The organism is Pseudomonas fluorescens, assembly GCF_000968015.1.
GTDB lineage: Bacteria > Pseudomonadota > Gammaproteobacteria > Pseudomonadales > Pseudomonadaceae > Aquipseudomonas > Aquipseudomonas fluorescens_W.
In genome coordinates, this window is record NZ_LACH01000053.1 from 1 (window position 1) to 57,671 (window position 57,671).

The following is a 57,671-nucleotide window of genomic DNA, read 5'->3' on the forward strand; positions in this document are numbered from 1 at the left end:
ACGGTCACGTCGCTGTCGCTGACCGCGCTGATGCTGCTGTTGTGCACGTCGATGGTGATGGTGGTGGTGCTTTGGTCACCGTCGGCATCGCGCACGGTGTAGGTGAACACGTCAGTTGCCCCGGGGCCGCTCACGGCGTTCGGGTTGCTGTGGTAGACGGCGTTGCCGTTGGCGTCCAGCGTCAGGTAACCGTAGGTACCATTGATCTGAGTGTTAAGGCCGCCGATGACCGGGGTGGAGGTATCTGAACCGGCACGCACGCCGACCACCGCGCCCCCTGCGGCGGGGGCATCGGCGCCGGTGACATCGTTCCCCAACACGCTGCCGCTGACGATGCCGCCCTCTGCGACCGAGGTCGAGTCAGGGTTGGCGGTCGGCAGATCATCGACAATGTTGACGTTGATTTGCCCGGTCGCCGTGCTGCCGTCGGTATCGGTGGCGACGACGTCGAAGTTCTCGTAGATGCTGTTGGCGCCATCCGCATTGGGGTGGTCGCTGTCGTAATTCAGGGTGTAGCTGTAGCTCACCACGCCCGTGGCCGGGTCGTAACCGGTGATGGTGAAAGTGGCGCCCGTCCAAGTAGTGGCCGATAGCGGGAAACCTACTGCCACCCCACCGCTGACCACCGCGACGCCGCTCACGGTCAGGGTTTGCAGGCCATCCGGCGCGTTGACGGTGAAGGTGCCATTCTGGGTCAGGGCCGGGGCATTCGGGTCGGTGCCGAAGGTGAGGTTTTTTTCGTAGACGGTGATTTCGCCGCCTTCGACGTTCAGGCCGCCAATCGTGACCGGGTCATCGTTGTTATGAATGTTCAGCACAAGCTTGGCAGTGCTGGTGTCGCCGTCGGCATCAGTCAGGGTGTAGGTGAAGGATTCGGTCCCGGTGCCACCCGCGTGCAAGGCTTTGAAGTCGGTGTCGCTGGTGTTCAGGGTGTAGGTGTATGTGCCGTTGGCGTTGAGCACCAGGGTGCCGTATTTACCGGTGAAAGTGCCGCCAACCACTGGCCCGCTCTCGGGCCCGGCAGGAATGCGATCAGCGCCCTGAACGTCGTTGGGCAGCACACTGCCGGTCAGGTTCACCAGGGTTTCCGACGCGGTGCTGGCGTTGCTGTCATCGAACGCCTTGGGCACGTCGTCGGTGATGTTGACGTCCAGGGAACCCGTGGTGGTATCGCCATTGCTGTCGCCGGCCACCACCGTGAAGTGTTCGCTGAGGTTGTTGGTGCTGTCACCGGCCGGATGGGTTTCATTGTCGTTGAGGGTGTAGCTGTAACTCACAACCCCCGTGGCGGCGTTGTAGCCGGTGACGCTCAGGGTGTTGCCCAACGGGGTGGTGATCGATTGCGGGAAGCCTGCGGCAATGCCACCGCTGATCACATTGATCCCACCGATACTCAGGCTGGTCAGCCCGTCAGGAGCAGATACGCTGAACGTGCCGGTCTTGGTCAGTGCCCCAGGGTTGGGGGCCGAACCGTCGGCCAGGTTGGCCTCATTGAGGGTGAGTTCGCCCCCTGCCATCGACAGGCCGGTGAGGGTCACCGGATTGTTCGGCACCTCAGGAACAATCGGTGTCACAGGAACAACCGGTGCTACAGGATCAACCGGTGTTACAGGAACAACGCCTGACCCTCCTGAACCACCTGCACCATTGTCGCCGTTGTCGCCGTTGCCACCGTTGTCCGGGTTTCCGGCCAGCCGCCCCAGGGGGAACTCGGGAATGCCGTTGAAGCCTGCGGTAGGAAAACCAATAATCGGATCGACCTGCCCGCCCACCTCTTCAAGCATGACGAACGTGTGGCCGCCACCCAGTGCACCGCCGGGTGCGCCGGTCGAAGCAGGTCCGGCCGCCGTGGGGTCAGCGGTCTGGGTCGGGTCGTCGCCGGCAGCGATCGCTTTTTGCAGTTGCTCGACATCGGTCAGTTGCGCCTGGGTCGGCGTCACCGCTTCAGCGGTCTCTACATGGGGTGCCTGATGCGCGAGTAACTGAGGTGTCATCTCCATACTGCTGCCACGCCCGAGGGTCAGTTCCTGGCCATTCTGCAGATGCACTGCCACCGCGCCTTCGGCCCCGGTGACCAGTTGATCGCCGGCGAATAACCGGTCCCCCTCGACCAGTGCGCGTCGGGTGCCATCGCTCGCAACCGCGAACACCTGACCAATGACCTTACTGACAAAACCGATGAGCGTAGCCATGTGCACTTCCTCCGCTGCCAACCGCTGTCGGCGTCCTGTTTTTGCGAAGAACGTGCTCCTGGCTCCAACGGGTTGCCTGGCGGAATCGCCTGCTGGCAGCAGTTACCTGAAGTAAGCCGCTGCCCTGGCGCCGTTCTCGCCAAGCGTGCCGCTCGCGGGCGACGTGTCTGCTGCGGGATAAAAACCCTCTGCAATCAATGGCATCGGGATCCACTTGCGCAACAAGTCGCCTTTTGAGCGATGCGTAACGGTTTTGATCCACCAAAGTGACAAAAAACCGTCACCTCAAAACCGTCCGCTTCCCTCCCCTCCAGCACTTCCCCGCCCTATGTCGATATGTGGTTTTGAACTTTCCTCAAGCCCCGCAGAGCGCCCTAACGCTCATAAATCAAGGGCTTTCGCAGTGAACAATGTGCCGGATTTTGCGGAGCGCATAAGTTTTTTTTGGCATAACCATTATGAAAAATTCTTCTATGGTTCTCTCCAGAATGTTCTTAGCTCTGTTGTTACAAGCATGAAACGGTTTTCACTATAAATGCCGTCAAATATTTGGCGACTAATAAGCACCATTAGGAATCAGGGAGAGGCACCCATGCGCGTATTAACCCCCCTCTGCAGCGCAATTCTGCTGGCCATGGCCTGCACTTCTCAGGCTCAAGCCATGTCATTGACGGAGGCGATTCAGAGCACCATCGCGACTCACCCGGAGCTGGCATCGCGCGTAGACAGCCGCCTCTCGGCCGATGAGCAAGTGAAAGTCGCCAAGGGGGGCTTTTATCCATCAGTTGATCTCAATGCCGCCTACGGGCGCGGGTACAGCGATAACACCAACACCCGGGCATTAGGTAATCACCACACCGAAATCCTGACCTACACCCAATCGGAATTGCGTCTGCGGCAGATGCTCTTCGATGGTTTCAACACCGCCAACGAAGTCCAGCGCACCAAAGGCGTGGTCAATTCCCGAGCCTATTACGCTCAGGGCACCGCTCAGGATCTGGCCCTGCGCACCATCGAGGTCTACCTCGAAGTGCTCAAGCGCCGCGAACTGGTGACCCTGGCCACGAACAATCTGCAAGCCCACATGCGGGTCAACGATCAGATCGGTCTGCGCACCCAGCGCGGTATCGGCAGCACCGCCGACTCCGACCAGTCCGTCGCTCGCCGGGCACTGGCACAAAACAACCTCGATACCGCTGAAGTCGATCTGGCGGATGCCGAGTCGAACTTCTATGCCGTCGTAGGGCGCCTGCCCGATGAACTCGAAGCCCCGCCCTCGACCCGCGGCGAACTGCCCACCACCCTGCAGGAAGCCCAGCAAAGCATGGTGGATAACAACCCGTACTTGAAGTCCGCCCAGGCCGATGTGCAATCGGCCGAGAGCCAGTATGAAGTTGCCAAGTCGCCGTTCTACCCTCGCTTCGACGCCGAAGCCGCCGTGGGGGCGAACAACAACGTGCAGGGCGATGAAGGCCACGACAACGAATGGCGAGTCGGCGTGGTGATGAACTACAACCTGTTCCGCGGTGGCAGCGACAAGGCTCGCCTGGCCTCCGATGCGCACCAGATCAACCAGGCGATGGACATCCGCAACAATGCCCTGCGCCAACTCAACGAGAACATTCACCTGGCCTGGAACGCCATGGTCAATGCCAAGAAACAAACCCCGACTGCCCGCGAATACGCAGATACCAGCCGACGCGTGCGTGTGGCGTATCAGGACCAGTTTGGCCTCGGCCAACGCACCCTGCTCGACTTGCTGGACAGTGAAAACGAGCTCTACAACGCCAACCGCCGCTATACCGAAGTGCGGTACACCGAGGAGTTCTCGATGTACCGCGTGCTGGCGAACATGGGTCAGTTGCTGAGCAAACAACGGGTGGTGTTGCCCGCCGATGCGATCGCCTCCACGGAAGTAAAAAACGAAGCCCGTTTGCCTGAACTCAAATGAAGTAACCCTGTAGGAGCTGCCGCAGGCTGCGATCTTTTGATTTTGTTTTTTTCAGGATCAAGATCAACAGATCGCAGCCTCCGGCAGCTCCTACAGGGAGATGTGTAGATATCTATGCCAATTGCCGCAGCGCAACGGGAGCGATCAATGTGACCAGCATGGAACCCGGCAACATCGGTGTCGATCCGCGCCTGAGCTTCGATGACCCGCTTCTGGACGGTCTGTTGATCCTCTGCAAACTCCATGGCGCAACGGTCAGTCGCGCCAGCCTGAGTGCCGGGCTCCCCCTGAACAAACAACGTTTGAGCCTGGACCTGCTGCCTCGCGCAGCGGCTCGGGCCAGTTTGCAGGCGCGATTGCTGCGCCGTGAACTGGCGGATATTTCCGCCCTCAACCTGCCTGTGATGCTGATCCTCAATAATGGCCGTACGGCCGTTCTGCGACGCTTCGGCGATGACGGGCAGTTGCTGATTTTGCCGAGCGAATCCGACGGCGGTGAACAATGGGTCAGCCGCGATGAGCTGGCCGAGAATTACAGTGGCCAGGCCTTGTTCGCGCGGCCCCGGCATGAACTCGAAGACTTGCGTTCGCCGCTGGTGCCACGGGTTGAGGCGTGGTTTCGCGACACTTTGAAGCTGTCGAAGTGGCTGTACAGCGATGCGATTCTGGCGAGTTTTCTGATCAACCTCCTGGGGCTGATGGTGCCGCTGTTCGTGATGCAGACCTACGACCGGGTAGTGCCGAACCAGGCCACGTCGACGTTGTGGGTGCTGTCCATCGGCTTGCTGATCGGCACCGGTTTCGAACTGGTGCTGCGGGTGGTGCGCGCGCACTTGCTGGACACCGCCGGGAAGAAAACCGACGTGATCCTGTCGGCCACGTTGTTCGAACGCATCACCGGCATGGCGATGAAAGCGCGGCCGGCGACCATTGGTGGTTTCGCCCAAAGCATCCATGACTTCCAGGGCCTGCGGGAATTCCTCACCGCCGTGACCCTCACCAGCCTGATCGACCTGCCCTTTGCCGTGCTGATGCTGGTGGTGATCGGTCTGCTCGGCGGCTGGCTGGTGGTGATTCCGTTACTGGCGTTTCCGATCACGATCATCTTCGCGATGGTGATCCAGGTGCGCCTGCGCGACACCGTGCAGAAAAGCCTGACCCTGGGCGCCGAACGCCAGGCGCTGCTGATCGAAACCCTCGGCGGCCTGGAAACCCTCAAGGCCTGCAGCGCCGAAAGCGAACGCCAGCACAAATGGGAAAGCACCCACGGCGCCCTCACCCGCCTCGACAGCCATGCGCGCAACCTCTCGGCACTGGCCACCAACGGCACGCTGTTCATCCAGCAATTCTCCGGCATGGCGACCATCGTCGCCGGGGTCTACAGCATCATCGCCGGCAACCTCAGCGTCGGCGCGCTGGTGGCAACCTACATGCTCGGCAGCCGGGTGCTCGCGCCGCTGGGGCAGATTGCCGGTTTGATCACCCGCTACCAGCAAGCGCAACTGACCATGAAAAGCACCGATGCGCTGATGTCCTTGCCGCAGGAACGCGACGCCAAACAACGGCCGCTGGAGCGCACACAATTGCAAGGTGCGCTGGACGTCAGCAACGTGACGTTCCACTACAACGGCCAGAACGCTCCGGCCTTGGCCAACATCAGCTTCAGCGTGAAACCCGGCGAGCGGATCGGCATTATCGGCCGCAGCGGCTCGGGCAAAAGTACGTTGGCGCGGCTGGTGATGGGTTTCTACGCACCGGAAGAAGGCCAGCTGCTGCTCGATGGCCTGGATTTGCGGCAACTGGACGTCGCCGACCTGCGTCAGCAAATCGGTTACGTCGCCCATGACCTGCCGCTGTTGGCCGGCAGCCTGCGCGACAACCTGACCCTCGGCGCCCGCTACATCAGCGATTCACGGATGCTCGAAGTCGCCGAACTGACCGGGGTCACCGAGCTGGCCCGTCAGCATCCGCAAGGCTTCGACCGGCCGGTGGGTGAACGCGGACAACTGCTGTCCGGCGGGCAACGTCAGGCAGTGTTGCTGGCCCGAGCCTTGTTGCTGGATCCGCCGATCATGTTGCTCGACGAACCCACCAGCGCCATGGACAACAGCAGCGAAGACGTTCTGCGGCAAAAACTCCACCGCTGGGTCCAGGGCAAAACCCTGCTGCTGGTGACCCACCGCACCTCGATGCTCAGCCTGGTGGATCGGCTGGTGGTGCTGGACAACGGGCGGATCGTCGCCGACGGTCCGAAAGAAGTGGTCATCGATGCACTGCGCAAGGGCCGTGTCGGCTCTGCGGCTGTCTAGGAGCTAGCCATGGCCCGTTCATCATCCGACGCGTCGCGCTCTAATTCGAAGCCACGCGGCTACTTTGGCAGTTTCAGCAAAAGCGCCGAAAGCGAATTCATGCCGGAAACCGCCGGCGCCTCGTTGCAGGACTCACCACGCTGGTCGCGGATTACCGTGTGGCTGGCAGCTGCGCTGATTATCACGGCGGTGGTCTGGGCCAAGTTTGCGGTGCTGCAGGAAGTGACCATGGGCGAAGGCAAGGCGATTCCGTCGAGCAAGGTTCAAGTGATCCAGAACCTGGAGGGCGGCATCGTCACTGAGATCTTCGTGCGCGAAGGGCAAATGGTGAACAAGGGCGATACGTTGCTGCGCCTTGATGACACACGATTCCTGTCGAACAAGGGCGAAAGCGAGGCGGATCGCTATGCGCTGACCGCGCAGGTCGAACGGCTGTCGGCCGAAGCGGAAGGCCGGCCGTTCAAATTGTCCCCCGAAGTGATCGCCAAGGCGCCACAAGTGGCCGAAGACGAGCGCTCGCTGTACGAGCAACGGCAACGTCGACTGGCCAGCGAACAGCGCACCCTGAGTGAGCAACTTCGGCAAAAAAGCCAGGAATTGGCAGAGTTCCGCTCCAAACAGGGACAATTCAGTTCCAGCCTGGCATTACTGCAACAAGAGATGAACATGTCCGCGCCACTGGTGGGCACCGGGGCGGTTTCGCCGGTGGAAATCCTGCGACTCAAACGCAGCGCGGTGGAGATTCGCGGCTCGCTGAACGCCACGACGCTGGCAATTCCCCGTGCGGAATCGGCGATCAATGAGATCAGAAGCAAGATTGATGAGTCTGAACAATCCTTCCGCTCCGACGCGGCGAAAGAGCTGAATGAAAAACGCACCGACCTGTCGAAAATCACGGCATCGAGCATTGCTATCGATGACCGCGTAACCCGCACCACGGTGGTGTCGCCGGTGCACGGGATTATCAAAGTGCTGAAGGTCAACACCATCGGCGGCGTGGTCCAGCCGGGCAGCGACATGGTGGAAATCGTGCCCATAGAAGACAACTTGCTGATCGAAGCCAAGGTCCGGCCGCAGGACGTTGCGTTTCTGCACCCGGGCCAGAAAGCGATGGTCAAGTTCAGTGCTTACGACTACACGATTTATGGGGGGTTGAGTGCGAAGCTGGAGTTGATTGGGGCCGACACGATTACGGATGACAAGGGCAACAGTTTCTACCTGATTCAGGTGCGCACGGATAAGAATCACTTGGGCGGGGATGTGAAACCGTTGCTGATCATTCCGGGGATGGTGGCGACGGTGGACATCATCACCGGGGAGAAAAGCGTGCTGGATTACTTGCTCAAACCGGTGCTCAAAGCCCGGACCGAGGCGATGCGCGAACGTTAGTCTCTGGCCGGGATTTTCTGTGATTGTTCTGCCGCTATCGCGAGCAAGCTCGCTCCCACAGGGGATCTGTGTTCACTGGAGATCAAATGTGGGAGCGAGCTTGCTCGCGATGAAGCCCGCACAGGCAATGATCATTTCGGCCCATGATTGCGCCGAAAGGTCTCCTCCCCCATCGCCGCAATCTGCCCCTCGATCAACGCCTCGAACGGTTTCAACAACGGCTCAAACGTGGTCGGTGCTTCAAGGGTCTGCAACGCCTGGACAATCGCCTCCACCGTCGACAACGCACCCGGCCCCGGTGCCTTGCGCAATCGATATCTCGATACCCCGCCCTGCGCCAACGTCACCCTCGGCAGCGCCGCCAGTAGCGGGTTGAGGTGTAGCATCTTGCGCGCCTTGCGCCAAGTGCCGTCCGGGACGACCAGCAGGAGTGGTTGATCAGTTGCCGTGTAAACCTGCAACGGCTGCGCATCATCAGCAGGAAACAGCAGCCGCGCCTGATAGCCCGGCTGATTCAACAGCGCTGGCAAATCCTCGAACACCTCGCCCACTATCAACTCGGTATTCTTCAACCCCAACGCCACCAACCGTGCGGTGTTCAGCGCATGATTTACTTCGCTCGGATGTTGCAGCAGCAACACCCGGGTGCGGCTGTCGAGGCTCGGAATCAGTGGGCACAAACAGTGAGTTTGCGGGCGCAGGCAGCGCGGACATTGAATTCGGGACATTTTTTCAAGCCTGATTCAGTTGTGCTTTGAGCAAATCGCGAAAGGTCTGGATCAGTGGCTCGCGGCTGCGGCCACGACGCACAATCATCGAGAACGGCGCCTGATAGCCGAAGGTCGCCGGCAGCAGCACCCGCAAATCGCCCTTGTCAGCCCAGGCCTGAGCGTAGTGCTCCGGCAGGTAACCGATGTAGGCACCGGACAGCACCAGAATCAGCTGCGCCTCCATACTTTCCACCGTCGCCGCGCTGTGTTTGAAACCGTGGCGTGCCAGTTCCGCCTGGCTCCAGTAGCCGCGGCCAACCATGCGTTGCTGAGTGATGACTTGCTCGGGAATGCGTCGTTCGGTGAACAGCGGATGACGACTGCTGCAATACAACCAGTGTTGTTCGCGGTACAGCGGCATGTAGACCAGACCGCTCATGCGCGTGGAGAACGCGCCGATGGCCAGGTCGAGACGATTATCCTGCACGCCGAGTTGCAGCTCGTAAGGGCTCATCACCGAGAGGTGCAAATGCACGGCCGGGTGTTCCTGACTGTAAGCACCAATGGCTTCGGCGAAGGGCAAAGCCTTGTCGCTGACAGTGGAGTCGATGACGCCGAGGTTCAAGGTGCCGCGCAGTTCGCCCTTGAGCGCCGCGGCGTATTGTTCGAAGCCTTCGAGTTCGCCGAGCAGGCGCAAGGTTTCCTGATGGAACAGCTCGCCTTTGCTGGTCAGGCTGAAACCACCCCGGCCGCGATGGCAGAGGACCAGGCCGAGGGCGGCTTCGAGCTGGCTCATGTAAGTGCTGATGGCCGAGGTCGAGAGGTTGAGCTCTTGCTGGGCGTTGGCAAAGCCCTGATGGCGAACCACGCTGACGAAGATGCGCAACAGTTTCAGGTCGGGTAATGCGTTGGCCATGGGGGCTCCGGGCTTTAGAAATGTGTTGTCTGTTAAATCCACCCCTCACCCCAACCCTCTCCCCACGGGGTAGAGGGGGAAAGGGAGCCGATCTCCATGGCGTTCAAATCCTGAGTTTGACTCGATATTTCAGGTCGATGTATTTCCCGAGAACACCTCGGTCAGTCCCCTCTCCCCCTGGGAGAGGGTTAGGGTGAGGGGCCGTTCTTGAGCCGAGCACAAATCTCAATGCCGCAAAGTCTAATCCCCCTCCAGCCATTAGTTTAGAAAAATCTGAACTAAGTATTTGCCCGTAGCGATTCTTCCCGGCCACTACATTTCGCAGAATCGCCCCACAGCGGTTCCTGCGTCTCCCCGACCAGTGCAACCGACATAAATAAAACAACGACGATGAGGCCCTACCCGTGGACAAGATTCTTCACCAACCACTGGGCGGCAATGAAATGCCGCGCTTCGGCGGCATCGCCACCATGATGCGACTCCCCCATGTGCCAACCGCTGCCGGTCTGGATGCTGCCTTCGTTGGCGTCCCGCTGGACATCGGCACTTCCCTGCGCCCCGGCACCCGTTTCGGACCTCGCGAAATCCGCGCTGAATCGGTGATGATCCGCCCGTACAACATGGCCACCGGCGCTGCACCGTTCGACTCGCTGTCGGTTGCCGACATCGGCGACGTGGCGATCAACACGTTCAATCTGCTGGACGCCGTACGGATCATCGAAGAGTCCTACCACAAAATCCTCGAACACAATGTGATCCCCCTGACCCTCGGCGGCGACCACACCATCACCCTGCCAATCCTGCGTGCGATTCATAAGAAGCACGGCAAGGTCGGCCTGGTGCACATCGACGCTCACGCTGATGTGAACGATCACATGTTCGGGGAGAAAATCGCCCACGGCACCACCTTCCGCCGCGCTGTCGAAGAAGGCCTTCTGGATCCGGACCGCGTGGTGCAAATCGGCCTGCGCGCTCAGGGTTACACCGCTGACGACTTCAACTGGAGCCGCAACCAGGGCTTCCGTGTGGTTCAGGCCGAAGAGTGCTGGCACAAATCCCTGGCACCGCTGATGGCCGAAGTTCGCGAGAAAGTCGGCGGCGGTCCGGTGTACCTGAGTTTCGACATCGACGGCATCGACCCTGCCTGGGCGCCAGGTACCGGCACCCCGGAAATCGGTGGTCTGACGACCATTCAGGCGATTGAAATCGTTCGCGGCTGCCAAGGTCTCGACCTGGTCGGTTGCGATCTGGTAGAAGTCTCGCCCGCTTACGACACCACCGGCAACACCTCGCTGTTGGCCGCCAACCTGCTGTACGAAATGCTCTGCGTACTGCCTGGCGTAGTCCACCGCTGAGGATTGGTTGTGAACGAACGTGATCAGGTACTCAAGGCCGCTGCCGATCTGGTAACCGCCTTCGCCCGTAATGATCGCGAAGCCTACTTCGGTGCGTTCAGCACCGATGCCAGCTTCGTGTTCTACACCCTCGAACAGCCCCTGCTGTCGCGCGATGCCTATCAGGCGTTGTGGGACACGTGGCGCTCGGAGGATGGCTTCGAGGTGCTTTCGTGCACCTCGAGCAACGCCTTCGTCAGCCTGCAGGGTGACGTGGCGATTTTCATCCATGACGTGGCCACCGAGCTGCGCATGCAAGGGGAGCAACACTTCAGCCAGGAGCGCGAGACGATTGTGTTTCGCCGACAACAACAAGGCCCATGGCTGGCCTGCCACGAACATTTGTCCGCGATGCCGGAAGGGCTGCCAACCCCTTAGCCACAGGTGACGCTCACACACGATGAGCGCGCCTTTATGATCGGAGCTGATCATGAATAACAACAACAAAGACCAAAGCCTTACGCACATTGAAACCTACGGGGTCGAACAGATCCCGGACAGCGAACGCACCGCAGGCCCGACGGATTTGTTCCGGATGATCTTTGGGGGTTCCAACACGTTTGCCACCGCCGTGCTCGGCAGTTTCCCGGTACTGTTCGGCCTGTCTTTTCAGGCGGGCGTCTGGGCGATTGTGCTGGGTGTGTTGCTGGGCTCGCTGATCCTCGCGCCCATGGGCCTGTTCGGCCCGATCAATGGCACCAACAACGCCGTGTCTTCCGGTGCGCACTTCGGCGTGCACGGGCGGATCGTCGGTTCGTTTCTGTCGTTGTTGACCGCCATCGCCTTCTTCTCGCTCTCAGTGTGGAGTTCGGGTGATGCGCTGATCGGTGGCGCCAAACGCCTGATCGGCCTGCCGGAAACCGACCTGACCCTGGGCCTGGCCTACGGTCTGTTCGCGATCCTGGTACTGACCGTTTGCATCTACGGCTTCCGCTTCCTGCTGTGGGTCAACAAGATCGCGGTATGGAGCGCCAGCCTGCTGTTCCTGCTGGGCATCTTCGCCTTCATCGGTCCGTTCGATGTGAACTACGCCGGCACCGTCAGCATGGGCCAACCGGGTTTCTGGGCCGCCTTCATCGGCGCTGCGCTGGTGGCGATGAGCAACCCGATTTCCTTCGGCGCGTTCCTCGGTGACTGGTCGCGTTACATCCCGCGTGATACCTCCAAGCGCCGCATCATGGCCGCCGTGGTGATCTCGCAGATCGCAACCTTCATCCCGTTCCTGTTCGGCCTCGCCACCGCCACCATCGTAGCGATCAAGGCACCGGACTACATCGCGGCCAACAACTACGTCGGCGGCCTGCTGGCCGTTTCGCCGAGCTGGTTCTTCCTGCCGGTGTGCCTGATTGCGGTGATCGGCGGCATGTCCACCGGCACCACCTCGCTCTACGGCACCGGGCTGGACATGTCCAGCGTGTTCCCACGGGTACTGTCGCGGGTCAAGGCCACGCTGTTGATCGGTGTGATGTCGATTGCCTTCATCTTCATCGGCCGCTTTGCAGCGAACCTGGTGCAGAGCGTGTCGACCTTCGCCGTGCTGATCATCACCTGCACCACTCCGTGGATGGTGATCATGATCATCGGCCTGCTGGTGCGTCGCGGCTTCTACTGCCCGGATGACTTGCAAGTGTTCACCCGCGGCGAGAAAGGTGGCCGCTACTGGTTCACCCATGGCTGGAACTGGCGTGGGCTGGGTGCCTGGATCCCGAGCGCTGCGGTGGGCTTGTGCTTTGTGAACCTGCCTGGGCAGTTCGTGGGTCCGCTCGGTGAACTGGCCGGCGGCATCGACATCAGCTTGCCGGTCACCCTTGGCCTGGCGTCGTTGGTGTACCTGGCGCTGTTGAGCCTGTTCCCGGAATCGGCCGCGGTGTTCGGTCCAAACGATCCACGCAGCAAGGGCACGGATTCGCTCGCTAAACCGGCGATGCGACAAGTCGCCTGATTAAACGCATTACCTGTGGGAGCGGGCTTGCTCGCGAAGACGGCGGCACATCCAACATTGATGTGACTGACAGACCGCTTTCGCGAGCAAGCTCGCTCCCACAAGGGATTGATTTCAGCCTCAACATAAAAAAGACAATCGGAGACACGCCATAATGGCTTTGGATTTATTCGTCGTACTCATCTACGCCGCCGCGATGCTGATGCTCGGCTATTACGGCATGCGCAAGGCCAAGACCAACGAAGACTTTTTGGTCGCCGGTCGCAACCTCGGCCCGAGCATGTACATGGGCACCATGGCAGCCACCGTTCTGGGCGGCGCGTCCACAGTGGGTACCGTACGCCTGGGCTACGTCCATGGCATCTCGGGTTTCTGGCTCTGCGCGGCCCTCGGCTGCGGGATCGTGGCGCTGAACCTGTTCCTCGCCAAACCTCTGCTGAAACTGAAAATCTACACCGTTACCCAAGTGCTGGAAAAACGCTACAACCCGATGGCCCGCTCCGCGAGCGCGGTGATCATGCTGGCGTACGCGCTGATGATCGGCGTGGTTTCGATCCTGGCCATTGGCACCGTGTTGCAAGTGCTGTTCGGCCTGCCGTTCTGGGTCTCGGTATTGCTCGGCGGTGGCGTGGTAGTGATCTACTCCGCGATCGGCGGCATGTGGTCCCTGACCTTGACCGACATCGTCCAGTTCGTGATCAAGACCGTGGGCCTGATGTTCATCCTGTTGCCAATCTGCCTGTACCGCGTTGGCGGCTGGGATGAATTGGTGTTGAAACTGCCGGCCACTGCCTTCAGCTTCACCACGATTGGCTGGGACACCATCATCACCTACTTCATGATCTACTTCTTCGGGATCCTGATCGGCCAGGACATCTGGCAGCGTGTGTTCACTGTCAAGAGCGCCAAAGTAGCTCAGGTCGCCGGTACCTTCGCAGGCTTCTACTGCATCGTTTACGGCCTGGCCTGCGCCCTGATCGGCATGGCCGCTCATGTGCTGATCCCGGACCTGGACAACGTCAACAACGCCTTCGCCGCCATCGTCAAACTGTCCCTGCCGGACGGTATCCGTGGCCTGGTGATCGCCGCAGCCCTGGCGGCCATGATGTCCACCGCCAGCGCCGGCTTGCTCGCCGCTGCCACCACCCTGACCGAAGACCTGCTGCCGAAACTGCGTGGCGGTAAACAGTCGAGCCTGGGCATGAACCGCCTGTTCACCCTGTTGACCGGCGTCGTGGTACTGGGCATCGCTCTGGTCGTACATGACGTGATCAGCGCTCTGACCCTGGCCTACAACCTGCTGGTGGGCGGCATGTTGATCCCGCTGATCGGTGCGATTTTCTGGAAACGTGCAACCACCGCCGGCGCTATCGCCAGCATGGGCATGGGCTTCGCCACGGCGCTGGTGTTCATGTTCAAGGATGGCCTGGAAGCCAACACCCCGATCTACTACAGCCTCGCTGTTGGTCTGGTGAGCTTCGTGGTGGTCAGCTTGCTGTCCCCTCGCCCTGCAGCGGTGCCCAGCGCCGCCTAAGCTGAACATAACGACTTGATGCTTTCTTCGACGGGTGTGGCGTCGGTTGCCACACCCGTTTTTTTTCGTCTGGAGAAAATCGTTTATGAAGATCGTCAGCCGCGATCAATGGTTCGAGGTGAAACAGCTCAGCGACGGCATTCGCCTGATTCACGAGCCTTACATCCGCCCCTTCTATCGCTGCAACCTCTGGCACATTCAGGGTCGCAACAAGGACTTGCTGCTCGATAGCGGTTCCGGGCTGGTCAGCCTGCGCGAGCAACTGCCGTGGATCACCGAACGGCCGCTGGTAGCCGTGGCCAGTCATTGCCATTTCGACCACATCGCCGGTCATCACGAATTCCCCGAACGGCTGGTGCATCCGGCTGAAGCGCAGATCCTCGCGTCACCGGACGGCGAGAACACACTGAGCACGGCGTTTGTCGGCGACGAGATGTTCGAAGCGCACCCGGATTGCCCGTTGTGCTACGCCGAGTATCGGGTCAAAGCCGCACCAGCCACCGGTTTGATCGAAGAAGGTGACGTGCTGGATCTGGGTGATCGCGTGTTGCAAGTGCTGCACACGCCGGGGCATTCACCGGGCGGTATCAGCCTGTACGAAGCAGCGACCGAGACGCTGTTCAGCGGCGACATCATCTACGACGGGCCGTTGATCGAAGACGCCTACCACTCCAACCTCGAGGACTACGCCCGCAGCCTGCAGCGTTTGCGCGAGTTGCCGATCCGCACGGTGCATGGCGGGCATTTCGGGAGTTTTTCCGGAGAGCATTTGCGCACGATGATTGACGAGTGGCAGCGCTCGCACGCCTGAAGCCTGCTGTACTCAGCCCCAGGGACAACAACAATAACGCCCTCGTAGAACCGCCATGAAAAGAGCTGCCGTTCGTGCTGTCGTGCATCGCTTCATCTGCCGCCTGCTGGAGAGTCAGGATGACTTCGACGACAACGCGAGTCTCGCGCAATTGGGATTGGATAAAGAAGATATCGAAGAGCTGATCTTCCATCTGGAAGATGAGCTGGGTTTGACGGCGTTTACGGCGGAGGAAGATCAGATGCTCAAGACCGCCAGGACGGCGAATGACTTGAGCCGGTTTTTGATGGAGATCGGAAGGCACTAAGCCCGCCCACGCTCTTGAGTTCGCCTGGGTCCCTGTAGCAGCTGCCGAGCACCGCGAGGCTGCGTTGGGCTCGGCAACTGCTACAACAACGGCTGCGTTACGCTTACCGGCGGCGCTGCTGGCGTCGGCGTTGTTCGTCGTCAGTGCGAATAGGCACAGGTTGCAGAGGCGGTTCGATCAAACCGAGTGCAACACCCAGGTCGTGCAGCCAGTTTTGGATTTTCTCTTTCATGGTGCCCCCTTCAGGGTAGTGCCGAGTGGCCAAAATTCTGTAGCCACTTCGCACTGATAATAGTCCGAAGTCCTACGCAATGCTCGCCCAAAGTCGCAATGATCTGTTACTGAATTGATCAAAATACCTGACCGATAGTTCAAGCCATCTCCCGTGCCTGACTCGGCGCCGACGGATAGACCAATTGTTGCTGCTCAAGCCAGGCGTTCAAGTTCGCCCCAACCATGCCTTTGCGCCACATCAGCCACGTGGTGGCACTGGCAAATGGCTCGGCCAACGGATGCACCGCCACGCTTTCGCGGCCCGGCAGGCTGGCGAGCATCGACTCCGACATCAGCGCCACGCCTGAGCCGGCGATCACGCAGGCCAGCATCCCCGGATAAGACTCGATTTCAATCGCCCGGCCCATGGCCGCGTGGTAATGGGAGAACCAGGCTTCCAGGCGCATCCGGTAGGAACAACCCTGGCGAAACGTGAACACCGAGCGCCCTTGCACATCCAGCGCACTGAGGATCGGCGGGTGATCGGCCTCGCTGATCAGCACCAGCCGTTCGTCGCACAACGGCACGCCGTCGAGCCCGGCCAGTTCCAGCGGACCGTCCACCAGCGCCGCATCGAGACGACCGGTGAGCAAACCTTCAAGCAATTCGCCGCTTGGCCCGGCCTGCACTTGCAGGTTCACCGCCGGATAAGTGCGGTGATAACGCGCCAACAACCCCGGCAGATGAATCGCCGCCGTGCTGTACATCGTGCCGAGTACGAAGTCCCCGGCCGGTTGCCCGCCCTGCACCGCCGCTTGAGCTTCGTCGCGCAGATTGAATAACTTGGCGGTGTAGTCCAGCAGGACTTTTCCTGCAGGCGACAACTGCAAACGCTGACGTTCACGCACGAACAGTTCTACGCCGAGTTGCTCTTCCAGCTGTTTAAGCCGGGTCGACAGGTTCGATGGCACCCGGTGCAGGCGTTCGGCAGCGCGGGTGATGGAACCCTCCTGCGCTACTGCCTGGAAAATCCGCAATTGGCTGAATTCCACACCTTTCTCCAAATCAGAACAAGTTACTCACTATTATTCATTTTAAAAGAAAGTCAATCAGTCCTAGCCTGACGGTCATTGATCCTCTGCCGGAATTCAGACCATGTCCCCTCTGATTCGCTTACTCGCCAGTTTCATCGCCCTGATGATGGCCATGGGCATCGGGCGTTTCGCCCTCACGCCTCAGTTGCCGCACCTGCTCAACGAAGGTCAGATCGACCTGACCGCCGCCGGTCTGATTGCCGCAGCCAACTACCTTGGCTACTTCGTTGGCGCAGTGGACGCGATGTTCTCTCGCCGCCCCGAGCAAGTCCGCCGGCGTTTGCTGGGCGGTTTATGGCTCTGTGTATTGCTGACGTTGGCCTCGTTCTGGGCCAACGGGTTTTGGTCCCATCTGGTGCTGCGGTTCGGCACCGGCGTGGCCAGCGCCTGGGTGCTGGTGATGATCACTGCGTTGAGCCAGCCACTGGCCGCGGCGGCCGGTCGCCCACGGCTTGGCGCCCTGGTATTTGCCGGACCGGGTTTAGGGATTTTTCTAACGGGCTTGTTGGCCTTGGGATCGAACCTGCTGGGTCAGACTTCGGCAGCCTTGTGGCTGGTATATGCCGGCGTCGGGCTGGCGATGCTGCTGGGGATTCTGCCGTTCCTGCCGCAGCCGGCCACGACCGCGGCCACCGCCCCCAGCGTCGCAGGCTCGGGAAATCATGGCATCGGCCGTTTAGGCGTGGTCTATGGGTTGTACGGTTTGGGCTACATCATTCCGGCCACTTTCCTCTCGCAAATGGCCAACGCGCAGTTCCATGGCCAATGGCAGGCCGATCTGTTCTGGCCTTGCTTCGGTCTTGCTTCGGCCATCGGGGTGGTGCTGGTGAGCCTGCGTCGACAACACCCGCAGGGCACTCGTTATTGGCTGATGGCGACGTTGTGGCTGCAAGCCGCCGGGGTCTTCGCCTGCTTATTGGGCAGCGGCCCTGGCCTGGCCTTGGGCGTGATCCTGTGCGGCACGCCGTTCCTGGCCTGCATGCAATTGGTGATGCAACGCTCCCGGGAACTGGCACCCCACGCCGCCCAGCGCAACGCCGGACTGCTGACGGCGTGCTTCGCCGTGGGCCAGCTCAGCGGGCCGTTGCTGGCCGCATTCAGCAGCCACTTCAGCGGTGGTTTGCATCCCGCGCTGGTGTTCGCCGGCAGCGGTTTGATTGTCGCCGGCGGTCTGTTACTGCGTCCGGTCAGCTCTGCCCAAGGGCTTTGCGCAAGCGACGGCGCACCCACTGCTCAGCGCTGACAAACGTGATGCCCAGCAACACCAGCACCGCACCGATGACGAAGTTGAAGCTCAGCTCTTCGCCCAGCAGCACCACGCCGAACGTGACGCCGAACAGCGGCGTCATGAACGAAAACACCGCCAGGTTCGCCGCCAGATAACGGCGCAACAGCCAGAACCAGGTCAGGTAACTGAAGAACGACACCACCAATCCCTGGAACAACACACTGGCCACCGCGACGGTGGTCAGGCTGACGTGGGTGACCTGGCCGCTAAGGATCGCGATCAGCAACAGGCCAACAAAACCGACAATCAGTTGATAGAACAGCGTCAGCGTCACCGGCGCTTCCGACAGGCGCGAAGCACGCACCACCACCGTGGTTGCACCCCATGACGCGCCAGCCAGCACGCCCAAGGCATCGCCCATCAACATGCGGTGATCGAGGTTGTCCCAGGACACCCCACCGGCAAAGGCGATGGCGATCCCGACGAAGGCGAGGAAAATTCCCAGCCACTGGACCGGTCTTAAACGCTCACTCGGCAACAGCCAATGAACGCCCAATGCGGTGAAGATAGGCGCGGTGTAAAGGAACACCGACATGTGCGCGGCGGTGGTGAGTTGCAGGCCTTCAGAAATGAAGAAGAACTCCAGGCCAAAAAGCGCGCCAGCCAGTAGTCCAGCGCGCCAGGTGTTGCCCACTTGATCCCAGCCGCCCTTCCAGCAGATCAACAATCCTACGAGTAACGCGGAAATACCCGAGCGCCCGGCGGCCTGCATGACCGGCGCGATGTCTGGCGCCGCCCACTTGATCATCACCTGCTGAATACCCCAGATCAGGCACAATCCAATCATCACTTGCAGGGCAAACCCATCGGCGCTGCGCCGGGTGGCGCTCACCGGAACACCTCGAAAACACAAAACATGGCAGTCACTCGACAGTAAAAAGCAAAGCCCCGACACAGAGCCGGGACTTTTTCATCACAGTCCATCCCTACGCAATCGCGTTACATGAGGGCGGGCGCGAGGTCAGCTTAGTTCAATGCGATCAGCGTGAATGACGATCTGGCCGTTCTTGTACAACGCACCAATGGCCTTTTTGAAGTTACCCTTGCTGACGCCAAACATACTGCTGATCACCGTCGGGTCGCTCTTGTCGCTGACCGGCAGGCTGCCATTGTTGTCGCGCAACTTGGCGAGAATCTTCGAGTTCAGGCTGGTGGCGGCTTCTTCGCCGACCGGTTGCAGGCTCAGGCTGATCTTGCCGTCGGCACGGACTTCTTTGATAAAGCCCTTCTCTTCTTTACCGGCGCGCATGAACTTGAAGATTTCGTTCTTGTGAATCAGACCCCAGTGCTTGTTGTTGATGATCGCCTTGAAGCCCATATCGGTGGCTTCGGCAACCAGCAAATCAACTTCCTGGCCAGGGGTGTAGTTGGCCGGGGTCTTGTCGAGGTAGCGGTCCAGACGCGCCGTCGCGGTGATGCGGCGGGTGTGCTTGTCGAGGTAGACGTGCACCACGACATATTCGCCGGCGGTCATCTGGCGCTTTTCTTCGGAGTACGGCAGCAACAGATCCTTCGGCAAGCCCCAATCCAGGAAAACACCGATGCTGTTGACTTCAACGACTTTTAAACTGGCGAATTCACCGACTTGAACTTTCGGCTTTTCGGTAGTTGCGATGAGTTTGTCATCGCTGTCCAGATAAATAAAAACGTTGAGCCAGTCTTCATCTTCGCTGGGAATATCTTTGGGAATATAACGATTCGGCAGGAGGATTTCGCCATCCGCGCCACCGTCCAGATATAAACCGAAGTTAGTGTGTTTAACCACTTGCAAACTGTTGTAGCGCCCGACTAAAGCCATTTCCAATACCCTCATTGCGTGGGCGGCATTCTACCCGGTTTTGCGGGCCGCGTTTGCTGGCCAGCCCGGTGGCGCAAGAAAATCCTCTGAAAGGCTTAATTTTCCTGGGCTTTACCGCACGCGCCTGGCCGCTCGTCAGGCCGTTCTGGAGATTTTCGCACCTGTCCGCCAGGCGCAAAACTGTAATTTTTCACGATCGTTCTTAGTTAAAACAGCAGCTTAGAAGCCTATTCAGAATAATAACTTGTGATTAATTCTTCATCTGCCCTGTGTATTTCGGGGGGATATTTACCAAGCAATTGTCAAGTATTTCCTGTACGATGCCTGGCCAAGTTAATTTTCTATAGGTTAATGGCCGCCATGCGTGTAAAAGCATCCAACAGCAAAGCAAAGCCAGCTCCAGCCGTTGAAACCAGCGAATCGATCAACAACCAGATTGCTGCGTTCCTCAAGTCCGGCGGAGAAATCCAGCAAATTGCCAAAGGCGTCAGCGGCCAGACGTTCGGCCCGTCCAAGCAGATCACCCTGGGCAAGAAGTAACGCCCCCAAGATCCGCCGCGTCACCTGGTCCCTAAGCGCTTTGAGCTTCGAAGCGCTTGGACTGGAACCCTCCTCGCAACACCCCGCCAAACACATCAATATTTCAAAAATCGACGAACGGCCCTCGATGCCGAGCATTCGCCGGTATGCTTGCACACGTCTAGATCAAGCGTTTCAGTAGGTTTTAGTTCCTGCTCCTCGCTGTCATGGAGTGACGCATGCTCAAACCCTCCTATTTATTGCTCGGCACCCTGCTGTCGTGTTCGGTCGCCAATGCGCAAATCTTTCAGCGTGAACTGGGCGACTTCGATCTCAAACTCGGCACCACCCCCAGCCGCAGCATGGCCCAGGGGCTGGTCAAACCTTCCAGCACCGGCTCGTTCCACGGTGGTCTCGACCTGAGCCACGACAGCGGTTTTTACGTGGGCCAATGGGCACCGAGCATGGGTTTAACACCAGGGGCCAACCTTGAAGTCGACTCCTACATGGGTTTTAAACAACCTTTCGATAATACCCTCGGGTACGAAGTCGGCATGATCCGTTACAGCTATCCGAAAGTGGACACCCTCGACAGCCAGGAGCTTTTCGGTGGCCTGACCTTTCTGGGCAGCCGTTTCGGCGCAGCGTTCAGCAATGACCCGGACAAACAGAACAGCACTGTGTTCGCCGACCTGGGCGGCAATCAGCCGTTTGGCATCGGGATCAGCATGAAATACACCACCCACCAGCTCAACACACCAGTGTCCGTCGACGGTGGATATGTAGGCAGTTTCACCGACTGGTCAGTGAAATTTTCCCGCCCATTCATGGGCGTCGATCTGGACCTGATCTACAGTGACTCCAGCTTGAGTGGCAGCAGCTGCTCCGCCTATTCCGGGCGCAACAGCCAATGCGATGGGCTGGTCACCCTAAAGGCCGAACGCGCCTTTTACTGATCGGCTGAACTGCGAGGCTCATCCTGCGTTCACATAGAAAAGCCCATTAAAAAAGCCAGGCCTTCGCAAAGGATTCGCCCATGTCGCGCTGGTTGAAGTGTCTTGCCGTCGTTATCACCCTCAGTCTCGCCCTCGGTGCGTGCAGCCGCGTGGGCCTGGCCTATCGCAACCTCGACGTGATCATTCCGTGGACGCTCAGCGACTACCTGGACATGAACGGCGAGCAGAAAGGCTGGTTCAACGAGCGCCTCAAGGAACACCTGAGCTGGCATTGCTCCACGCAACTGCCGGGCTATCTCGACTGGCTGGATCGCTTGCAGGTCATGGTCGAGACCAACCAGGTCACCGACGCTGCGCTGCAAACCCGCGTCCAGGAAGCCAAACAAGCCATCGCCCAAACTGCCCGGGAAATCACCCCGTCGGCCATTGAGCTGTTGCAAGGGCTGAATGACCAGCAAGTTGCGGAAATGAACGAGGCCTTCGCCAAGGACCAGCGTAAACGCCAGGCGCAATACCTCAAGCCGTCTCTCGATGAACAGATCAAGGCGCGCAGCCAGCGTATGGAAAAACGCCTGAACGACTGGCTCGGCCCGCTCAGTGCAGCCCAGCAGTTACGGATTGTCTCGTGGTCAAACGCCTTGGGTGACCAGAATACGCAATGGATCGCTAACCGCGTCCATTGGCAGAAGCAGTTCAGTGCAGCGGTTGCGCAGCGCCAGAGTCCAGAATTCCCACAGCGAATCGAGACGCTTCTGGTGAATCGAGAGAGTTTGTGGACGCCCGCTTATCGCCAGGCCTACGCCAACACCGAAGCACAGGCACGGGCGCTATTTGTGGATTTGATGGCCGAAAGCACGCCGGAACAGCGCCAGCAGTTGTTGAAGAAAATAGAAGGGGTACGCAAGGACTTCAACGATTTGAAGTGTCTGAAGGCAGCAAAACACAGCTAAGCACTACACAACTCCCTGTGGGAGCGAGCCTGCTCGCGATAGCGGAGTGACAGTCGACATCATTGTTGTCTGCCGCACCGCATTCGCGAGCAGGCTCACTCCCACATTGGTTATGGGTGATCGTCAGGCAATCTGCGCCTTCGACGCCACCCCATCAAACGTCACCTCGTCCAGCGCATCTTCCTGCTCATCCAGCACCTGCCGCGGATGGTCATTGCCCGGAATACTGCTGTCGATCAGGCTCAATAAACTCGAGCCCCGCGGCGTCAAAATGTAGTTCGAACCGTTGCCACCTTGATCCTCAGGCCGAGGCTCAATGTAGCCGCGCAATAACAGTAACTTTTCATACTCACCAGCCACTGCTTTCAGATGATCCAGGTTCTCAATCTCCTCGCCCTTTGCCGCTTTTTCCGCCGCGTACTGCTCGGCGTAGGGCCGTGGCGTAAAGCTGTGGCCAGCGCTGTTCTGCGCCTCGTGCAACAAGCGTTCAATCAAATCCCAGTTATAAGTCGTCATCCTGATTCAACCTCCAAAGCCAGAGAGTGAGGTGGCCTTATAGGTTGTGACCGGCGCGGTTCGTAGCCGTTCAGCTGAGGTTTTGAACAGCACTGACCGGCGGTATGTCGAATTGGGCGTAGGTCAGACGACTAGCTTGTGTAAGTCAACTCCCAGCATCCTGCAGGAGAATCCCAATGAACATTCAGAATCATCCCGTCGTCTCTCGAGAAGAATGGCTCGCCGCCCGCAAGCAACACCTGGCCCACGAAAAAGCCTTCACCAAAGAACGAGATAAACTCAGCGCCGAACGCCGCGCCCTGCCTTGGGTGAAAATCGACAAGGACTACCGCTTTCAGGGCCCGAACGGCGAACTGAAACTGGCTGACCTGTTCGGTGGCCATAGCCAGTTGGTCATCTACCACTTCATGTTTGGCAAAGGTTGGGATGAAGGCTGTTCCGGCTGCTCGTTCCTGTCCGACCACATCGACGGCGCCAACCAACACCTGGCCCATCATGACGTCGCCGTGGTCGCGGTTTCTCACGCACCGTTCGCCGAATTCCAAGCATTCAAACGGCGCATGGGCTGGAAATTCGATTGGGTGTCGTCAGAAGGCTGCGACTTCAACTACGACTTCGGCGTCTCGGCCCGAGCAGAAGACGTCACCGCCGGCAAAGCCACCTACAACTACGAAAAATCCGACGGTGCTGAAGAAGAACTTCCCGGCCTCAGCGTGTTTTATCGCAATGAAGCTGGCGAGATTTTTCACACCTATTCAACTTATGCCCGAGGGCTGGACTTGTTGGTCGGTGCCTATAACTACCTCGACCTCACGCCCAAGGGCCGTAATGAAGAGGAAATCATGGAGTGGGTGAGGTATCACGACCGGTATGAGGACAAGGCACCGGCCAGTTGCTGTCATGGGGGATAGACCTCAAAACCTAGTCGCGTCCAATCGCGAGCAGGCTCGCTCCCACACTTGGATTTGTGTCGGCCACACTATCTCCAAACACCGCCAATCTACTGTGGGAGCGAGCCTGCTCGCGATGACTGACAAACATTCAACACTGATATTGACTGATACACCGCTATCGTCGGATCGCCGCCCGGAGCAAGCTCGCTCCCACAGATGTCGGCAGTGTTTAGTCATCTGCAATTTGCCAGGCGACTGTCCGACCGCACCAGGGCATCTCCCCTACATCAAGTTCAGAACAGGGGCTCTGTACCGCTGGGCGGCTGATCCTTATAGTCAAACCGTCGTCCAAAAGACGACCGGGTTTGGCGACCTGATCATTGAGAGTCCTTTTTAATTACGAGAGACTCCACCCATGGATAGATACATGCCCCTCACCGGAATCGACCTGATCCCTGCCTCCCTGCTCATCGACACCCAAGCCCCTTGCGGATCGCCCGTTTCATGGGGACATGCATCGTTAAACCTGTCTTTACGATTAGTCATACTTGAAAGTAATTGCCAACTTTTCAGCCACAACATTTACAGTAATAGTGCAACCACTCCAGACGGGCAAATCGGCTGTCATCTCACTGTCCTTGTATATTTTTCTTAGTTCAACCAGGCTTTTAAATACCCCCACATCTACATGACTGCTACTTGGACTGAACCAGTCTTTCTTTCCTTCTTCATCAATGTAATCAAATAGAAATTGACAGTGATCATCCTCAGGAGAAAGCTCGGCTTCAACTATAACCTCAACCGCCGAATGTGGAGCTGTGCCTAACAGTATTTCTCCGATCTGCAGATAGATCTCGTCTTCACTCATCCGTCATACCCCTCCGGGTGAATTTACAAAAAAAGGGACAGATTTATTTTCTGGCCTCTTCATCGATAGTCAAATAAATAAATTCGTCCCCTTTTACCCTTTCCCCATAAGCCTGCCCCCGTGACGCGAATAACTTTGGAGAGACTTGAACGCGTCGCGAGTCGAGGTACATCAACAGGCGCAGGCGTTGGATTTAGTCGTAGGACCGGCTAATGAGCTTCCCGCGCTTCAAAAAATCTCGTCATATCCGTAATTGATCTTCAGTTTATTACGCAGCACGTCGAAATTTATTTCACACTTCGTCCAAACAGCCTTTCCACTTAAAAATGATCTATTTCTTAACTTCACCAAAAGCTCTGTCAAATCGCCTACCGCACGAGCGGGCGGACTGAACCATTCAGTCTTGTCGCTACTATCAACATAGTCGAACTCGTACTTACAAGCGTCACCTTCTGGATACAACTCGGCCCTTACGACAATTACATTGGCGCTTTCGGGGCCTGCGTCAACCAACAGTTGCCCGATCTCTTGCAACAATCCCTGTTCCTGCGCCATCAAACACCTCCCAGCGTGTTCTTGAAGTCGATGGTAACCGGACGCCCCCATTGATTACGAATCGATCTGGACGCACCCCTTGGCCACCATATACAGCCTCGATCTTAACATTGACCTTCTTACCTTCATCTACTGCTTTCACCCAAGCGTTTGCCTTTACCTGCACTAGACGTCCTGCAAGCCATGACTGATTACCGAATCCGCACCGTCACCCAAGTTCTGGAAAACATCATCTTCCGCGCCGAAATCGGCTGCGACACCGTGGTGCTGTCCGACTTTTCAAAACTGCTCGCCATCCCGTTGCGTGACGGTTGTGATTTGATGGATGTGATCGGCAGACGCTTGCGAGCGCAGGCGGTGGCGTAAATGAAAACGGGCGCCCTTCACGGTGCCCGTTCATGCCTCTGAACTTTTTACACGCTTAAACCCTCAACTGGATAACTTGCCGTAACCGGAAGTGAGGCCCGCCCCATGAAAACCCTGCTGAAATTCACCCTCGCCGCCACCCTCGCCTGCGCCCTCCCCGTCTGGGCCTGCACCCCCGAGGAAGCCACGGCCAAACGCGAACAATTAGCCAAGGAAGTGACCAAGCTCACCGAACAAAACCCAGCCAAAGCCAAAGAGATCAACGCCGAGTTGCAGAAGATGGATCTAGGGACGGCCAGCAAGGATCTACCGGACAAGTGCCAGTTGATCGATCAGCGATTGAAGGAGTTGGGATCGGCGGAGAAAAAAACTGAGGGCTGAAGGCAAGATCAAAAGATCGCAGCCTCGTTTCACTCGACAGCTCCTACAAGGATCGGTGTACACCTGTAGGAGCTCTGCGATCTTTTGATGTGAAGAAGGTCAATCTTCCAGGGCAATCCGCTCAACCGCCTTGAGCAATTCCCGACTGTCCCCGCCTAGCGCAACGGTGGCCTTGGCTGCGGCATCGAGCAGCAATCCGCACGCCGTAACGACCTTCTCCTGGCTGAATCGCTCGGCAGGGCCAGACAAGGTCAATGCCCCCGTCAGCTCAAAAGCCGCATTGAACACCGGCACCGACACCGAAGCCGTTTCCGGATCACGCTCACCAAAGGACGTCGCCCAGAATTGCTCGCGGATGGCGCCCAGGCTCGGGTCGGACACTGCGCCAAAAGCTCGTAGGATTTTTCCCGAGGCGCCGGCATTCACCGGGAATCGTGCACCTTCATGCAGGGAAACCCGCACCGCACGCCTGGGCTCGACACGAAACAACACCACGCGACTGTCGTTTTCCCGTACATAAAATGAAGACGTTTCGCCGCTCGCTTCGGACAGGGATTCCAGCAACGGGTAGATCACATCCCGCAGGCGGAACGAGGTCTGATAGACCTGCGCCAGCCGTAATGGCTCGGGGCCAACGGCGTATTGGCCATCGCCGAGGCGACGGATGAAGCCGGCGCGTTCCAGCGAACTCATCAAGCGCAGGATGGTGCTTTTATACAGCCCCGTGCGCCGGGCGATTTCCGCCAGCGGCAGGCTGTTACTGCCGACATCGAACGCCGCGAGGATCGCAAAGGCGCGATCCACGGCCGCTACGCCACCTTCGGCAGCAGGCAGGGAAGGTTCGTCTTCCGATGGTGATTGTTTGCTCATGTTCGCTCGTGACAAAACTTCGGGACGGCGCCAGCAACGGCTGCGCAGCGGCTACCTTAACCGTTGATCGAACGGGCGACCACCCTTCACGCCTCGGACTTGATGACCCCGGCGCTGTGCAGTGCGTAGATATCGGCCGGGGTGTAACCCAACTCGCTCAGCAATTCATCTGAATGGCTGCCCAAAGCCGGCACGTTCAAACGAGTACCAAAGCGCTGTCCGTCCATTTCGAACGGCAACATCGGCACATTGACCGACTGGCCGTCAGGCAACGTCACTTGAGCCATGCCACCGGAGTCGTTCAGGTGCTTGTCTTCGAACATATCCTGAGGTCGCTGGATCGGAGAAAACGGCAGACCGGCCTTTTCACACAGTGCCATGACTTCAACCTTGCTCATGGCGGCCAGACAGTCGCGTACTTTCGGCAGGATCAACTGGCGCGCAGCCACTCGCTGGTTGTTGCTGGCGAACTGCGGATCGCTACCGAACGCATCGAAGCTGAACACTTCACAGAAGCTTTTCCACTGACTGTCGCTGACCACGCCGAGGAAGATCTGCTCTTCATCGGCGCAACTGAACACGTCATAGATTGCCCACGCAGAGACACGGCTGGGCATCGGCGCGACGGGCGCACCAGTGACGACGTTTTGCATCATGTGCTGGGCCACCAGAAATGCCGAGTTCTCGAACAGGCCAGTCTGCACGAACTGGCCCTGAGCGCTTTGGGTACGCTGCAGCAGTGCCGCGAGAATTGAAATTGCGCTGAACATTCCGCCCATCACGTCGTTGACCGACGCCCCGGCGCGCAACGGTTGGCCGACAGGGCCAGTCATATAGGCCAGGCCCGTCATCATCTGCACCACTTCGTCGAGCGCCGTACGATGTTCGTAGGGGCCAGGCAGAAAACCCTTCATGGAGCTGTAAATAATGTCCGGCTTGATCGCCTTGACGTCGGCGTAACCCAGACCGAGTTTTTCCATGGTGCCGGGACGGAAGTTCTCGGTGACTACGTCTGCGGTGGCGATCAGTTTCTTCACCGCCGCAATTCCTTCGGGGGTTTTCAGGTCGACGGCGAAGCTTTTCTTGTTGCGGTTGTAGGTGGTCCAGTACCCGGCGCCGGAGCCCATCAAGCGTCGAGTGTTGTCGCCTTGCGGGGTCGGTTCGACCTTGATCACCTCAGCCCCCAGATCAGCCAGCACCAGACCGCAGGTCGGCCCCATGACCATGTGAACGAACTCGATGACCCGAATACCGGCCAGCGGCAAAGGCTTTTGTTGTTGGCTGAGGCTCATGTTCATACCGCCTTCTTCGCATAGTGAAAATTCTTGCCCACACCGGCATCGGGGATGAAGCCGTACAGCGGTTCACCCGGCAGGCCCTGGCGCAACCACTCGCGAGCCGCCACCAGCCGATCGATGTCGATACCAGTGCGCAGGCCCATGGATTCGAGCAGGTAAACCAGGTCTTCGGTGACGATGTTGCCCGACGCGCCGGGGGCGTATGGGCAGCCACCGATCCCGCCCTGAGAGGCGTCGATGGTGGTCACGCCCACGTCCAGCGCCGCCAGCACATTGGCCAGGCCCTGGCCGCGGGTGTTGTGGAAATGCGCACTGCCGGCAACACCCGGCAATTCCTGGCGCAATCGGGTGAACAAGCGCCGGACCTGAGTCGGGTTGGCGTAGCCGACGGTGTCGGCCAGCCCCACTTCATTGACGCCCAGCTCGGCCATGAGGGTGGCCATGCGCAAAGTGTCGTCATCCGGCACTTCGCCCTGGATCGTGCAACCAAACACCGTCGACAACCCGGCCTCGATTTCGATGTTCGGGTACTGCTCGTTGCGCAAGGCAACGACGGCGCGAACTTCCTGATAGACCTCAATGTGGGTCTTGCGGATGTTGGCCAGGGAATGGGGTTCGCTCACCGAAATCGGCATCGTGATTTTTTGCACGCCAGCCTTGAATGCCGCTTCGGCGCCCTTGAGGTTGGGCACCAGTGCGGTCACGAACAGGTTGGGCAAGGTTCGCGCATAAGCCACCACCTCAGCGGCATCGGCCATCTGCGGCAGCAGTTTCGGCGACACAAAAGAGCCCACCTCGATTTCGCGCAGCCCGGCATTAGCCAGGGCCGCGATCCATTTCAGTTTCAGCGCGGTCGGCATGGTCGCCGCGACGCTTTGCAGCCCGTCTCGCGGCCCGACTTCGCTGACCAAAATATCGATTTCGTTCGAATGACCCATCACCAACCCTCCTGAGACGCCACGAGAACCCGTGTTTTCGGGCACCTCGAAACTCGTTCTACCTGACAGAATATTGTTCTGTTTTTAGTATCTGCCGGGTTTCGGTGACTTGTCAACGAACGGACAAACACTTGACAGCACAAAAAATTGATCGGAAAGTTGTTCCATCAAAAGGAATGATGTTCTGCCTAACAGAACGATAGAGACGACCAAGCGGTGCTTCCACCCGCCGTCGCGCCCGGACAAAACCTATAAAAACGAGGGAACTCATGCTGACGCTAATCAGCTATTCGATGATCACGTGCTTCATGTACCTGGTCATGAGCAAACGCCTGTCGCCGCTGGTTGCACTGTTGCTGGTGCCAGTCGCCTTTGCCTGCCTGGCCGGTTACACCACGACACTAGGGCCGATGATGTTAGACGGCTTGAAGATGCTAGCCCCGACCGGGGTGATGCTGACCTTTGCGATTCTGTATTTCTGCATGATGACCGATGCCGGGTTGTTCAATCCGCTGGTCAAACTGATCCTCAAAGCGGTGAAAGGCGATCCGCAAAAGATCGTGCTGGGCACCGCGATTCTCGGGATCTGCGTCGGCCTGGACGGCGACGGTGCCACCACTTACATCATCACCTGCGCGGCACTGCTGCCGCTGTATCGCCGCACTGGCGTGCGTCTGCAAGTCATGGCCACCGTGTTGCTGCTGGCCATCGGGGTGATGAATATTCTGCCGTGGGCCGGACCGTTTTCCCGGGCGGCCAGTGCCATGAAGGTGGACATCACCGAGCTGTTCGTGGCGATGCTGCCGTTGATGGCCATCGGGTTGGCGTGGGTGATTTTCGTCGCGCTCTATCTGGGCCGCCTGGAACGGCGTCGGCTGGGGGTGGTGCAACTCGACGGCAATGAAGGCCTGGAACACTTCACCGAATTTCGCCTGAACGATTGGCGCTTCCTGTTCAACGCGGCGCTGACCATTACCCTGATCGCGCTGATGATGCTCGCGGTGATGCCGCCAGCCGTGTTGTTTATGCTCGCCTTCGGTATCGGCCTGGTGGTGAACTTCCCGAACCTCAAAGACCAGAAAGCGGTGATCGCCCGTCACGCCGACAACGTCATGGCGGTGACCTTGCTGATCTTCGCGGCGGGGATTTTCGTTGGCATCATGGGCGGGACCGGCATGACCAAGGCCATATCCGAGAGTCTGATCCACGTGATCCCGGAATGGGCCGGCAGTTCGATGTCGATCATCACCGCGTTTATCAGCATGCCGTTCACCTACGTGCTGACCAACGACGCGTTCTACTTTGGCGTGCTGCCGATCCTTGCCGAAACCGCCAGCCACTACGGCATCACCGGCAAGGAAATGGCCATCGCCGGGTTGATCGGTCAACCGGTGCATTTGCTCAGTCCGCTGGTGGCGTCCACGTACCTGCTATGCGGATTACTGGATCTGGATTATGGCGACAACCAGCGCATGACCTTGAAATGGACCGTTGGCACGGTAGGGGTGATGCTGTTGGCGGCGCTGGCATTCGGTTCGATTTCGATTGTCAGATAACCCGGCAAAACCCACAAAAAACCCGGACAGTGTCCGGGTTTTTTGTGGGTCGCTAGAACTGCTTACTCAGCAGCCGGCGCTTCCGGCTTGCGGCGCTTCAGCGGCGCCATGCCATCCTTGCTAACCAGCGACAGGGCGTCGGTCTTCGGGCGGTTGGCGATTTTGCGTTTGGTCGGTGCCTTGGCGCCGGTTTTCTTCTTGTCGCCCTTGGCGTCGACTTTTTTCTTCTTCACGCCAACGGCTTTGCCCGAGGCCTTGACCTTTTTCGGTCCGCCGTAGGTGCCTTTGACTTCCTTGATGGTGCGGCGCTCGAAGCTCTGCTTGAGGTAGCGCTCGACGCTCGACATCAGGTTCCAGTCGCCGTGGCAGATCAGCGAGATGGCCAGGCCATCGTTGCCGGCACGGCCGGTGCGACCGATGCGGTGAACGTATTCGTCGCCGCTGCGCGGCATGTCGAAGTTGATCACCAGGTCCAGGCCTTCCACGTCCAGGCCGCGAGCGGCGACGTCGGTGGCGACGAGGATTTTCACGCCGCCCTGCTTCAGGCGGTCGATGGCCAGCTTGCGGTCCTTCTGGTCTTTGTCACCGTGCAGGACGAACGCTTTGTATTCCTGCGCCACCAGGCGGCCGTAGATACGGTCGGCCATGGCCCGGGTGTTGGTGAACACGATGGCCTTCTGGTAGGTCTCGTTGGCCAGCAGCCAGTTCACGATCTGTTCTTTGTGCTGGTTGTGGTCAGCGGTGATGATCTGCTGACGGGTGGTCGCATTCAGATCGCTGACGTTGTTGAGCTGCAGGTGCTCAGGGTTGTTCAGTACCTTGGCGACCATCTCGCGCAGGCCCGAACCACCGGTAGTGGCGGAGAACAGCATGGTCTGCTGGCGGTTGGTGCACTCTTCCACCAGACGCTGGACGTCTTCGGCAAAGCCCATGTCGAGCATGCGGTCGGCTTCGTCGAGGACCAGTACTTCGACTTCTTTCAGGTCGAGGTTGCCGGCGTTCAGTTGCTCGATCATCCGGCCAGGCGTACCGATCAGGATGTCCGGCACCTTGCGCAGCATGGCAGCCTGGACCTTGAAGTCTTCACCGCCGGTGATCAGGCCGGACTTGATGAAGGTGAACTGAGCGAAACGCTCAACTTCCTTGATGGTTTGCTGGGCCAGCTCGCGGGTCGGCAGCAGGATCAGGGTCTTGATGCTGACGCGGACTTTAGCCGGGCCGATCAGACGGTTGAGGATCGGCAAAACAAAAGCAGCGGTTTTGCCGCTACCGGTTTGCGCTGTCACCCGCAGGTCACGCCCTTGGAGCGCCAGCGGAATAGCCGCTGCTTGCACAGGCGTTGGCTCGACAAATTTAAGCTCGGCCACGGCTTTGAGCAGGCGTTCGTGCAGGGCGAATTGGGAAAACACGGGTGCTACCTCGAAGAAATACAAAAAAACAGCTGCATAGGGTAACGGTTTCGAGCGCTAAGGCCGAGTTTCTTTATACAAACGGCGCTAAACAGTGGTTTTTTTTGTTGCGTCTTTTGTCCTCGAACGTCATCCAAAGCGTCTTAAATGCTCTAATCGCCCCGTCGCGTCCTACAGAAGAACCGTTTTCGCCCATGGATATCAAACAGCTCTGGCTCAACGTCCAAGACCTTTGGGGTGCCCTTGATCAGCACCCGCTCCTGCATTCCAGCCTGGCTTTGGTGGTATTACTGGTGGTTGCGCTGGCCCTCGGACGAGTGGCGCGCTACCTCATTCTGCATGCGACCAAAATGCTCGGTCGCCAGCCGGCATTGCACTGGATCAATGACTTTCGGCATAACAAGGTCTTTCATCGCCTGGCGCAGATCACACCCTCGCTGGTGATCCAGTTCGGCTTGCACCTGGTGCCGGAGCTGGGCAAAACCAGCCTGATCTTCCTTGGTAACGTCGCGCTGGCATTTACCATTCTGTTTTTGCTGTTGGCGGTCAGTGCCCTGCTCAGCGCCCTGCTCGATATCTACGCGCGCACCGAACATGCCCGTACCCGCTCGATCAAAGGCTACATACAACTGACGAAAATGGTGCTGTATGTGTTTGGCGCGATCATCATCGTTGCCACCCTCATCGACCGTTCGCCGCTGTTGCTGCTGTCGGGTCTGGGCGCCATGTCGGCGGTGATTCTGTTGGTCTACAAGGACACCCTCCTGTCGTTCGTCGCCAGCGTGCAGCTGACCAGCAATGACATGCTGCGGGTCGGCGACTGGATCGAGATGCCGCAAGTCGGCGCCGACGGTGACGTGGTCGACATCACGCTGCACACGGTCAAGGTGCAAAATTTCGATAAAACGATTGTTTCGATTCCAACCTGGCGCCTGATGTCCGAGTCGTTCAAGAACTGGCGCGGCATGCAGCAATCCGGTGGACGACGGATCAAGCGCAGCCTGTTCATCGACGCCAGTGGCGTGCGGTTCATCCGCGATGACGAAGAGCAGAAGCTGTCCCAGGTGCATCTGCTGACCGACTACATCAGCCGCAAGCAGGCTGAGCTCAAGGCCTGGAACGAAGCGCAGGGCAACGTTGCAGCGATGTCGGCCAACCGTCGGCGGATGACCAATATCGGAACCTTCCGCGCGTATGCATTGGCGTATTTGAAGAGTCACCCGGAAATCCAGCCGAACATGACCTGCATGGTTCGGCAGATGCAGACCACCGCGCAGGGGATTCCGCTGGAAATCTACTGTTTCACCCGCACCACCGTGTGGGCGGATTACGAGCGGATTCAGGGGGATATTTTCGATTACCTGCTGGCAGTGTTGCCGGAGTTTGGCTTGAGCCTTTATCAGCAACCCAGTGGCGGTGATTTGCGGGCCGGGTTGCTTCCGGCCATGTTAGGCGCGAGCCATATCCCCGAACCCGAAAAACACATCATGTAACCCCGCATATCCCCTGTGGGAGCGAGCTTGCTCGCGATAGCAGTGTGTCAGATAACATTGATGTCGACTGACACTCAGCCATCGCGAGCAAGCTCGCTCCCACAGGAATTAGTGTGCGATTGCCGGTCGGCGTACACCCAAACGACTGATCCACACCGCCATCAAAATCACCGACCCGCCAAAGAACAACCGCCCCAGTTCTTCATGTTGATTCCAGATCAGCAGATTGATCAGCAACCCCACCGGCACATGCAGGTTGTTCATCACCGCGAGCGTCCCGCCATTCACCAGGCACGCGCCCTTGTTCCACCAGTACAACCCGAGCGCAGTCGAGACCAGGCCGAGGAACACCAGCACGCCCCATTGCAGCGGTGCTTCGGGCAGGAAGTTCTGTTTGCCAAACAACAGAAACGCCGGCAACGCCACCGCCAATGCCCCCAGGTAGAAGTAACCAAAGCGCCGGTAATGCGGCAAATCGCTCGGATGGCGGGCCACCAGATGCTTATAGAGCACTTGCCCGGCGGCGTAGGTGAAGTTGGCCAGTTGCAGCAGCAGGAAGCCCATGAAGAAATCGGGGTTGATCCGGTCGTAGCGAATGACCGCCGCGCCCATCACCGCCACCAGTGCCGCGACCAATGCCCACGGATTGAAACGCCGGTTCAACGCATCCTCAATCAAAGTCACGTGCAGCGGCGTGAGGATGGTGAACAGCAACACCTCCGGCACTGTCAGCACCCGAAAGCTCAGGTACAGGCAGACGTAGGTCACCCCGAACTGCAACGCGCCGATCAGCAGCATGCCGCGCATGAACGCCGGTTCAACCGAACGCCAGCGGGTCAACGGAATGAATACCAGCCCCGCCAGCACCACTCGCACCAGCACCGCAAAGTAACTGTCGACATGACCGGCCAGGTATTCGCCGATCAAGCTGAAGGAAAACGCCTGAATCAGCGTGACAAAAAGTAGATAGCCCATGCTCGCCTCGTTTCGAATGGCGGCGACGATAGCGGTTTTTGCCTGTTATCGCGAACCGTCAGGCAACACAAATCCCTGTGGGAGCGAGCTCGCTCCCACAGGGTTTTATGCCCGCTCATCAAATCGCAGGCAAAAAAAAGCCCGATCTCGCTAAAGCGTTCAATCGGGCTACAGCACTCAGGAGCAACAAGTGCAAAGGGAGGTTCGATGCGCGTAAAGCCTTGAAGGGGTTGCGCCAGGTCACTTGAACATCAAGGGATTATCTGGCGATTAAAGCCTTAGGCGACCTGGGAAAGCTTGGCGTTGGCCTGGTTCAGGCCTTTCTCCTGGAAGTCACCGCCCAGGTTCATGCCTTCAGCGTGAATGAACGTCACGTCGTGAATCCCGATGAAGCCCATGACCTGACGCAGGTACGGTTCTTGGTGATCCGCGGTGCTGCCGGCGTAGATCCCGCCGCGCGCAGTCAGCACGTAGGCACGCTTGCCGCTGAGCAAGCCTTGCGGGCCGGTGTCGGTGTACTTGAAGGTCACGCCGGCACGCAGCACATGGTCGAGCCAGGCTTTGAGGGTGCTCGGGATGGCGAAGTTGTACATCGGCGCGGCCATGACCAGTACATCGGCGGCCAGCAATTCGTCGGTCAACTGGTTGGAACGTTCCAGCGAAACCTGCTCCATGTCGCTGCGCTGCTCGGCAGGTTTCATCCAGCCGCCCAGCAAGTTGATATCCAGATGCGGCACCGGGTTGACGGCCAGGTCACGGACGGTGATCTGGTCGTTCGGGTGCGTGGCTTGCCACTGGCTGATGAAGGTCTGGGTCAGTTGACGCGAAACCGAGTCTTGCTGACGAGCGCTGCTTTCGATGATCAGAACGCGGGACATGGGATGTAGCCTCCATCTGAGAATGCTGTAGGTCGATGGAGTGAAGGTTAAACGGAGTTAAATCGATGAAAAAGCGCAAATAACTGCTATAAACCATCAATAAATTCGTTTATAAGCGGAGCATGCCTGGCGGGCGTGCTCCGCTTGAGGTCATTTGGGGGTGCAGGTCAGTTTGATACGCATCTTGATGATGCTGCGGTTGAACTTGGCGGTGGCATTTTTGTGTTTACCAGCGGCCACTTCGATATTGCGGGTGCGTGGTGCTTCCGGGCCATTGTTGAAAACCACCTTACAGGCCGCATCGGTGGTGCCGTAGTTGTTCACCTGAATGGTGGCAATGTCGCTATCCGTGTCATACGTGTTGTAGTCGATGCTCAAGCCATTCAGCTGTTTTTCAACGTCGATCGGATAAGCAAACGCAGTCAGCGGCAGCATCGCCAACACCACACAACAAAGCTTTTTCATTCAGCAGTCTCCAATATGGACTGCCAGCTTAGGACAAGAGGAGCTATTCATGAAAGCGCCCCGCGTGACCCTTGATCAATGGCGAACGTTACAGGCCGTGGTCGACCACGGCGGTTTCGCCCAGGCCGCCGAAGCGCTGCACCGCTCGCAATCATCGGTGAGCTACACCGTGGCGCGCATGCAGGACCAGCTCGGCGTGCCGCTGTTGCGCATCGACGGCCGCAAAGCGGTGCTGACCGAAGCCGGCGGCGTGCTGCTGCGCCGCTCGCGGCAACTGGTAAAACAGGCCAGTCAGCTGGAAGACCTGGCCCATCACATGGAGCAAGGCTGGGAAGCGGAAGTGCGGCTGGTGGTCGACGCTGCGTATCCGAGCGCCCGCCTCGTTCGCGCCTTGACCGCGTTCATGCCGCAGAGCCGTGGCTGCCGGGTGCGTCTGCGTGAGGAGGTTCTATCCGGCGTAGAGGAAGTCTTGCTCGAAGGCGTGGCCGATCTGGCCATCACCGGCCTGAGCATTCCCGGTTACCTGGGGGCGGAATTGAGCGACGTAGAGTTTGTGGCTGTCGCTCACCCTGAACACCCACTGCATCGTCTGAACCGCGAACTGAACTTCCAGGATCTGGAATCCCAGATGCAAGTGGTCATCCGCGACTCCGGCCGCCAGCAGCCACGGGACGTTGGCTGGCTCGGCGCGGAACAGCGCTGGACCGTCGGCAGCCTGGCCACCGCGGCAACTTTTGTCAGCAGCGGCCTGGGTTTCGCCTGGTTGCCTCGGCACATGATCGAACGAGAACTCAAGGAAGGACTGCTCAAGCTGCTACCGTTGGACCAGGGTGGCAGCCGCAACCCAAGCTTCTACCTGTACTCGAACAAGGACAAACCCTTGGGTCCGGCCACGCAGATTCTCATCGAACTGCTGCGCACTTTTGACACTGCGCCGCTGGATGCACCTTTCGCTGCCCCTGAACAAGCCTGACACGGAGTGTACGCATGGCCTATTTCGAACACGAAGGTTGCAACCTGCACTATGAGGAATATGGCCACGGCACGCCGTTGCTGCTGGTCCACGGGCTGGGTTCCAGCACCCTGGACTGGGAAAAGCAGATCCCGGCGCTGTCGGCCCGCTACCGGGTGATCGTTCCGGATGTGCGTGGCCACGGTCGCTCCGACAAACCCCGCGAGCGCTACAGCATCGCCGGGTTCAGCGCCGACCTGATCGCCCTCATTGAACACTTGAACCTCGGCCCCACTCATTACGTGGGCCTGTCCATGGGCGGCATGATCGGTTTTCAACTGGCCGTGGATCAGCCGCAATTGCTCAAAAGCTTGTGCATCGTCAACAGCGCGCCCGAGGTCAAACTGCGCAGCCGCGACGATTACTGGCAGTGGTTCAAGCGCTGGAGCCTGATGCGCGTCCTCAGTCTGGGCACCATCGGCACGGCCTTGGGCGGCAAGCTGTTCCCCAAACCCGAACAGGCCGACCTGCGACAAAAAATGGCCGAGCGCTGGGCAAAAAACGACAAACATGCTTATCTCGCCAGCTTCGATGCGATCGTTGGCTGGGGGGTTCAGGAACGACTTTCGAGGGTCTCCTGTCCAACCCTCATCGTCAGCGCCGACCGTGACTACACGCCGGTCTCGCTGAAAGAGACCTATGTAAAACTGCTGCCCGATGCGCGGCTGGTGGTGATCGCCGATTCGCGCCACGCCACCCCGCTGGATCAACCCGAAATGTTCAACCAAACGCTGCTCGAGTTTCTCACCGCAGTCGACACCACCTCACTCAGGATCACTGACCCATGCTGAAAAAAATCGCCCTCGTCGCTGGCTCCGTTCTGTTTGCCGCCAACCTGATGGCCGCGACGCCCGCCAAGGCGCCGCACGTACTGCTGGAAACCACCAACGGCCAGATCGAGATCGAGCTGGACCCGGTCAAAGCGCCGATCAGTACCAAGAACTTCCTTGATTACGTCAACAGCGGCTTCTACAACAACACGATTTTTCACCGTGTGATTCCAGGGTTCATGATCCAGGGCGGCGGTTTCACTCAACAAATGCAGCAGAAAGAAACCAAGGCACCGATCAAGAACGAGTCCAAAAACGGTCTGCATAACGTCCGTGGCACGCTGTCCATGGCCCGCACCTCCAACCCTGATTCGGCCACTAGCCAGTTCTTCGTGAACGTCAAAGACAACGACTTCCTCGATAGCGGTGATGGCTATGCGGTCTTCGGTAAAGTCGTGAAGGGCATGGACGTGGTAGACGTCATCGTCAACTCGCAAACCACCACCCGTGGCGGCATGAAAGATGTGCCAGCCGACCCTGTGTTCATCAAGTCAGCCAAAGTCATCGACTAAGCTACACAGGAAGTCTTGAGCGGCTGCCGGAGTGCGCCGCTCACACTGTTCAAAGGAGAGCCCGTGCGCGGGCGGAGAACTGATGCTTTATCGCCGTTTCGAGAAACTGATCGACATTTTCCGCGAGGCCCCGACGGCCGCTCCGCCGGATCGGGTTCTCCCTTTTTATACCTATTACTTGAAGCAGGTCTGGCCGAGTTTCGCCGTCCTGCTGTTCGTCGGCCTGATTGGTGCGCTGATCGAAGTGGCGCTGTTCAGCTACCTGAGTCGCATCATCGACCTGACCCAAGGCACGCCTAACGTCGATTTCTTCAAGGAACACGGCATCGAGCTGGCCTGGATGGCGGTGGTAGCCCTGGTTTTTCGGCCGATCTTTGTTGGCCTGCACGACCTGCTGGTGCACCAGACCCTGAGCCCCAGCATGACCAGTCTGATCCGCTGGCAGAACCACAGTTATGTGCTCAAACAAAGCCTGAATTTTTTCCAGAACGACTTCGCCGGGCGCATCGCCCAACGCATCATGCAGACCGGCAACTCGCTGCGCGACTCGGCAGTGCAAGCGGTGGACGCGCTGTGGCACGTGCTGATCTACGCGATCAGTTCGCTGGTGTTGTTCGCCGAAGCCGACTGGCGCCTGATGATCCCGCTGCTGACCTGGATCGTCGCCTTCATCAGTGCCCTTTACTACTTCGTGCCACGGGTCAAGGAACGTTCGGTGGTGTCCTCCGATGCGCGCTCCAAACTCATGGGGCGGATCGTCGACGGCTACACCAACATCACCACCCTGAAGCTGTTCGCCCACACCAATTTCGAGCAGCAATATGCTCGCGAAGCGATCAAGGAACAAACCGAAAAAGCCCAACTGGCAGGCCGGGTGGTCACCAGCATGGACGTGGTCATCACCAGCATGAACGGCTTGCTGATCGTCGGCACCACCGGCCTGGCCCTGTGGCTGTGGACGCAGTCGCTGATCACCGTAGGCGCGATTGCCCTGGCCACCGGCCTGGTGATCCGCATCGTCAACATGTCCGGCTGGATCATGTGGGTGGTCACCGGCATTTTCGAAAACATCGGCATGGTTCAGGACGGTTTGCAGACCATTTCCCAACCGGTCAGCGTCACCGATCGCGAGCAGGCCAAACCGCTGGCGGTCACCCGTGGCGAAGTGCGTTTCGAGCACGTGGATTTCCACTACGGCAAGAAGAGCGGAATCATCGGCGACCTCAACCTGACCATCAAGCCCGGTGAAAAAATCGGCCTGATCGGTCCGTCCGGTGCCGGCAAGTCAACCTTGGTCAACCTGCTGCTGCGCCTCTATGACGTGGAGGGCGGACGCATCCTCATCGACGGCCAGAACATCGCCGAAGTCGGCCAGGAAAGCCTGCGAGAGCGCATCGGCATGATCACCCAGGACACGTCCCTGCTGCATCGCTCGATCCGCGACAATTTGCTGTACGGCAAACCCGACGCCACCGACACCGAACTCTGGGAGGCGGTGCACAAGGCCCGCGCCGACGAGTTCATCCCGCTGTTGTCGGACTCCGAAGGTCGCACCGGTTTCGATGCCCACGTCGGTGAACGCGGGGTGAAACTCTCCGGCGGCCAGCGTCAGCGGATAGCGATTGCTCGCGTGCTGCTCAAGGACGCGCCGATCCTGATCATGGACGAGGCCACCTCGGCGCTCGACTCGGAAGTCGAAGCGGCGATCCAGGAAAGCCTCGAAACCTTGATGCAGGGCAAAACCGTGATTGCCATTGCCCACCGCCTCTCGACCATCGCCCGCATGGACCGGCTGGTGGTGCTGGAAAAAGGCAAAATCGCCGAAACCGGCAGCCACGCCGAACTGCTGGCCCATGGCGGGTTGTATGCGCGGTTGTGGCAGCACCAGACCGGTGGATTTGTCGGCATCGATTAATTGGGTTCCCCCCCGACACTGTGGGAGCGAGCTTGCTCGCGATAGCGGAGTTTCAGCGACATAAATGTTGACTGTTACCCCGCTATCGCGAGCAAGCTCGCTCCCACATGGATTATCTACACCCTGGTAACCGCCACAGCCCTCTAACCACAGGCCCTGGCGGTTTTTTATGGCCGCTGGAAATCCACCAAAACCCTGCTGTAATCAGCCAAGGTTCTGGAGATGAGCCTGTCGTAAATGCGCAGGATGCATCACTCGATACAGTCTCGATAGGAAACCTATCAAGGACGCTCTCATGTCTCTGTTCAAACGTTCAGTCACTGAGTTGTTAGGTACGTTCTGGCTGGTGTTGGGGGGTTGCGGCAGTGCGGTTCTGGCCGCGTCTTCTCCGCTGGGGATCGGGGTGCTGGGTGTGGCCCTGGCCTTTGGTCTGACGGTACTGACCATGGCATTCGCCATTGGCCATATTTCCGGCTGTCATCTCAACCCCGCCGTCTCGGTTGGTTTGTTCGTCGGCGGTCGATTCCCCGCCAAAGAGCTGCCCGCCTACATCATCGCTCAGGTGATTGGCGCGATTATCGCGGCGGCCTTGATCTACCACATCGCCAACGGCAAGGAAGGCTTCGAACTTGCCAGCGGTCTGGCTTCCAACGGCTACGGCGAGCATTCTCCCGGCAAATACTCGATGGCCGCAGGCTTTGTCTGTGAGCTGGTGATGACGGCGATGTTCGTGCTGATCATCCTCGGTGCCACCGACAAGCGAGCCCCCGCCGGGCTGGCGCCGATCGCCATCGGCCTGGCCTTGACGCTGATTCACCTGATCTCGATCCCTGTCACCAACACCTCGGTCAACCCGGCCCGCAGCACCGGCCCGGCGCTGATCGTCGGAGGCTGGGCCATCGCGCAATTGTGGATGTTCTGGGTGGCGCCGCTGCTCGGCGCGGTGATCGGCGGCGTGACGTATCGATGGTTAGGCAAGGAAGGCAGCTGAAGCCCGGAGCGAGAATCAGTCTTGCCGGTAAGGCAAGGCCGACCTCGCTTCCTCGGCATACGCCAACACACCCACGCGCTCTTGCTGCAGGAAGTCTTTGACGGCAGCTTTCAGCCCGGGATGACGCAAGTAGTGCCATGAATGAGTGATCACGGGTTCAAACCCGCGAATCAACTTGTGCTCGCCTTGAGCACCGGCATCGAAACGCTGGAAGCCATTGGCAATCGCGTAGTCCATGCCCTGGTAGAAACAGGTCTCGAAGTGCAAACGATCGAACTCCGCCAGACAGCCCCAGTAACGACCGTAAAAGCTGTCGCCACCCACCAGACTGAAGGCCATGGCCACCGGCCGTGAGCCTTGCTTGGCCAACACCACACGAATCGACTCTGGCATGCGCTCGGCCAGCAAACTGAAAAACTCCCGCGTCAGATAGGGCGCTTGCCGCCGCACTGCGTAGGTGTTGGCGTAGCAGGCATAGACAAAGTCCCACTGCGCCTGATCGAGTTGCCTACCTTCAAGCCATTCGAAATCAATGCCCTGCCCGGCCACTTGTTCGCGTTCCTTGCGCATCTGCTTGCGCTTGCGCGAACTGAGGACGTCGAGGAAGTCCTGAAAATCCCGATAGCCGCGATTCTGCCAGTGGTACTGACAGCCAATTCGTTGCAACCAGCCCGGCTGCTCGGCCAGGGCCGCGTCGGTGAACGGATCGGTGAAGTTGATGTGGGCACTGGAGAGTTGTTCGATTTCAAGGTAGCCCGGCAGGCTTTTCAACAGTTCGAAACCGTCCTCGAGCGTGGCCGCCAGTAAACGCGGGCCACTGACCGGACTGAACGGTACGGCCGTCAGCAGCTTGGGGTAGTAATCGATACCGGCACGCTCACAGGCATCGGCCCAGGCGTGGTCGAACACGTACTCGCCGTAGGAATGCCATTTGCGGTAACTGGGCAGCGCGGCAATCAGGCGATCGCCCTCGATGTGCAGCAAATGCTCGGGTTGCCAGCCGGAATGAGGACCGACGCTGCCGCTGTCTTCCAGCGTGCTGAGAAAGGCGTGGCGCAGAAAGGGCTGATTCTCGGGCACCAGGGCATCCCACGTCTGCGACGCGATTTCCGACAGGCTTTGCAGACGTTGCAACGGCATCACCATCCTCACTCTTCATGGCGTGAAAGCATCGCGAGTATCGCTTATCGCTCTGCATTGCACACGAGCAATTCGACGACAGCGCTCTAGCGCAATAGTTCTCGACGACTTTGTATCGTCATCGAGACGCCATCACATTGCCACCGCTCTGTCATAAACCATCGCGATACTGGCGCCTGTTTTTAGAGCGCCGGGTTCTAAACCTGGTCACTGTTTTCCGTCCGTCAACGGTCGGTTGTGTCCTGGATGGCTCAGTCATCCCATTACATCTTCGGAGATTGATATGCGTCTTGCTTCCACGAAAACTGCGGCGGCCTTGTGTGGCGGGTTGCTGCTGGCCATGAGTGTTCCGGCCAGCGCCGCAGTCGACGCCAAACTGCTCGACATGCTCAAGGCAAACGGCTCTATTTCGCCTGCGCAGTACACCGAACTGCAAGCCGAGTTGGCCAGGGATCAGAAAGACCAGAAAATCGCCCGCCAGGCTCAACAAGAGACCAACGAGCAGATCGCAGCGACTGCGAAGAAAACCACTGAACTGAGTACCTTCGACCAGAAACTGGCGTGGGCTGCCAAGACCCAATTCAAGGGTGACGTGCGTTTCCGTGAGGAAACAGTCCACAACGATGGCGTTCCAAACAACAAAGACCAGGATCGTCAGCGCATTCGTGCCCGCCTGGGTGCCTACAGCGAAATCAACCCTCAGGTCGACACCGGTATTCGTATCGCCACCGGCAGCAACGACGACGCCCGGTCCACCAACCAGGACCTGAACAACTACTTCGACAAGAAGTCGATCTGGCTGGACCAGGGCTACGTCGACTACCACCCCGACGCGATCAAGAACCTGCACCTCGTCGGCGGCAAGATGCCGCAACAATGGGTGAGCATGGGTGACATCATCTGGGATAGCGACATCAACCCGGAAGGCCTGGCAGCGACTTACAAATACCCGCTGGGCGGCAGCACCGAGCTGTTCGGTAGCGCCGGCCACTACACCCTCAAGGACAACGTCGACGGCGAAGGTGTGCAGTTCAAACACGACCTGCGTCTGTACGCTGGCCAGTTGGGCGCGCGTTTCGCCATCACTGACAGCATGAAAATGACCCTGGGCGGCAGTATCTACGCCTACGACAACGATGACAGCAGTGCTTGCCCTACCACCGGCACCGTTACCGCACCGTGCGCACTGGCCGTCAATGGCAATAGCCCGAGGGAAGAGTTCAATCTGTACGAGGGTTTTGGTCAACTTGACTTCAGCAACCTGCCAGTACCGCTCTCGTTGTACGGTCAGTACGTCAACAACAAAGACGCGAGCAACAATCAGGACACTGGTTGGTTGGCCGGTGTGAAGTCCAAGATCTACGGCTTCGCAGTGGACTACAACTACCGCGATGTACAGCGTAACGCGGTTGTCGGCGCCTTCACCGACTCCGACTTTGCCAACGGTTTCACCGGTTCGCGCGGCAGCAAGTTGAAAGTGAGCTACGAGTTGGACAAGAACTTCAACCTCGGCGCGACGTACTTCATGGCCACCTCTGACCAAACCAACGCCAGCATCAACAAGAAAGACTCCGACATCAACACCCTGCAACTGGATGCCGAAGCCAAGTTCTGATTTCCCCCGCTACACGACTCGGGCAAGGAAGCCCGAGCCGCTTTTACAAACTCGCGTTGTGGTATCGGTCCCCATCATCCGTCCGATACTGCAGCGCGAGTTTTTTTGTTGGCGCAAAAAAAATCGCAGCCTGCGGCAGCTCCTGCATGGGATTACTTAACCCTGTAGGAGCTGCCGCAGGCTGCGATCTTTTAAGGCAAACTCAGCGCTTGCGTAGAATCACGCTACCAATCGAGTAACCGGCGCCGAACGAGCTGAGCACTGCCAGCGAACCGGCGGCCAGATCGTCCTGGTTCTTGTGAAACGCGATCACGGAACCGGCGGAGCTGGTGTTGGCGTAGGTGTCGAGAATCACCGGGGCTTCTTCTTCGGTGGCTTCGCGGCCCAGCAGTTTCTTGACGATCAGATGGTTCATGCTGAGGTTGGCCTGGTGCAGCCAGAAGCGTTTCACGTCGCTGATGTTGAGCGTGTTCTCTTCCAGGTGCGTAGCGATCAGCTCGGCGACCATCGGGCAGACATCGCGGAACACCTTGCGGCCTTCCTGCACGAACAGTTTGTCCTTGTTCCCGATGCCTTCTTCCGCCGCGCGGTTGAGGAAGCCGAAGTTGTTGCGGATGTTGTTGGAGAACTTGGTCAGCAGCTTGGTGCTGACGATGTCGAACTGGTACTTGGACGTCGCCAGGTCAGCACGTTCAATGATCACCGCGGTAGCGGCGTCGCCGAAGATGAAGTGGCTGTCGCGGTCGCGGAAGTTCAGGTGACCGGTGCAGACTTCCGGGTTGACCATCAGGATCGCCCGGGCCTGGCCCAGTTGCACGCTGTTGGCCGCAGCCTGAATGCCAAAGGTCGCCGAGGAGCAGGCGACGTTCATGTCGTAACCGAAACCCTGGATGCCCAAGGCTTCCTGGACTTCGATGGCGATGGCCGGGTAGGCACGTTGCAGGTTGGAGCAGGCGACGATCACGCCGTCGATGTCCGCGGCGGTCTTGCCGGCACGCTGCAAGGCTTGCTCGGCGGCGCCGATGGCCATTTGGCAAAGCACCGACCACTCGTCATTCGAGCGTTCCGGCAGGCGTGGAGCCATGCGTTGCGGGTCGAGGATGCCGTCCTTGTCCATGACAAAACGGCTTTTGATGCCAGACGCCTTTTCGATAAACGCCGCGCTGGACTCGGTCAACGCTTCGATTTCGCCGCGCGCGATGGCGTCGGCATTGTCGGCGTTGAATAGCGCGACGTAAGCGTTGAAAGACTGCACCAGCTCTTCGTTGGAGATGCTGTTGGCCGGGGTGTACAGGCCGGTGCCGCTGATGACGACGTTATGCATGGTCGTTTCTCTAATCTGTTCAGGCAGAAAGTGTTGGCACCCACGTACCAACACACAAAGAGTCTATTCCCCTCACGGGAAGCAAACCTGGCATCGCTTTACTCCGATCCGCCCAGACCTGTGAAGGCTCAAAACTGCGGGGCCGGCGTTTATAGGCGCGAAGTTTGCCATAAACATTGGGTTTTGGCGCCTTTTGCTGGATCAATCGCCCCCCCTGCCGGACTGTAGGATCGGGGCCTACGGTTCGACCTGGGTCCATTGCTTGTTCAGGCGCTTGTCGGAGATCGGCACCTTGGTCCCCAATTGTTGGGCGAACAGCGAAACCCGATATTCCTCCAGCCACCAGCGATAGAGTTCCAGCTGCGGATCGCGTTTACCTTCCTGGGCATGTTTGTTGGCGCGGGTTTGATATTGCGTCCACAAGCCAGACAACTCGCCGCTCCAGACCCGATCCCTCTGTACCTGAGCGCCGATTTTCTCGAAGCGCTGCTCGACCGCTTTCAGATAACGCGGCAACTCCTTGAGCCACTGCATCGGGGTTTCCCGGACAAACCCCGGATACACCAGATGACTGAGCTGCTGCTTGATGTCGTTCAGGGCCACGGCTTGCGCCAGGTCGATCTTGCCCTTGAAGCGTTTTTGCAGGCCGTGCCAGAGCTTGAGGATTTCCAGCGTCAGCTTGGCCAGGCGCTCCGCGTGCTCGGTCCAGCCACCGCGCTTGCGTTCGGCCAGTGAGGCCAACCCGGCACCATCGCGTGGCAACGGGTCTTCGCCGTCGAGAATGCAGCTGTCGAGGCTGGCCAGCAGGATATCTTCGACCAGACTGTCGATGCGCCCCATGTCGCGGTACATCAGGCCCAATTCGGTCAGCCCCGGCAACTTGCCGCGCAGGAACTTCGCCGGTTCGGCCAGTTGCTGCATCAGCAAACGCTGCAAGGCGCGGCGATGTTGAAACTCTGCCTCGGCCGGCGTCGAGAAACGTCCTTCCTTGACCGTGCCGCTCTCTTCCACCAGCGCCGGATACACCGTCATCGATAGCCCGGCGATCTTCTGCTGAGTTTTCTCGGCGACGGCGGCAAACACTTTCGGCTCCACCGGTTGCTGGTTTTTTGCGGTTTGCGGCACGGCCAACGCGGCCTGACTGGCTTCGGCAAAGCGTGCGGTCAGTTCCGCCAGATCACGCCCTTCACCCAGGAACTTGCCCTGGCCGTCGACGATTTCCAGGTTCATCCGCAAATGACTGTCGACCTGCTGCGACGCTTCGGCCCAGGCTTCATCGCTGACCCGCGCACCGGTCATGCGCAACAGTTCACGACCCAATGCTTGAGGCAACGAGCCCTCGGCAAAAGTCATGCGCTGCAACGCCGCTTTGACGAAGTCCGGCACCGGCACGAAATTCTTGCGCAAGGCTTTTGGCAGGTTGCGCACCAGCGCGATGCACTTGGCTTCGATTACGCCGGGCACCAACCATTCCAGACGTTCCGGGGGCAGCATCGGCAACAACGGCGCCGGCACACGCAGGGTCACGCCGTCACGCGGGTGGTTCGGCTCGAAGTGGTAGCTCAGCGCCAACTCCAGATCACCGATGTGCAAGGTGTCCGGGTAATGCAGCGCGGTGACTTCACTCGCCTCGCGAGCCAGTACGTCTTCTTCGCGCATGATCAGCAGCTGCGGGTCTTTCTGGCTGTTGACCCGATACCAGCTGTCGAAGGTAGCGATCTGGTGGATCTCCGCTGGCAGTCGCGCATCGTAGAAGGCGAACAGGGTTTCTTCGTCCGCCAGAATGTCGCGACGGCGAGCCTTGGCTTCCAGTTCGTCGAGCTGTTCCAGCAGTTGCGCATTGGCCGTCAGGCACTTGGCCTTGGACTGAATCTCGCCGCGCACCAGACCTTCACGAATGAAGAACTCACGGGACACCACCGGGTCGATCGGCCCGTAATGCACCGGCCGGCGACCGACCACGATCAGCCCGAACAAGGTGATTTGCTCGAAGGCCACGACCTGGCCGCGCTTCTTCTCCCAATGGGGTTCGAAGTGGTTTTTCTTGATCAGGTGCCCGGCCAAAGGCTCGATCCAGTCGGCGTCGATCTTGGCGACCATGCGCGCGTAGAGCTTGGTGGTTTCCACCAGTTCGGCGGCCATCAGCCATTGCGGACGCTTCTTGCCGAGACCCGATGACGGGTGAATCCAGAAACGCCGCTGACGGGCGCCGAGGTAGTCGCCTTCTTCGGTTTTCTGCCCGATCTGGCTGAGCAACCCCGAGAGCACGGCTTTGTGCAGTTTCGGGTAATCCGCCGGCTCTTTATTGAGGCTCAACTGCATGTCGCGGCAGATCAGGCTCAACTGCCGGTGAGAGTCACGCCATTCGCGCAGACGCAGGTAATTCAGGAAATTCTTGCGGCACCAATTGCGCAACGGGCTGGCGGTCAGCGCCTGGCGCTGTTCTTCGAAACCACGCCACAGATTGACCAACCCGGCGAAGTCCGAGTCCACGTCTTTCCACTGCGCGTGCGCCTGATCCGCCGCTTGCTGACGCTCCGGCGGACGCTCGCGCGGGTCCTGAATCGACATGGCGCTGGCGACGATCAGCACTTCCTGCAAGCTGCCGAGTTTTGCCGCTTCCAGCAGCATGCGGCCCATGCGTGGGTCCACCGGCAACCGCGCCAATTGGCGACCGAGCGGCGTCAGCTGGCTGTTGCGGTCGACCGCCGAGAGCTCTTGCAGCAGGTTAAAACCGTCGCTGATGGCTTTGCCATCCGGCGGCTCGATAAACGGGAAATCGGTTATTTCGCCGAGGCGCAGATGCAGCATCTGCAAAATCACCGCCGCGAGGTTGGTGCGCAGAATTTCCGGGTCGGTAAATTCCGGGCGGCCGATGAAGTCTTCTTCGGCATACAGGCGAATGCAAATACCCGGCTCGACCCGTCCGCAACGACCTTTACGCTGGTTGGCGCTGGCCTGGGAAATCGCTTCGATGGGCAGGCGCTGGACCTTGGCACGGTAGCTGTAGCGGCTGATGCGCGCGGTGCCGCTGTCGATCACGTAACGAATGCCCGGCACCGTCAGCGAGGTTTCCGCGACGTTGGTCGCCAGAACCACGCGACGGCCTGGGTGTGACTGGAAAATCCGCTGCTGCTCGGCCGGCGACAGTCGAGCGTAGAGCGGCAGAATTTCAGTGTGCTTGAGTTGGGCTTTACGCAGCATGTCCGCCGCGTCGCGAATCTCACGCTCGCCGGGCAGGAACACCAGCACATCGCCGGGGCTCTTGCGTTCGCTGCGTTCGAACGCGGCGATTTCGTCGAGGGTGGCGAGGATCGCCTGATCCACCGTCAAGTCATCCTCGACGCGGTTGCCCTCCTCGTCCTGCTCCAGAGTCAGCGGGCGGTACCAGGTTTCTACCGGGAAGGTGCGGCCCGAGACTTCTACAATCGGCGCGTCATCGAAATGCTTGGAGAAACGCTCCAGGTCGATGGTCGCCGAGGTGATGATGACTTTCAGGTCCGGGCGACGCGGCAGCAGGGTTTTCAGGTAACCGAGCAGGAAATCGATGTTGAGGCTGCGTTCGTGGGCTTCGTCGACGATGATCGTGTCGTAGCGTTCGAGGTAGCGGTCGTTCTGGGTTTCCGCCAGCAGGATGCCGTCGGTCATCAGCTTGATCAGGGTGTTGGAATCGCTCTGGTCCTCGAACCGCACCTGATAGCCGACCAGCGCACCCAACGGCGTCGCCAGTTCTTCGGCGACCCGGCTCGCCACGCTGCGGGCGGCGATTCGACGGGGCTGGGTGTGGCCGATCAGGCCATGCTGACCGCGACCGATTTCCAGGCAGATCTTCGGCAACTGGGTGGTTTTACCCGAACCGGTTTCGCCAGCAATGATCAGCACCTGATGCTTGAGCAGCGCTGCTTTGATTTCGTCGCGCTTGGCGGCGATCGGCAGGCTGTCGTCGTAACGAATCACCGGCAGGCTGGCCCGCCGCGCCAACACCTGATCACAGGACGCCTGCGTGCGCGTCACCCACTGGGCCAGCTTGGCTTCGTCAGGTTTTTTGCGCAGCTCAAGCAACTGCCGCCGCAGCCGGTGGCGGTCGGCGAGCATGGCGTGATCGAGGTTTTTCAGCAGTTTGTCGATGGAAGGCGATTCGTCAGTCATCAGGTACGCAATAAGTCGTCTAGTGGCGCAGGGGGCGGATTGTCGCAGATTTTACGACCGCTGCGCGGTCGATCGCGAGCAAGCTCGCTCCCACAGTTGACCGCGGCATCCCCGATTCTGTGCTCGCCATAGAACCCATGTGGGAGCGAGCCTGCTCGCGATCGGCCGCGCAGCGGACGCAGAGAACTACTCGTTGTCGAGGCCCTTGCGCCGATACGGGAACACATCAATCACCTTCCCGGCGCGAATGGCTTCCTGAAGGCTTTTCCAGTAATCGGCGTTGTAAAGTTCACCATGCAACTGATCAAACAACTTGCGCTGCCCCGCATCGGCAAACAAAAACGGCGGAAACTCTTCAGGAAACACATCCAGCGGCCCAATCGAATACCAAGGCTCCGACGCCATCTCGTCTTCCGGCGTACGCGGTTGCGGGATATGCCGGAAGTTGGCCTCGGTCAGGAAGCAGATCTCGTCATAGTCATAAAACACCACCCGCCCGTGACGAGTGACGCCAAAATTCTTCAGCAGCATGTCGCCGGGGAAGATGTTCGCCGCCGCCAGTTGCTTGATCGCCAGCCCGTAATCTTCCAGCGCCTCGCGGACCTGCGCCTCGTTGGCATTTTCCAGATACAGGTTCAACGGCGTCATCCGACGTTCGGTCCAGCAGTGACGGATCAGCACGGTGTCGCCCTCTACCGACACGGTGGACGCCGCCACATCGAGCAGTTCTTCCAGACAGGCCGGGTCGAACTTGCTCAACGGAAAACGGAAATCGGCGAATTCCTGGGTGTCGGCCAAACGCCCGACCCGGTCGACGCTTTTCACCAGACGGTACTTCTCGATCACCGTGGCGCGGTCGACGTTCTTCGACGGCGAGAAGCGGTCCTTGATGATTTTGAATACGGTGTTGAAGCCCGGCAGCGTAAACACGCTCATCACCATGCCACGCACGCCCGGGGCCATGATGAACTGATCGTCGGTGTTGGCCAGGTGATTGATCAGCGCCCGGTAGAACTCGGATTTTCCGTGTTTGTAAAAGCCGATCGAGGTGTACAACTCGGCGATGTGCTTGCCCGGCAGGATGCGTTTGAGGAAACCGATGAACTCCGCCGGCACCGGCACGTCGACCATGAAATACGAACGGGTGAACGAGAAGATGATCGACACGTCCGCTTCATCGGTGATCAGCGCATCGATCTGAATCCCGCGACCTTCGCGGTGCAGCAGCGGAATCACCAGCGGCCATTGTTCGTCCTGGGTGTAGATGCGCCCGACCAGGTACGCGCCTTTGTTGCGGTAAAGCACCGAGGAAAACAGTTCGACACTCAGCTCCGGATCCTTGCAGACCCAGTCCGGCAGGTTCTCGCGCAATTGCCCTTCGAGACGAGACATGTCGCCCGCCAGGTTGGCGTAATCCTCGCTGAAGCGGTAGTCGGCAAAAATGCTCGCCAGCATCCCGGACAACTGGCCCTGGGGCTTGTACGTGCGGGTTTGTGCGGCGCGGGCCCGGCGCAGGCTCGGCCGGGTGGTGTGGATGAACATGCAGCCGTCGCTGATCAGGTCGTGGCTGAACAGCCCGCAGAAGATCGAGTTGTACCAGGTCTCGGACAGTTCATCGTCGAAGCGCAGGTCGATCAGCGTGATGTAAGCGCTTTTGACCAGCGGCCAGCAGCTGACATCCAGCGTGTCGGCGTCAAAAGCGATGTGCAGCCGTCCGACCGTTTCGCTGACTTTTTCTTCATAGAGGTTGATCCGCGCAGCCGACGCCGTCTGGGTCTCCTGCCACTTGGCCTGCTCGAAGCGAGCGCGGGCGCCGTCGGTGATCTGGCGGAAATGCTCGCGGTAATCGTCAAAGCCATCGAGGATCATTCGGGCGATGTCGGCGGCTGGCCATTGCTGCGGCATAGGTAAAACCTCGGCGGCTGATTCTTATCGTGGGCCTGAGCTTAGTGGCCCTTTGTTACGCAACGCAACCATTGCCTTGCGTCCTGACTGGCGCGACACTTGCCCGCCAATCAAGGAAGGAAAGCGCTGTGAACCCCGTCGATACTCTGCGTTTGTTGTCGCTTGCCGCCATTTGGGGCGCGAGCTTTCTGTTCATGCGCATCATCGCCCCGGTGATTGGCACAATCCCCACTGCTTTTTTCCGCGTGTCGATTGCCGCGGTCGGCCTGTTGGTGATCCTCGGGCTAATGCGCATCAGCTGGGATTTCAAAGGCAAACTCAAAACCGTGATGCTGCTCGGCGTGATCAACTCCGGGATCCCGGCGACCCTGTACTCGGTAGCCGCCCAGGTGCTGCCGGCCGGTTACTCGGCGATTTTCAACGCCACCACGCCACTGATGGGCGTGCTGATCGGCGGTCTGTTCTTCCATGAAAAACTCACCGCCGCCAAACTTGGCGGCGTGTTCCTCGGGCTGTTGGGCGTGGGCATCCTGACCCGAGCCGGTCCGGTGGCATTCGACATGGAACTGTTGATGGGCGCCCTCGCCTGCCTGCTCGCCACGACCTGCTACGGTTTCGCCGGGTTCCTCGCGCGCCGCTGGCTTGATCAGGCCGGTGGTCTCGACAGTCGTCTATCGGCGGTGGGCAGCATGCTCGGCGCAACCTTGTTTTTGCTGCCGCTGTTCGGTTACAGCGTGATCAGCCATCCGCCGGAGAGCTGGGGCGGCTGGAGTGTATGGCTGTCGCTGCTGGGGTTAGGGCTGGTGTGTACCGCGTTGGCGTACATTATTTACTTCCGCCTGCTCAGCTCGGTCGGGCCGGTGAAGTCGATGACCACGACCTTTCTCATCCCGCCGTTCGGGGTGTTGTGGGGGGCGTTGTTGCTGGATGAGCCGTTGTCGATGGCGCATATCTATGGCGGGGTGTTGATTGCAGCGGCGTTGTGGCTGGTGTTGAAGCGTACGGTGGTGAAGGCTGCTGCGGTGGCCGCCAAGTAATTTGTGGTGTGGCTACTGGCGCCATCGCGAGCAGGCTCACTCCCACAGGGGATCCCCGGTGAACACAATATTTGTGAACACTTGGATTAAATGTAGGAGCGAGCCTGCTCGCGATAGCGGTAGTTCAGGCACTACAAGGCCGACTGACTCACCTCGCCATCCACCAACCGCCGGATCCCCAGCGGATTAGCGTTCTGCAACGCCTCAGGCAACAACGCATCCGGGTAATTCTGGAAGCACACCGGCCGCAGGAAACGATCGATCGCCAGCGTACCCACCGACGTACCCCGCGAATCTGAAGTGGCCGGGTAAGGCCCGCCATGCACCATCGCCTCGCAGACCTCGACCCCCGTCGGATAACCATTGAGCAAAATCCGCCCGACCTTTTCCTGCAGCGCCTCCGCGAGCCAACGGTACTCCAGCAATTCCTCGGCCTCGCCAATCAACGTCGCCGTCAGTTGCCCGCGCAAACCGTGCAGCGCAGCCGCGAGCTGAGCCCGATCCTCGACTTCGATGACGATGGTGGTCGGTCCGAAGACTTCTTCCTGAAGCAGTTCATCGCCCGTGAGCAACAGGCTGACATCCGCCTTGAACACTTGCGGATGAGCCTGATTCCCCTGTTGCGGCTTGCCCGCCAGGTGCGTCAGCCCCGGATGTTCGTGCAGCTCAGCCAGGCCTTTGCTATAGCTGACGAGCGCACCGGCATTGAGCATGGTTTGCGCCGGTTGCTGGTTCATGCTCGCGCAAAAGCTTTCCAGAAACAGGCTGAACTGCGGTGAACGCAAACCAATGACCAAACCTGGATTGGTGCAAAACTGCCCACAACCGAGTGTCACCGAACCGGCCAGTTGCACAGCGATCTGCTCGCCGCGCACCTTGAGCGCTTCGGGCAGCAGGAACACCGGGTTGATACTCGACATCTCGGCAAACACCGGGATCGGCTGCGGCCGGGTCGCGGCCATGTGACTCAAGGCATTGCCGCCCTTGAGCGAACCGGTGAAACCCACGGCCTGAATCGCCGGGTGCTTGACCAGCCATTCGCCGACACCCCCGCCATAAATCATGTTGAACACGCCGGCCGGCATCTCGGTGCGCTCGGCGGCGCGGATGATCGCGTCCGCCACCCATTCGGCGGTCGCCATGTGCCCGCTGTGAGCTTTGAAAACCACCGGGCAACCGGCGGCCAGCGCCGAGGCGGTATCACCACCGGCCGTTGAGAACGCCAACGGAAAGTTACTGGCGCCGAACACCGCGACCGGCCCAAGGGCGATGCGGTACTGACGCAGATCCGGACGCGGCAACGGCTGGCGATCCGGCAACGCCCGATCAATCCGCGCACCGTAGAAATCGCCGCGCCGCAGAACCTTGGCGAACAAGCGCATCTGCCCGCTGGTGCGGGCGCGTTCACCCTGGATACGCCCCGCCGGCAACGCGGTTTCGCGGCAGACTGTGGCGACGAAGTCATCGCCCAAGGCATCGATTTCATCGGCAATGGCGTCGAGGAATGCCGCGCGTTTTTCCGCGCTCAGGTTGCGGTAGATCGGGTAGGCAGCGGCTGCGGATTTCGCTGCAGTATCCACTTCGGCTTCAGTGGCCTGGAAGAAGGTGCCGGGCAGCGGCTCACCGGTAGTCGCGTCGAGGCTTTGCAGCTGCAACGTGCCGTTGGCGCTGCGGCGACCGCCGACGTAGTTGTGTCCGAGTAGCGAAGTCATGACTGATTCCTTGACCGGCCAACAGCGCCGGTGGTTGAAGACTTAAAGCGCGCGCACCTGGCCGATGGCCAACGGCTGAGCACTTTCGCCGATGCCGTTTTCCAGCGGTGCGCCGAACTCATCGAGGCTGATCTGAAAGCGATCGCCCGGCCGGGTTTTCACCCCGTCGGCAAACGACAGCGTGGCCGTGCCGAAGTAATGCACATGGACATCACCGGGGCGCAAAAACTGCGCGTATTTGAAGTGGTGGAATTCGAGGTTGGCGAGGCTGTGGCACATGTTGTCTTCGCCGCTGAGAAATTCCTTTTCCCAGAGCGTTTCGCCGTTGCGAATGATGCGGCTGGTGCCAGCCAGATGCCGGGGCAATTCACCGACGCGCAGCTCCGGACCGTAGGCGCAGAAGCGTAGTTTCGAATGGGCGAGGTAGAGGTAATTGCGCCGCTCCATCACATGGTCGGAGAACTCGTTGCCCAAGGCATAACCGACGCGATACGGCTGGCAGTCATCGCCGATCACGTAGAGACCGGTCAGCTCCGGTTCTTCACCGGCGTCTTCGGCAAACGGCGGTACAGGGAAGTCTGCGCCGGGGCGCACGACGATACTGCCATCGCCCTTATAGAACCATTCCGGTTGCGCACCGACCTGCCCGGCCGCCGGTTTCCCGCCCTCCAGGCCCCATTTGAAAATGCGCATGGTGTCGGTCATGCCGGCTTCGACCGCGCCGTCCTGCTGGTGCATTTTGTCCCGTGCCGAAGCGCTGCCCAAGTGGGTCAGGCCGGTGCCGCTGATCAGGCAATGCGCCGGATCTTCGTGGTCCAGTGGTGGCAGCACTTTGCCTTGCTGCAGCAGGTATGCGTAATCCGAGCCTGGCTCAGTGCCGCGTTGTGCGACTTCTTCTTGCAGGCTGCGTTGGGCGCGGATCGCCGCAAGTGCCAGTTCACGGGTGCTGCGGGTGCCTTTGAGTACCTGAACCTGTGTGCCCTCTACGAGGCCCACCTGGCGTTCACCGGCAGTGTTTTCAAATTGAATCAGGCGCATGTCAGCCCTCCAGAAAGTCGGGGATTTGTGGCGAGGGGATTTATCCCCGTTGGACTGCGCAGCAGTCCCTTTTTTGGGGTCGCTGCGCAACCCAACGGGGATAAATCCCCTCGCCACGGGGTCACTCGATGATGTTGAAATCGCTCAGGTACTCATCGGAGATTTCCAGGCCCAGGCCCGGCTTGTTGTCGTCGAGCTGGATGTAGCCGTTGACCGGTTGCGGCTCGCCCTTGAACACGTAGTAGAAGAGTTCGTTGCCGACTTCGACGTCGAACACCGGGAAGAACTCAGCCATTGGCGAGGCGGTGGTGGACATGGTCAGGTGGTAGTTGTGCATCTGCCCGGCGTGCGGGATCACGGGCACCGACCAGGCCTCGGCCATGGCGTTGATCTTGCGCGCGGCGGTGATGCCGCCAACGCGGTTGGTGTCGTACTGGATCACGTCGACCGCGCGGCGTTCCAGCAGGTCTTTGAAGCCGTAGGAGGTGAACTCATGCTCGCCACCGGAGATTGGCATGATCCCCATTTTTTTCAGCTCGATGTAGCCTTCGATGTCGTCGGCAATCACCGGTTCTTCGAGCCAGCGCGGTTCGAACTCGGCGAGTTTGGGCAACATGCGACGGGCGTATTCCAGGGTCCAGCCCATGTAGCACTCGAGCATGATGTCGATGTCGGGGCCAGCCAGGTTACGCAGCGCCCGCACTTGCTCGATGTTCTTGCGCATGCCTGCCGGGCCGTCTTTCGGACCGTAGCCGAAACGCATTTTCAGCGCGGTGAAACCTTGGTTCAGATAGCCCTGGGCTTCTTCGAGGAACAGGTCGAGGTTGTCATTGGCATAAAGCTTGGAGGCGTAGGTCCAGATCTTTTCCTTGGTCCGGCCGCCGAGCAGTTTGAACACCGGTTTGTTCACGGTTTTGCCCATGATGTCCCAGATGGCAATGTCGATCGCCGAGATCGCTGCCATGCCGATGCCTTTGCGGCCCCAGGCGTGGCTCTGGCGGTACATCTTCTGCCAGATGTATTCGTTGTCGAACGGGTCTTCGCCAATGGCAATCGGCGCCAGGTAGGTGTCGATGATTTCCTTGGCCACACGCGGTGCCAGGGCGCAGTTACCGATGCCGACAAGACCGGTGTCGGTCTCGACTTCCACCACCAGCCAACCATGGAAACGGAACGAGCCCATGGCATCGCCGCGCTCGAACAGGATGTCGCTGGCGTTAGTGCAGAAGTGCGCTTGAGGGGGGACGACTTTGCCTTTCCACTCGAAAACGCGGGTACGAATGGCTTTGATTTTCATGAATACGGTTCCTTGCGCTAACGGCTTTTTGTAGTTGTTGAGTCGCTGCGCGGGGCCGCTTGAGTGGCCGGCCCCAGGCATTCGATGGAGCGACTTTAGCCAGCGCTTGGGGGCTGCGGATAATCACTTATGCGTATCCGGCGATAACCTGGGGTGATCGCATAAACCGATTTGTAGGTAGATAGGGTTATCAGGCATCACACAAAACAAATGTGGGAGCGAGCTTGCTCGCGATAGCGGTCCGACAGTCACCGCACGGTGTCTGGACTGGCGCCATCGCGAGCAAGCTCGCTCCCACAGGGTTTTGTATTGATCACAAAAACAAGTAACACCAACAACCACTGTGGGAGCGAGCTTGATTGCTCCCACATGGGGTATTGCGTTGTATCAGTAGTTGTTGACGCCCATCCGGCAGGCAATCTCGAACGCCTGCCGAATCGCCCCGACATTCGCCTTGCCCTGCCCCGCGATATCAAACGCGGTGCCATGCGCTGGCGTGGTAATCGGAATCGGCAAGCCGCCCTGCACCGTCACCCCACGGGAGAAGCCCATCAACTTGATCGCGATCTGCCCCTGGTCGTGATACATCGTGACCACTGCGTCGAAAGCACTGGCATCGCCCTGAACCTTGAGGAAGATCGTGTCGGCCGGATACGGGCCTTCGGCCGCAATGCCCAGCGCCTGAGCCGAGCGCACGGCCGGGCCGATGATGTCGAGTTCTTCGCGACCGAACGAGCCGTTGTCGCCGTTATGCGGGTTCAGTCCACACACACCAATGCGCGGTGTTTCCAGGCCATTGCGTTTGAGCGCGGTGTCGATCAACTGGATTGCTTCCACCACCCGCGTCTGGCTGAGCATGCCCGGCACATCGGCCAGCGCCACATGGGACGTCACGCGTGAAGTCCAAAGGTTGTCGAGCACGTTGAATTCGCAGAACGGCCCGTGGAAATCCAGCAGTTCGGCGAACCAGTGCAGCTCATCGCTGTGGGCCATGCCGGCCATGTGCAGCGAAGTCTTGTTCAGCGGCCCGAACAGCACCGCGTCGGTAATACCGGCCTCGGTCAGGCGCAGGGCTTTTTCCAGGGTATCGAGGCTGTAGCGACCGCCGATGACGCTGGCTTCACTGCGGGGAAATTCACCAATGGTGTCGCCGCGAAAGTCATAGAACAGCGGCGTGTCATCACGAAAATCCAGCTGATCCAGAGAATCGACGCACCGGTAAGGAAACTCCACCCCGGCGATGCGCATGCCGCGGCGCATTTCCGCTTCATCGGCGATCAATATCACATTAGCCTGGCTGCGCACTTCGGGTTCACCGAGCAGGCGTGCGATCAGTTCCGGGCCGATGCCTGCAGGGTCACCCAGGACCATCGCGATGGTTGTCTTGTTCATGCTTCACTCCTCAAGGGTTCAGGCCATGTCCGGTCAATGGCGCAAGGCTCGCAGCGATAAACCCGCTG

50 protein-coding genes and 1 pseudogene (1 of these 51 running past the window's edge) are annotated in these 57,671 nt (G+C 59.3%); 25 read left to right on the top strand and 26 right to left on the bottom strand.

Annotation, left to right across the window (positions count from 1 at the left end; translation table 11 throughout):
• Window positions 1-2,192, bottom strand: a 2,192-nt coding sequence (locus VD17_RS21990; protein WP_046055643.1) for a retention module-containing protein, incomplete at its 3' end; no start/stop codon positions are given.
• A gap of 592 nt (window positions 2,193-2,784) precedes the next feature.
• On the opposite strand from VD17_RS21990, the gene VD17_RS21995 reads away from it, so the two are divergent.
• The 3 genes from VD17_RS21995 to VD17_RS22005 all read left to right on the top strand — a co-directional run bounded on the left by VD17_RS21995 (window position 2,785) and on the right by VD17_RS22005 (window position 7,841).
• Entirely contained in the window at window positions 2,785-4,143 is a 1,359-nt protein-coding gene (locus VD17_RS21995; RefSeq protein WP_046055644.1) for a TolC family outer membrane protein, read from the top strand.
• Between the two features lie 149 nt (window positions 4,144-4,292).
• Window positions 4,293-6,452: a type I secretion system permease/ATPase gene (locus VD17_RS22000; protein ID WP_046055645.1), complete on the top strand. Its 2,160-nt coding sequence runs from the start codon at window positions 4,293-4,295 to the stop codon at window positions 6,450-6,452.
• 9 nt (window positions 6,453-6,461) lie between these two features.
• Window positions 6,462-7,841, top strand: a complete 1,380-nt coding sequence (locus tag VD17_RS22005; protein ID WP_046055646.1) for an HlyD family type I secretion periplasmic adaptor subunit — start codon at window positions 6,462-6,464, stop codon at window positions 7,839-7,841.
• 131 nt (window positions 7,842-7,972) lie between these two features.
• Here the strand turns inward: VD17_RS22005 and VD17_RS22010 are convergent, their stop codons facing one another.
• Together VD17_RS22010 and VD17_RS22015 are read right to left on the bottom strand one after the other, a co-directional pair.
• Entirely contained in the window at window positions 7,973-8,569 is a 597-nt protein-coding gene (locus VD17_RS22010; RefSeq protein WP_046055647.1) for a tRNA-uridine aminocarboxypropyltransferase, read from the bottom strand.
• Window positions 8,570-8,573: 4 nt separating this feature from the next.
• On the bottom strand, window positions 8,574-9,467 hold the full coding sequence (locus VD17_RS22015; RefSeq protein WP_007945995.1) for a LysR family transcriptional regulator: 894 nt from the start codon (window positions 9,465-9,467) through the stop codon (window positions 8,574-8,576).
• Window positions 9,468-9,871: 404 nt separating this feature from the next.
• Here VD17_RS22015 and speB point away from each other — a divergent pair, with 404 nt between their 5' ends.
• The 6 genes from speB to VD17_RS22045 all read left to right on the top strand — a co-directional run bounded on the left by speB (window position 9,872) and on the right by VD17_RS22045 (window position 15,455).
• A complete protein-coding gene (speB, locus tag VD17_RS22020) occupies window positions 9,872-10,822 on the top strand; it encodes an agmatinase (RefSeq protein ID WP_008153224.1) in 951 nt (316 codons plus the stop codon).
• A 9-nt stretch (window positions 10,823-10,831) separates the two neighbouring features.
• Entirely contained in the window at window positions 10,832-11,239 is a 408-nt protein-coding gene (locus VD17_RS22025) for a YybH family protein (RefSeq protein WP_046055648.1), read from the top strand.
• A gap of 52 nt (window positions 11,240-11,291) precedes the next feature.
• Entirely contained in the window at window positions 11,292-12,803 is a 1,512-nt protein-coding gene (locus VD17_RS22030) for a purine-cytosine permease family protein (protein ID WP_033056107.1), read from the top strand.
• Between the two features lie 154 nt (window positions 12,804-12,957).
• Window positions 12,958-14,337, top strand: coding sequence for a sodium:solute symporter (locus tag VD17_RS22035; RefSeq protein ID WP_046055649.1), 1,380 nt, complete (start codon window positions 12,958-12,960; stop codon window positions 14,335-14,337).
• A gap of 85 nt (window positions 14,338-14,422) precedes the next feature.
• Window positions 14,423-15,148 (top strand): MBL fold metallo-hydrolase, encoded by a 726-nt coding sequence (locus VD17_RS22040; RefSeq protein WP_046055650.1) that lies wholly within the window; start codon window positions 14,423-14,425, stop codon window positions 15,146-15,148.
• 55 nt (window positions 15,149-15,203) lie between these two features.
• Complete coding sequence (locus tag VD17_RS22045; protein ID WP_046055651.1) at window positions 15,204-15,455, top strand: phosphopantetheine-containing protein; 252 nt, start codon at window positions 15,204-15,206, stop codon at window positions 15,453-15,455.
• A 103-nt stretch (window positions 15,456-15,558) separates the two neighbouring features.
• On the opposite strand, the gene VD17_RS32705 is transcribed toward VD17_RS22045, so the two are convergent.
• Both VD17_RS32705 and ptrR read right to left on the bottom strand, forming a co-directional pair.
• Complete coding sequence (locus VD17_RS32705) at window positions 15,559-15,687, bottom strand: PA1414 family protein (protein WP_007914492.1); 129 nt, start codon at window positions 15,685-15,687, stop codon at window positions 15,559-15,561.
• Window positions 15,688-15,826: 139 nt separating this feature from the next.
• Entirely contained in the window at window positions 15,827-16,720 is an 894-nt protein-coding gene (gene ptrR, locus VD17_RS22050; RefSeq protein WP_046055652.1) for a putrescine utilization regulator PtrR, read from the bottom strand.
• Between the two features lie 103 nt (window positions 16,721-16,823).
• On the opposite strand from ptrR, the gene VD17_RS22055 reads away from it, so the two are divergent.
• Complete coding sequence (locus tag VD17_RS22055) at window positions 16,824-18,005, top strand: MFS transporter (RefSeq protein ID WP_046055653.1); 1,182 nt, start codon at window positions 16,824-16,826, stop codon at window positions 18,003-18,005.
• Here the strand turns inward: VD17_RS22055 and VD17_RS22060 are convergent.
• Window positions 17,950-18,882 carry a DMT family transporter gene (locus tag VD17_RS22060; RefSeq protein ID WP_046055654.1) on the bottom strand — a complete coding sequence of 311 codons (933 nt, stop codon included), beginning with the start codon at window positions 18,880-18,882 and terminating at the stop codon, window positions 17,950-17,952. The genes VD17_RS22055 and VD17_RS22060 overlap by 56 nt on opposite strands.
• 129 nt (window positions 18,883-19,011) lie before the next feature.
• Window positions 19,012-19,848, bottom strand: coding sequence for a CvfB family protein (locus VD17_RS22065; RefSeq protein WP_033056115.1), 837 nt, complete (start codon window positions 19,846-19,848; stop codon window positions 19,012-19,014).
• 351 nt (window positions 19,849-20,199) lie between these two features.
• Here VD17_RS22065 and VD17_RS22070 point away from each other — a divergent pair, with 351 nt between their 5' ends.
• The 3 genes from VD17_RS22070 (at window position 20,200) to VD17_RS22080 (ending at window position 22,273) form a co-directional block, all read left to right on the top strand.
• Complete coding sequence (locus tag VD17_RS22070) at window positions 20,200-20,388, top strand: hypothetical protein (protein ID WP_017337097.1); 189 nt, start codon at window positions 20,200-20,202, stop codon at window positions 20,386-20,388.
• Between the two features lie 218 nt (window positions 20,389-20,606).
• Window positions 20,607-21,323: a TorF family putative porin gene (locus VD17_RS22075; RefSeq protein WP_046055655.1), complete on the top strand. Its 717-nt coding sequence runs from the start codon at window positions 20,607-20,609 to the stop codon at window positions 21,321-21,323.
• Window positions 21,324-21,403: 80 nt separating this feature from the next.
• On the top strand, window positions 21,404-22,273 hold the full coding sequence (locus VD17_RS22080; protein ID WP_046055656.1) for a DUF6279 family lipoprotein: 870 nt from the start codon (window positions 21,404-21,406) through the stop codon (window positions 22,271-22,273).
• 123 nt (window positions 22,274-22,396) lie between these two features.
• On the opposite strand, the gene VD17_RS22085 is transcribed toward VD17_RS22080, so the two are convergent.
• Window positions 22,397-22,789 carry a hypothetical protein gene (locus VD17_RS22085; RefSeq protein ID WP_033056119.1) on the bottom strand — a complete coding sequence of 131 codons (393 nt, stop codon included), beginning with the start codon at window positions 22,787-22,789 and terminating at the stop codon, window positions 22,397-22,399.
• A gap of 176 nt (window positions 22,790-22,965) precedes the next feature.
• On the opposite strand from VD17_RS22085, the gene VD17_RS22090 reads away from it, so the two are divergent.
• Window positions 22,966-23,700 (top strand): DUF899 domain-containing protein, encoded by a 735-nt coding sequence (locus tag VD17_RS22090; RefSeq protein WP_046055657.1) that lies wholly within the window; start codon window positions 22,966-22,968, stop codon window positions 23,698-23,700.
• Between the two features lie 520 nt (window positions 23,701-24,220).
• Here the strand turns inward: VD17_RS22090 and VD17_RS22095 are convergent.
• Both VD17_RS22095 and VD17_RS22100 read right to left on the bottom strand, forming a co-directional pair.
• Window positions 24,221-24,550: a hypothetical protein gene (locus VD17_RS22095; protein WP_046055658.1), complete on the bottom strand. Its 330-nt coding sequence runs from the start codon at window positions 24,548-24,550 to the stop codon at window positions 24,221-24,223.
• A gap of 228 nt (window positions 24,551-24,778) precedes the next feature.
• Entirely contained in the window at window positions 24,779-25,105 is a 327-nt protein-coding gene (locus VD17_RS22100; protein ID WP_046055659.1) for a hypothetical protein, read from the bottom strand.
• 132 nt (window positions 25,106-25,237) lie between these two features.
• Between VD17_RS22100 and VD17_RS22105 the strand changes: the two genes are divergently transcribed.
• Window positions 25,238-25,471: a hypothetical protein gene (locus tag VD17_RS22105; RefSeq protein WP_046055660.1), complete on the top strand. Its 234-nt coding sequence runs from the start codon at window positions 25,238-25,240 to the stop codon at window positions 25,469-25,471.
• A 105-nt stretch (window positions 25,472-25,576) separates the two neighbouring features.
• Window positions 25,577-25,852, top strand: a complete 276-nt coding sequence (locus tag VD17_RS22110) for a hypothetical protein (RefSeq protein WP_046055661.1) — start codon at window positions 25,577-25,579, stop codon at window positions 25,850-25,852.
• 99 nt (window positions 25,853-25,951) lie between these two features.
• On the opposite strand, the gene VD17_RS22115 is transcribed toward VD17_RS22110, so the two are convergent.
• The 3 genes from VD17_RS22115 to VD17_RS22125 all read right to left on the bottom strand — a co-directional run bounded on the left by VD17_RS22115 (window position 25,952) and on the right by VD17_RS22125 (window position 28,958).
• Window positions 25,952-26,722, bottom strand: a complete 771-nt coding sequence (locus VD17_RS22115) for an IclR family transcriptional regulator (protein WP_046055662.1) — start codon at window positions 26,720-26,722, stop codon at window positions 25,952-25,954.
• Between the two features lie 86 nt (window positions 26,723-26,808).
• The gene (locus VD17_RS22120) at window positions 26,809-28,020 is read right to left on the bottom strand and encodes a CaiB/BaiF CoA transferase family protein (protein ID WP_185753196.1); all 1,212 of its coding nucleotides are present in this window, start codon (window positions 28,018-28,020) and stop codon (window positions 26,809-26,811) included.
• Window positions 28,017-28,958, bottom strand: coding sequence for a hydroxymethylglutaryl-CoA lyase (locus VD17_RS22125; RefSeq protein WP_046055664.1), 942 nt, complete (start codon window positions 28,956-28,958; stop codon window positions 28,017-28,019). Before VD17_RS22125 ends, VD17_RS22120 begins: the two co-directional genes overlap by 4 nt.
• A gap of 269 nt (window positions 28,959-29,227) precedes the next feature.
• Here VD17_RS22125 and VD17_RS22130 point away from each other — a divergent pair, with 269 nt between their 5' ends.
• Window positions 29,228-30,514: a CitMHS family transporter gene (locus tag VD17_RS22130; RefSeq protein ID WP_046055665.1), complete on the top strand. Its 1,287-nt coding sequence runs from the start codon at window positions 29,228-29,230 to the stop codon at window positions 30,512-30,514.
• Between the two features lie 62 nt (window positions 30,515-30,576).
• Here the strand turns inward: VD17_RS22130 and VD17_RS22135 are convergent, their stop codons facing one another.
• Window positions 30,577-31,923 carry a DEAD/DEAH box helicase gene (locus VD17_RS22135; protein ID WP_008153197.1) on the bottom strand — a complete coding sequence of 449 codons (1,347 nt, stop codon included), beginning with the start codon at window positions 31,921-31,923 and terminating at the stop codon, window positions 30,577-30,579.
• Between the two features lie 194 nt (window positions 31,924-32,117).
• Here VD17_RS22135 and VD17_RS22140 point away from each other — a divergent pair, with 194 nt between their 5' ends.
• The gene (locus VD17_RS22140) at window positions 32,118-33,416 is read left to right on the top strand and encodes a mechanosensitive ion channel family protein (protein ID WP_046055666.1); all 1,299 of its coding nucleotides are present in this window, start codon (window positions 32,118-32,120) and stop codon (window positions 33,414-33,416) included.
• Between the two features lie 108 nt (window positions 33,417-33,524).
• Here the strand turns inward: VD17_RS22140 and VD17_RS22145 are convergent, their stop codons facing one another.
• From VD17_RS22145 to VD17_RS22155, 3 genes are all read right to left on the bottom strand, one after another.
• Window positions 33,525-34,391: a carboxylate/amino acid/amine transporter gene (locus tag VD17_RS22145; protein WP_046055667.1), complete on the bottom strand. Its 867-nt coding sequence runs from the start codon at window positions 34,389-34,391 to the stop codon at window positions 33,525-33,527.
• A 278-nt stretch (window positions 34,392-34,669) separates the two neighbouring features.
• Window positions 34,670-35,269 (bottom strand): FMN-dependent NADH-azoreductase, encoded by a 600-nt coding sequence (locus VD17_RS22150; protein ID WP_046055668.1) that lies wholly within the window; start codon window positions 35,267-35,269, stop codon window positions 34,670-34,672.
• A 150-nt stretch (window positions 35,270-35,419) separates the two neighbouring features.
• Window positions 35,420-35,734, bottom strand: coding sequence for a hypothetical protein (locus VD17_RS22155; RefSeq protein WP_033056126.1), 315 nt, complete (start codon window positions 35,732-35,734; stop codon window positions 35,420-35,422).
• 49 nt (window positions 35,735-35,783) lie between these two features.
• Between VD17_RS22155 and VD17_RS22160 the strand changes: the two genes are divergently transcribed.
• The 5 genes and pseudogenes from VD17_RS22160 to aqpZ all read left to right on the top strand — a co-directional run bounded on the left by VD17_RS22160 (window position 35,784) and on the right by aqpZ (window position 40,994).
• Entirely contained in the window at window positions 35,784-36,707 is a 924-nt protein-coding gene (locus VD17_RS22160; RefSeq protein WP_046048083.1) for a LysR family transcriptional regulator, read from the top strand.
• Window positions 36,708-36,721: 14 nt separating this feature from the next.
• A pseudogene (locus tag VD17_RS22165) lies at window positions 36,722-37,527 on the top strand (alpha/beta fold hydrolase).
• A gap of 3 nt (window positions 37,528-37,530) precedes the next feature.
• Window positions 37,531-38,088, top strand: a complete 558-nt coding sequence (locus VD17_RS22170) for a peptidylprolyl isomerase A (protein ID WP_008153188.1) — start codon at window positions 37,531-37,533, stop codon at window positions 38,086-38,088.
• Between the two features lie 82 nt (window positions 38,089-38,170).
• Window positions 38,171-40,003: an ABC transporter ATP-binding protein gene (locus VD17_RS22175; protein ID WP_046055670.1), complete on the top strand. Its 1,833-nt coding sequence runs from the start codon at window positions 38,171-38,173 to the stop codon at window positions 40,001-40,003.
• A gap of 295 nt (window positions 40,004-40,298) precedes the next feature.
• Entirely contained in the window at window positions 40,299-40,994 is a 696-nt protein-coding gene (gene aqpZ, locus VD17_RS22180; RefSeq protein WP_046055671.1) for an aquaporin Z, read from the top strand.
• Between the two features lie 15 nt (window positions 40,995-41,009).
• Here the strand turns inward: aqpZ and VD17_RS22185 are convergent, their stop codons facing one another.
• Window positions 41,010-42,134 carry a GNAT family N-acetyltransferase gene (locus VD17_RS22185; RefSeq protein WP_046055794.1) on the bottom strand — a complete coding sequence of 375 codons (1,125 nt, stop codon included), beginning with the start codon at window positions 42,132-42,134 and terminating at the stop codon, window positions 41,010-41,012.
• 283 nt (window positions 42,135-42,417) lie between these two features.
• On the opposite strand from VD17_RS22185, the gene VD17_RS22190 reads away from it, so the two are divergent.
• Window positions 42,418-43,749 carry a putative porin gene (locus tag VD17_RS22190; RefSeq protein ID WP_046055672.1) on the top strand — a complete coding sequence of 444 codons (1,332 nt, stop codon included), beginning with the start codon at window positions 42,418-42,420 and terminating at the stop codon, window positions 43,747-43,749.
• Between the two features lie 202 nt (window positions 43,750-43,951).
• On the opposite strand, the gene VD17_RS22195 is transcribed toward VD17_RS22190, so the two are convergent.
• The 3 genes from VD17_RS22195 to aceK form a co-directional block, all read right to left on the bottom strand.
• Window positions 43,952-45,073 (bottom strand): beta-ketoacyl-ACP synthase III, encoded by a 1,122-nt coding sequence (locus VD17_RS22195; protein ID WP_046055673.1) that lies wholly within the window; start codon window positions 45,071-45,073, stop codon window positions 43,952-43,954.
• 237 nt (window positions 45,074-45,310) lie between these two features.
• On the bottom strand, window positions 45,311-49,222 hold the full coding sequence (gene hrpA / locus VD17_RS22200) for an ATP-dependent RNA helicase HrpA (RefSeq protein ID WP_046055674.1): 3,912 nt from the start codon (window positions 49,220-49,222) through the stop codon (window positions 45,311-45,313).
• A gap of 186 nt (window positions 49,223-49,408) precedes the next feature.
• Window positions 49,409-51,127 (bottom strand): bifunctional isocitrate dehydrogenase kinase/phosphatase, encoded by a 1,719-nt coding sequence (aceK, locus tag VD17_RS22205; RefSeq protein WP_046055675.1) that lies wholly within the window; start codon window positions 51,125-51,127, stop codon window positions 49,409-49,411.
• Between the two features lie 128 nt (window positions 51,128-51,255).
• Between aceK and VD17_RS22210 the strand changes: the two genes are divergently transcribed.
• Window positions 51,256-52,164, top strand: a complete 909-nt coding sequence (locus VD17_RS22210) for a DMT family transporter (RefSeq protein ID WP_046055676.1) — start codon at window positions 51,256-51,258, stop codon at window positions 52,162-52,164.
• 131 nt (window positions 52,165-52,295) lie between these two features.
• Here the strand turns inward: VD17_RS22210 and VD17_RS22215 are convergent, their stop codons facing one another.
• The 5 genes from VD17_RS22215 to VD17_RS22235 all read right to left on the bottom strand — a co-directional run.
• Window positions 52,296-53,876, bottom strand: coding sequence for an aldehyde dehydrogenase (NADP(+)) (locus tag VD17_RS22215; RefSeq protein ID WP_046055677.1), 1,581 nt, complete (start codon window positions 53,874-53,876; stop codon window positions 52,296-52,298).
• Between the two features lie 42 nt (window positions 53,877-53,918).
• Window positions 53,919-54,914 (bottom strand): AraD1 family protein, encoded by a 996-nt coding sequence (gene araD1 / locus VD17_RS22220; RefSeq protein ID WP_046055678.1) that lies wholly within the window; start codon window positions 54,912-54,914, stop codon window positions 53,919-53,921.
• Window positions 54,915-55,035: 121 nt separating this feature from the next.
• Window positions 55,036-56,211 carry an L-rhamnonate dehydratase gene (locus tag VD17_RS22225; RefSeq protein WP_046055679.1) on the bottom strand — a complete coding sequence of 392 codons (1,176 nt, stop codon included), beginning with the start codon at window positions 56,209-56,211 and terminating at the stop codon, window positions 55,036-55,038.
• 387 nt (window positions 56,212-56,598) lie between these two features.
• A complete protein-coding gene (locus VD17_RS22230; protein WP_046055680.1) occupies window positions 56,599-57,603 on the bottom strand; it encodes a 4-hydroxythreonine-4-phosphate dehydrogenase PdxA in 1,005 nt (334 codons plus the stop codon).
• On the bottom strand, window positions 57,600-57,671 hold the end of the coding sequence (locus tag VD17_RS22235) for an amidohydrolase family protein (RefSeq protein WP_046055681.1). Its footprint extends 885 nt past the window's final position; the window shows 72 of its 957 coding nt (coding positions 886-957); the start codon falls outside the window, past its right edge; its stop codon occupies window positions 57,600-57,602. Before VD17_RS22235 ends, VD17_RS22230 begins: the two co-directional genes overlap by 4 nt.

Coding starts and splice junctions, on each gene's coding strand:
- VD17_RS22095 (WP_046055658.1), bottom strand. CDS start 24,550: ATGAGTGAAGACGAGATCTATCTGCAGATCGGAGAAATACTGTTAGGC.
- VD17_RS22155 (WP_033056126.1), bottom strand. CDS start 35,734: ATGAAAAAGCTTTGTTGTGTGGTGTTGGCGATGCTGCCGCTGACTGCG.
- VD17_RS22100 (WP_046055659.1), bottom strand. CDS start 25,105: ATGGCGCAGGAACAGGGATTGTTGCAAGAGATCGGGCAACTGTTGGTT.
- VD17_RS22145 (WP_046055667.1), bottom strand. CDS start 34,391: ATGGGCTATCTACTTTTTGTCACGCTGATTCAGGCGTTTTCCTTCAGC.
- VD17_RS22230 (WP_046055680.1), bottom strand. CDS start 57,603: ATGAACAAGACAACCATCGCGATGGTCCTGGGTGACCCTGCAGGCATC.
- aqpZ (WP_046055671.1), top strand. CDS start 40,299: ATGTCTCTGTTCAAACGTTCAGTCACTGAGTTGTTAGGTACGTTCTGG.
- VD17_RS22080 (WP_046055656.1), top strand. CDS start 21,404: ATGTCGCGCTGGTTGAAGTGTCTTGCCGTCGTTATCACCCTCAGTCTC.
- VD17_RS22055 (WP_046055653.1), top strand. CDS start 16,824: ATGTCCCCTCTGATTCGCTTACTCGCCAGTTTCATCGCCCTGATGATG.
- VD17_RS22040 (WP_046055650.1), top strand. CDS start 14,423: ATGAAGATCGTCAGCCGCGATCAATGGTTCGAGGTGAAACAGCTCAGC.
- VD17_RS22030 (WP_033056107.1), top strand. CDS start 11,292: ATGAATAACAACAACAAAGACCAAAGCCTTACGCACATTGAAACCTAC.
- VD17_RS21995 (WP_046055644.1), top strand. CDS start 2,785: ATGCGCGTATTAACCCCCCTCTGCAGCGCAATTCTGCTGGCCATGGCC.
- VD17_RS32705 (WP_007914492.1), bottom strand. CDS start 15,687: ATGAAAGAGAAAATCCAAAACTGGCTGCACGACCTGGGTGTTGCACTC.
- VD17_RS22065 (WP_033056115.1), bottom strand. CDS start 19,848: ATGGCTTTAGTCGGGCGCTACAACAGTTTGCAAGTGGTTAAACACACT.
- VD17_RS22175 (WP_046055670.1), top strand. CDS start 38,171: ATGCTTTATCGCCGTTTCGAGAAACTGATCGACATTTTCCGCGAGGCC.
- VD17_RS22085 (WP_033056119.1), bottom strand. CDS start 22,789: ATGACGACTTATAACTGGGATTTGATTGAACGCTTGTTGCACGAGGCG.
- VD17_RS22005 (WP_046055646.1), top strand. CDS start 6,462: ATGGCCCGTTCATCATCCGACGCGTCGCGCTCTAATTCGAAGCCACGC.
- VD17_RS22035 (WP_046055649.1), top strand. CDS start 12,958: ATGGCTTTGGATTTATTCGTCGTACTCATCTACGCCGCCGCGATGCTG.
- VD17_RS22225 (WP_046055679.1), bottom strand. CDS start 56,211: ATGAAAATCAAAGCCATTCGTACCCGCGTTTTCGAGTGGAAAGGCAAA.
- VD17_RS22110 (WP_046055661.1), top strand. CDS start 25,577: ATGAAAACCCTGCTGAAATTCACCCTCGCCGCCACCCTCGCCTGCGCC.
- aceK (WP_046055675.1), bottom strand. CDS start 51,127: ATGCCGCAGCAATGGCCAGCCGCCGACATCGCCCGAATGATCCTCGAT.
- VD17_RS22070 (WP_017337097.1), top strand. CDS start 20,200: ATGGCCGCCATGCGTGTAAAAGCATCCAACAGCAAAGCAAAGCCAGCT.
- VD17_RS22045 (WP_046055651.1), top strand. CDS start 15,204: ATGAAAAGAGCTGCCGTTCGTGCTGTCGTGCATCGCTTCATCTGCCGC.
- VD17_RS22010 (WP_046055647.1), bottom strand. CDS start 8,569: ATGTCCCGAATTCAATGTCCGCGCTGCCTGCGCCCGCAAACTCACTGT.
- VD17_RS22160 (WP_046048083.1), top strand. CDS start 35,784: ATGAAAGCGCCCCGCGTGACCCTTGATCAATGGCGAACGTTACAGGCC.
- VD17_RS22195 (WP_046055673.1), bottom strand. CDS start 45,073: ATGCATAACGTCGTCATCAGCGGCACCGGCCTGTACACCCCGGCCAAC.
- VD17_RS22120 (WP_185753196.1), bottom strand. CDS start 28,020: ATGAACATGAGCCTCAGCCAACAACAAAAGCCTTTGCCGCTGGCCGGT.
- VD17_RS22185 (WP_046055794.1), bottom strand. CDS start 42,134: ATGCCGTTGCAACGTCTGCAAAGCCTGTCGGAAATCGCGTCGCAGACG.
- VD17_RS22125 (WP_046055664.1), bottom strand. CDS start 28,958: ATGGGTCATTCGAACGAAATCGATATTTTGGTCAGCGAAGTCGGGCCG.
- VD17_RS22190 (WP_046055672.1), top strand. CDS start 42,418: ATGCGTCTTGCTTCCACGAAAACTGCGGCGGCCTTGTGTGGCGGGTTG.
- VD17_RS22215 (WP_046055677.1), bottom strand. CDS start 53,876: ATGACTTCGCTACTCGGACACAACTACGTCGGCGGTCGCCGCAGCGCC.
- VD17_RS22170 (WP_008153188.1), top strand. CDS start 37,531: ATGCTGAAAAAAATCGCCCTCGTCGCTGGCTCCGTTCTGTTTGCCGCC.
- VD17_RS22150 (WP_046055668.1), bottom strand. CDS start 35,269: ATGTCCCGCGTTCTGATCATCGAAAGCAGCGCTCGTCAGCAAGACTCG.
- VD17_RS22140 (WP_046055666.1), top strand. CDS start 32,118: ATGGATATCAAACAGCTCTGGCTCAACGTCCAAGACCTTTGGGGTGCC.
- VD17_RS22115 (WP_046055662.1), bottom strand. CDS start 26,722: ATGAGCAAACAATCACCATCGGAAGACGAACCTTCCCTGCCTGCTGCC.
- VD17_RS22075 (WP_046055655.1), top strand. CDS start 20,607: ATGCTCAAACCCTCCTATTTATTGCTCGGCACCCTGCTGTCGTGTTCG.
- araD1 (WP_046055678.1), bottom strand. CDS start 54,914: ATGCGCCTGATTCAATTTGAAAACACTGCCGGTGAACGCCAGGTGGGC.
- hrpA (WP_046055674.1), bottom strand. CDS start 49,222: ATGACTGACGAATCGCCTTCCATCGACAAACTGCTGAAAAACCTCGAT.
- VD17_RS22090 (WP_046055657.1), top strand. CDS start 22,966: ATGAACATTCAGAATCATCCCGTCGTCTCTCGAGAAGAATGGCTCGCC.
- VD17_RS22015 (WP_007945995.1), bottom strand. CDS start 9,467: ATGGCCAACGCATTACCCGACCTGAAACTGTTGCGCATCTTCGTCAGC.
- VD17_RS22130 (WP_046055665.1), top strand. CDS start 29,228: ATGCTGACGCTAATCAGCTATTCGATGATCACGTGCTTCATGTACCTG.